Raw genomic sequence first — 55912 nt, forward strand, 5'->3', positions numbered from 1 at the left:
AGTGGTTTGCCCCCTATCCAACACTATAACCCGCTGATGGACGTTTTCGTGAATCCCGCTTTTGACAGAAACCTCCGTACAGGCACAATGAAGCCCTCTTCGACGGGGAATCGGAGGCCCGGCCGGGATATCCGATGGCCGGCGAGGGAACCAATCGCGGTGAAACGCGGTCAGGCGTTATCTGAGCACCTTTCATTGTTTTGGCTGGCGCGACGCTACGCGAAGCTGGCAGTATGGCCAGATTCCGCCGCCGGGTGTGGAGGTGCAGTCCGTTCATGCAGTAGCGCCGACCGTAATGACCGCGAAGGAAATGCGTGGGGAAGGACCGCCGGCGCAGAAAAAATAAACGTAAGCCAATGGAGGCATAATGAAAAAGTTCGCAATCGTGCTCGCCGGTACCGTGATGCTGGCGGCTTGTGGTGGAGAAAAGGACAAGAGCGCCGACGTGGAGCTCAAGAGTGAAGACCAGAAAGCGTCCTACGCGCTGGGCTTCCGCAGCGCTGAGCAAATGAGCGCCATGGAAAATCTGGACCTGGACGCGATGGTCGCCGGTCTGCGTGACGGTTTCGGTGACGAGCCGGAATCCCGCCTCGGCGAAGACGCGGACATGGACCAGCTGATCCGTGATTACCAGACCCGCATGATGGAAGCCCGCCAGAAGAAGATGGAAGAGCAGGCCCAGGCGAATATGGAAGAAGGCCAGGCCTTCCTCGATGAGAACGCCGACAAAGACGGCGTCGAGGTCACCGACAGCGGTCTGCAGTACCAGGTGCTGGAATCCGGCGACGAGGGTGCCCAGTCACCCACTCTGGAAGACACCGTGGAAGTGCACTACAAGGGCATGCTGCGCGACGGCACCGTGTTCGACAGCTCCATCGAGCGTGACAAGCCGGCGGTGTTCGGTCTGAAGCACATTATCCCCGGCTGGCAGGAAGCACTGCCGATGATGAAGGTCGGCGATAAGTGGAAGCTGTTCCTGCCGCCCGAGCTGGGCTACGGCGAACAAGGCGCCGGCGGCGACATCGGCCCCAACGAGGTGCTGATCTTCGAAGTCGAGCTGCTGGACGTGAAAGACCAGGGCGCGAAGAACAAGTCGTCCGAGGAAGGCGCCGACGCGGCTGAATAATCCGCGCTAGCCCGACCCGAAAAAAAGCCACGCTCCCGCAAAGGAGCGTGGCTTTTTTTATGGTGCTACCGCTAGCAACGTCTCTGGGATCCTGCCGGCCGGCTAAAGCCGGCCTTTCGCTTGCAGGGCAAGCTCCCACAAGGCCCGCCTAGAAGTTGAGGACGCGGGCGCGCTCGGCGGTGTCGCGGCTGTGCACGCTGAGGATCAGCTGATCTTCCAGGGCGAAGCGCTCCTCGAGCATTTCGGTGAGCCGGGTCAGCCGCTCGGGCAGCACCTCCAGCTGGCTCAGGCAGTGGTCGTCGGTGTCGAAGTCCTCATTGAAGGCCAGCGCCTCCTCCGTGGAGGGGTCCAGCTGATGCAGAATCCGCGAGGCCAGATTGATGGTCCCGCCGCGGTGGGCGGCGCCCAGGCGCGCCTCGCGGACCAGTTCCTGGTAGATCTCGAAGTGGCCGGCGCTGATGTAGTCCATCAGCAACTGGCAGAATTCGCGCACCTGATTCTGGATCGAGCCGGGGCGCTGGAAGCCCTCCAGGCCCTGGATCGAGCAGAGCAGAACCAGCAGGCGGCGGCGTTGCTCCAGCCAGGCGTGCAGCAGGGCTTCAATGCGCCGCCAGCGGTCCAGGGCGGCGGACGGGTGCAGAGCCGGGGAGTGGGGCGTGGCCATGGGGTCGCTCCTTGCGGTATCGCGCGCTTTTCATTGGACGGGTATTGAGGCTAGCGCCGCTGTTCGCGGCGAGGCAATGGCGATCTCCCGGCACCGGCGGCGCCGGCCGGCGCGGCGGGAGAAAACGGCTTTTCGATCAGAGGCTTACCGTGAAAGACCGTTTCTTCATTAGAGGCGGGGCTTTAGGAGAGCGGGCGAATAACGCCGCCGGCCGCGGCGTTCAGCCCGGGAACAGCCAGGGGCTGATCAGCGGCCACAGCCAGGGCAGCGCCAGCGCCGTGACCAGGCCGGTCAGGCCCAGGGCCAGGCCGGCGAAGGCGCCGGCTTTCTCGCTGAATTCGAACGCCCGGGCGGTGCCGATGGCGTGGGCCACCAGGCCCAGCGCGAAGCCGCGAATGCGGTCGTCCTTGACCCCCAGCACGCGAAACACCAGGCCGCCCACCAGCGCGCCGACGATCCCGGTGATGGCCACCGCGCCGGCGGCCAGGGACACATAGCCGCCGGTGCTTTTCACCACCTCCACCGCGATCGGCGTGGTGATCGATTTCGGCGCCAGCGAGCCCACCACCGCCTCCGGCGCCCCCAGCAGCCAGGCCAGATAGATGGAAATGCCGGCGGCCAGCGCCGCGCCGATAAAGGTGGTGATCAGGATCGGACGCCACACGCTGCGCACCGTGTGCAGCTGGCGATAGAGCGGCCAGGCCAGCGCCACGGTGGCCGGCCCGAGCAGGAAGGAGAGCACCTGGGTCTGGTCGCGGTACTCGTTGTAGGACACGCCCACCAGGGGCAGCACCACGATCACCGGGATCGAGGCGACGATAAAGGGGTGGAACAGCGGCAGGCTGTGCACCTTGCCGTACAGCCAGGTGGCCATGCGGTAACTGGCCAGGGTGAGCAGCAGCCCGAACAGCGGCGAGTGAACCAGATCAGCCATCGGCACGGCCTCCTCGCTGGCCGGCTTTGCCGCGCTCGCGCAGCAGCAACTTGAGCAGCAGGGTGACCAGCACCAGCGCCAGGATGGTACCGAAGATCACCGCCACGGTGAGCGCCAGCGCGTAGTCGCTGTAACGCTCCCACTGCAGCACGATGCCCACGCCGAGCGGAAAGATCAGCAGGCTGATATGACGGATCAGGGCGCCGGAGGCGTCCGCCACCCGGTCGCTGTAGGGAACGCTGAACATCAGCGCCAGCAGAAGCAGCACCATGCCCACCACCGGGGCGGGCAGCGGCAGGCCGGTGAAATGAATCACCAGCTCACCGAGAAATTGAAACAGAAGCAGAATCAGCAGGCCGTCGACCATCGGGCGGATCTCCCAAACGCAAAGACCCGCGCCGAAGGTGCGGAGAAGGCGGCTCGCTCAGCCCCGGCGCGGGCGCAGCAATTGTATCAGAGCCACCACCAGCACGCCCCCGAACACCACCAGCGACCAGCCGGGAATGGTCAGGCCGAGGAAACGCCAGCTGATTTCGGCGCATTCGCCGGAGCCGGACAGCACCTGGGTGAGCACGTCGGTGAGCGGGAAGGCGTCCAGCATGTAATCCAGATTGGGGCCGCAGGCGGGCACCTCGTCGGCGGGCAGGCTTTGCAGCCACAGGTGGCGCAGGGCGATGCCGGCGCCGGCCAGGGTGGCGATGGCGGTCAGCAGCGCGTAGATACGCACGCCGACGCCGCGCGGGCCGTGCAGGGTGGCGACCAGCAGTACCGCCGCCACCACCATCAGCGCAATGCGCTGAAAGATGCACAGCGGGCAGGGTTCCAGGCCTTCGACATGCTGCATGTAAAGCGCGCCGGCAAGCGCCGCCAGGCAGCCAAGCAGGGTGAGTCCGTTAAGCGCACGGGGGCTGGGAAGAAGGGACGACATGGTTGTTTTTCCTTGTTTGAATCCGGCAAGCGTCAACGCACCCTAAGCAAAACCCCGCCGCCGGACAAGCGGCCCGGCGGCGGGGTTCTGGGGGCTCCGTTACCTTCAGACGCTGCGCGAGGCGGCGGGTTCCCGGTGATGATGCCAGGCGGCGGCGCCGGCGTCCCAACCTTGCACCCACCATTCCTCCAGCGCCTCGTCCTGGTAAGGACACTGGTCCACGCGACCGCCGGCCATGCCCCACATGCAGCCGCGGTTGTAGGCTTTCTCGAACGGGTCGGATGTCGGATCAAACATAACTATCCCTCCTTCAACGGGGGCAGACTAGCACCGCCGGGGATAGCCGCTAGTACCATTGATGTACAAAAAACGACCATTCGTCAGAATATAGGCTTAGCCGCGGAAATAGGCCTCCAGGTACGCCTCGAACGGCATCTCCGCTTCCGCTTCCGCCGCCTGTTGCTCCGCCAGGCTGTCTTCGGCGAGGCGCCGCCACTCGGCTTCCAGGTTGGTGTCCAGCGGCCGCGAACGGAAGTGATCCCGGTGCGCCAGGGCCTGGTTCATGGCGAAGCCGAAAAAGCTCTGCTGCCGGCTTTCCAGCTTGTCGAGAATGCGCCCGGACGGGGTGGCGTCGGGCTCTAGCAGCTTCTCGCGCTGCTGCTCCAGGGCGTCCCGGTAGAGCCGGCCGTGCTGGCCGTCATGGCCGTGGCAGCGGTCGAACAGCTCGGCGATGGGCAGCATCTGGTCGAGCTTTTCCAGCCCCCAGTTACGCAGCGAGACCGACTTGCCCCAGTTGTTCAGCTGCACGCCGGTGTTGCGGCCGTCGTAGACCACCCGGCGCAGGTTCTCCTTGCTGGCGTCCAGGTCGCAGTGTTCCAGGCGCGGCGATTCGCGCAGCAGGCAGTAGGTGGCGAACAGGTCCAGGAACCGGATTTCCTGCTGATTGATGCCCACCGGCTCGAACGGGTTGAGGTCCAGGGCGCGGATCTCGATGTATTCCACGCCGCGCCGCTGCAGCGCCAGGGTGGGGCGCTCGCCGCTGTTGATGGTGCGTTTCGGGCGGATCGACGAGTAGTACTCGTTCTCGATCTGCAGGATGTTGGCGTTGAGCTGCTGGTAGCGGCCCTGCGCGTCGCGCACGCCCAGCTTCTGATACACCGGGTCCGGCGTCTTCATGGCGTGGGTCAGGGTGCGGACATAGTCGTCCAGATTGTTGTAGCTGATCGCCAGCGACGACTGGGCGTTGTTCTGGTAGCCCAGGTCGCTCATCCGCAGGCTGGTGGCGTTGGGCCGGTAGAGGCTGTGGTCGAAGCGCTCCAGCAGCTGGTGTTCGCGGCCGGCCAGGAACGACGAGCACAGCGCCGGCGAGGCGCCGAACAGATACACCAGCAGCCAGGAATAGCGCTGGAAGTTTCGGGTCAGGTCGAAATAGCGCTGCGAGATATAGTCCCGCAGCGGGGCCTCGCTGCCCTCCAGCTCGCGGTTGATGCGCCAGAACTCATCCGGGAACGAGAAGTTGTAGTGGATCCCGGCGATGGTCTGCATCTTGCGCCCGTACCGGTGGCCCAGGCCGATGCGGTAGATGTGCTTCATGCGGCCCACGTTGGAGCTGCCGTATTCCGCCACCGGCACGTCGTTGTCGTTGGCGATCATGCAGGGCATGGAGTTCACCCACAGCAGTTCGTCGTCGATGTGCCGGTAGGCGTAGCGGTGCAGATTCTCAAGAAACTCGATCGGCTGCTGCAGGTCGGTGCTGGGCGGGGTGATGAATTCCAGCAGCGATTCGGAATAGTCCGTGGTGATATACGGATGGGTCAGCGCCGAGCCCAGCTCCCGGGGGTGCGGAGTGTGCGCGAGCAGGCCCTGGTCGGTGATCCGCAGGCTTTCCTTCTCGATGCCACGGCGAATGTGAGCCAGGGTGGCGGCGGCTTCGGAATCCAGCAGTGCCTGGATTCGCTGGCTGAGCGTATCGGTCATGGGCCTATCCGACAGGGAGGTTGATCGCGCGGCCTGCCAGTATGGCAGGCCCGGGGCCGGTTAACATCAGGGTCAGCCGCGCTTGTTCTTGTCTTCGAACGCCTTCGCGAAGGCCGCGCCCAGGGCGCCCTGCGCCGCCGGTTTCTGGCCGCCGCCCGACTGGCCGCGACCGCCGCCCTTGGGCTTGCCGCCCCGGCCACGGGGGCGGCCGGCGGGGGCGTCGGCGCTTTTCGGCTGGTCCTGGTGGCGTTCGTCCAGGCGCATGGTCAGGCTGATGCGCTTGCGGGGCAGGTCCACCTCCATCACCTTGACCTTGACGATGTCGCCGGGCTTGACCACGTCGTGGGGGTCTTCCACGAACTTGTCGGCCAGGGCGGAGACATGAACCAGGCCGTCCTGGTGCACGCCCACGTCCACGAAGGCACCGAAGTTGGTGACGTTGGTCACCGAACCTTCTAGCAGCATGCCTGGCTTCAGGTCGTTCAGCGTCTCCACGCCTTCCTTGAACTCCGCCGCCTTGAATTCCGGGCGCGGGTCGCGGCCGGGCTTTTCCAGCTCGCTGAGAATGTCGGTGACGGTGGGCAGGCCGAACACGTCGTCGGTGAAGTCCCCGGCGTTCACTTTCTTCAGGAAGGGCGCGTCGCCGATCAGGTCTTTGAGCGGCCGGCCGTGTTTTTCCGCGATGCGCTCCACCAGCGGGTAGGCTTCCGGGTGCACTGAAGAAGCGTCCAGCGGGTTGGCGCCGCCCATGATGCGCAGGAAGCCGGCGGCCTGCTCGAAGGTTTTCTCGCCCAGGCGCGGCACCTGCTTGAGCGCGCCGCGATCACTGAAGGCGCCGTTCTTCTCGCGGAAGGTAACGATGTTGCCGGCGATGGTGGTGTTGAGGCCGGCGATGCGCGCCAGCAGCGGCGCGCTGGCGGTGTTCACGTCCACGCCCACGGCGTTCACGCAGTCCTCCACCACCGCGTCCAGGGAGCGCGACATCTTCACCTGGCTGACGTCGTGCTGGTACTGGCCCACGCCGATCGACTTCGGATCGATCTTCACCAGCTCCGCCAGCGGGTCCTGCAAACGCCGGGCGATGGACACCGCGCCCCGGAACGACACGTCCAGGTCGGGGAACTCCCGCGCCGCCATTTCCGACGCGGAGTACACCGAGGCGCCCGCTTCGGACACCATGATTTTCTGGATATTACGGTCGCTGAGTTGCTTGACCACCTCGCCGGCCAGCTTGTCGGTCTCGCGGCTGGCGGTGCCGTTGCCGATGGCGATCAACGACACATCGTGCTTGGCGCAGAGTTTGGCCAGCGTCGCCAGGGACTGATCCCACTGCTTCTTGGGCTGGTGCGGGAAAATGGTGGTGTGTTCCAGCAGCTTGCCGGTGGGGTCCACCACCACCACCTTGACGCCGGTGCGCAGGCCCGGGTCCAGGCCCATGGTGGCCTTGGGGCCGGCGGGCGACGCCATCAGCAGGCTTTTCAGGTTGCGCGCGAACACCTGGATCGCTTCTTCCTCGGCCATTTCGCGCACGCGGCCGAGCAGCTCGGTTTCCAGGTGGGTGTTGAGTTTGATCTTCCAGGTCCAGCGCATCACCTCGCCGAGCCAGTCGTCGGCGGCGCGGCCTTCGTGACGCCAGCCCGCCACCTCGGTGACCATCGCTTCGCAGGGGTGGGGCTGGGCGCTTTCCAGCTCCTCGGGCAGCACCATGGAGACGTGCAGCACGCCCTCGTTGCGGCCCCGGAACAGCGCCAGCGCGCGGTGGCTGGGAATGTTCTTGAGCGCTTCCTGGTGTTCGAAGTAGTCGCGGAACTTGGCGCCCTCTTCTTCCTTGCCGTCGGCCAGCTTCGCCTGCACTTGGGCCTTTTCCCACAGGAAGGTGCGCAGCCGGGTGAGCAGCTCGGCGTTTTCCGCGAAGCGCTCCATCAGAATCTGCTTGGCGCCGTCCAGGGCGTCCTTGGCGGTGGCGATCTTGTGCTCTTCGTTCAGGTAGCCGGCGGCGGTCTGCTCCGGATCCTGGCCGGGATCGTCCAGCAGCGCGTCGGCGAGCGGTTCCAGGCCGGCCTCGCGGGCGATCTGCGCGCGGGTGCGGCGCTTGGGCTTGTACGGCAGGTAGAGGTCTTCCAGGCGGGTTTTGGTGTCCGCTTCCTGGATCGCCTTTTCCAGTTCCGGGGTCAGTTTTTCCTGTTCGGCGATGCTTTTGAGGATGGTCTCGCGGCGCTCTTCAAGCTCGCGCAGATAGCGCAGCCGCTCTTCCAGTGTACGCAACTGGGTATCGTCCAGACCGCCGGTCACCTCCTTACGGTAGCGGGCGATGAACGGCACCGTGGCGCCTTCGTCCAGCAGGGCCACGGTGGCCGCCACCTGCCGGGGCTGGGCGTTGATTTCCTGGGCGATCAGTTGTTCGATGCTTTGCATGGAAGAGTCCTGGCTTGCACGGCGGCGCGCGCGGTATGGCGCCGCTTTATAACGAAACGACCGGAATCATAGGGAATGACTCCGGCCGTTCATAGATTGACGTGACGGGGCGGGCTATGGTTGCTGCGGGGAGCGCCGGGCTTCAGCCCAGCACGCGCTTGATCATCGCCGCCAGTTCCGGCTCCTGGGCCGGCTTGACGATGTAGCCGGCGGCGCCCTGGCGCTCACCCCAGACTTTGTCGGTTTCCTGGTCCTTGGTGGTGACCAGAATCACCGGAATCCCGCCCAGCTCGGCGTCCTTATTGATCTTGCGGGTGGCCTGGAAGCCGTTCAGCTCCGGCATCACCACGTCCATCAGGATCAGGTCCGGCTTCTGCGCACGGGCCTGTTCGATGCCCTCCAGGCCGTTGCTGGCGGTGATTGCCTCGTGCCCCTGATTTTCCACCATCTTGACCAGGTTGGTCAGTTGCGTGGGTGAGTCGTCCACCACGAGAATCTTGGCCATCTTTGTCTCCTTCGGAACCCATCGGCGGGCGCATGATAGCAGGCCCGGGGGCAAAGGTAAGCCGATCCGTTCCGCCACCAAGCGCCGCATGGCGTCACCGGTTCGCGGCGGCCGGTAATCTTTCTATACAATCCAGATTTGCCTGCCGGACGCGCGGCGGGTACACCGGGCCTCCGGGATCCATTCCCGTAGTCCTTTCGGCGAGGAGCACCATGAGCGAACAAGTGGAAAAGATTCTGGTGGTGGACGATGACGCCCGCCTGCGCGGTCTTCTGCAACGGTTCCTGGAAGAGCAGGGCTACGCCGTCAAGGCGGTGGCCGACGCCGACCAGATGGACCGGGCGCTGTCCCGCGAGATCTATTCGCTGATGGTGCTGGACCTGATGCTGCCCGGCGAGGACGGCCTGTCGATCTGCCGTCGCCTGCGCGACGACGACAACCGCCTGCCGATCATCATGCTCACCGCCAAGGGCGACGACGCGGAACGCATCGAGGGCCTGGACGCCGGCGCCGACGACTACCTACCCAAGCCGTTCAACCCCAAGGAGCTCAGCGCCCGCATTCGCGCCGTGCTGCGCCGCCATGTGCGGGAAGTGCCCGGCGCCCCCAGCAAGGACGAATCCGTGGTGCGTTTCGGCCCCTGGAGCCTGGACCTGGGCAACCGCACCCTGGCCCGCGAGGGCGAGCCGCAGCCGCTCACCACCGGCGAGTTCGCGGTGCTCAAGGCGCTGGTGCAGAACGAGCGGGAACCGCTCACCCGCGACAAGCTGATGAGCCTGGCCCGGGGCCGCGAATGGTCCGCCATGGAACGCTCCATCGACGTGCAGGTGTCGCGCCTGCGCCGCCTGCTCGAGGACGACCCGTCCAAACCGCGCTATATCCAGACCGTCTGGGGCGTGGGCTATGTGTTCGTGCCGGACTGAACGCCGGCGGGTAGAATCCCTCCATGCCCAACTTCCTGCCCAAAAGCTCGTTCGCCCGCTCGGCGCTGATCATCGGTCTGGTGATCGGCCTCAGCCAGGGCATCACCCTGTGGTTTTTTGCCCGCAACGCCTATCTGCCGGGCATCCGGGAATACGCCCGCCTGACCGCCCTGCAGGCGGAGCTGGTGTTCCAGAGCGAGGGCGACGCCAGCCTGTCTCGGCAGCTGGGCGAGACCACCGGCATTAACGCCGGCACGCCGCCGGAACTGCGCCGCCCGGAAAGCCTGATTCTGTCGCGCCCGGTGGTGGAGCGGTTCCGCGACGAAGTCTCCGAGCTGCTCGGCGAGGCCGCCACCGTGCGCCTGGAAGACGAGCGCCAGCCGGTGCTGTGGGTCACCGCGCCGTCGTTCGGCGACCGCTGGTTGCGGGTGCCGATGGCTTTCTTCCGCGACTACGACCGCTACCTGCTGCTGGGCTGGGGTGTGACGGTGCCGCTGCTGGCGGTGATCGGCGGTCTGCTGATCGCGCGCAGCCTCAACCGGCCGCTGCGGCGGCTGGCGCGGGTGGCGCTCAAGGTGGGGCGCGGTGAAGCGGTGCCGGTGCTCGACGACAGCCTCGGCCCCACCGAGATCCAGGCGGTGAACCGCGCCTTCAACCGCATGACCAGCCAGCTTCAGCAGTCCCAGCGCGACCGCGCCCTGCTGCTGGCGGGGGTGTCCCACGATCTGCGCACGCCGCTGACCCGGCTGCGGCTGTCGGCGGAATTCCTCAACGACGAGGAGATGTCCCAGGGCATCATCGCCGACATCGAGGACATGGACGCGATTCTCGATCAGTTCATTTCGTTTATCCGCGACGGCGCCGACGAGCAGCCCGACTACGAAAACCTCAATGACCTGATCGACGAGGTGGCCGCCAAGTACCCCGGGGAGCAGCTGCGCATCCGGCAAAAAGACCTGCCGCGGCTGATGCTCAAGCGGCTCACCGTCAAGCGCATGCTTTCCAACCTGATCACCAACGCGCTCAAGTACGGCGCCGCGCCGGTGGAGATCGACACCGCCCTGGACGACAACGCCCTGGTGCTGGTGGTGCGCGACCACGGCAAGGGCGTGCGCGAGGAGGACATTCCCTTGCTGCTGCAGCCGTTCTCCCGGGGCGAGAAGGCGCGCACCCTGAGCGGCAGTGGTCTGGGGCTGGCCATCGTCAAGCGCATCGTCGACATGCACCACGGTGAGATGGCATTGGACAACCACCCCCACGGCGGCCTGCGGGTGACCATCCGCTTCCCGCTCACCGGGCAGCTGGTGCAGCCGGAGACGCTCTCCGCCGGGGTGCGCTAGCTCAGTCCGGACATTCCGCCGGCGCCGGCTCCAGGGCACGGCCGGCGAAGAAGATCAGCAGACCGCCGGCGGCCAGCGCCGCCCCCACCAGACCGCTGCTGGACCAGGGCACGCCCTGGGCGATCACCACGCCGGCCAGCCAGGCGCCCAGCGCATTGGCCATGTTGAAGGCGGCGTGGTTGAGCGACGCGGCCATGGTCTGGGCGTTGCCGGCCACGTCCATCAGCCGGGTCTGAATGGTCGGGCCCAGGGCCATGCTGGTGCCCACCAGGGCGACGAACAGCAGCCCCGTCCACACCTGGTTGGCGGCCACGAAAAACAGCGTCTGCACCACCAGACACCAGATCAGAATCAGCGGAATCGCCTTGAGCAGGTTCCAGTCCGCCACCCGCGCGCCCACCAGGGTGCCGATGATGGTGCCCACGCCGAAGATCGCCAGCACCACCGGCCCCAGGGATTCCGCCATGCCGGCCTGCTGGGTAAGCGTCGGCATCACGTAGCTGAACACCGCGAACATGCCGCCGAAACCGATGCTGGCGATGCCCAGGGTGAACAGCACCTGCTGGTTGACCAGCGCGCCCAGCTCGCGCAGCGGGCTGGCGTCCGGGTCGCGGGGCACGAAGGGTACGAACAGACGCACCATCAGCGCGGTGGCGAGGGCGATGCCGCCCACGGCGGCGAACGCCACCGGCCAGCCGAACTGGTTGCCGGCCCAGGTGCCCAGCGGCGCGCCAAGCAGGATCGCCACGGTCAGCCCCATCATCACCCGGGCCACCGCCCGGGCACGCTGATCGGACGGCACCGCGGCGGCGGCCACCAGCGCCGCCACGCCGAAATAGGCGCCGTGGGGCAGCCCGGCGATAAAGCGCAGGCCGACGAACGACCAGAACCCGGGCGCCAGCGCACTGGCCAGATTGCCCAGCGCGAACACCAGCATCAGACCGATCAGCAGTTGCCGTTTCGGCACCTTCGCCGCCAGCGCGGAAATCAACGGGGCACCCACCACCACGCCCAGGGCGTAGCTGCTGATCGCGTAGCCGACCTGCTGCGGCGACACCGAAAGGTCGCCGGCGATGCGGTTCATCAACCCCATGATCACAAATTCGGTGGTGCCGATGGCGAAGCCGCCCAGCGCCAGGGCGAGCTCGGCAAGACGGGGGTGTGAGGCGACCGGCCGGGTGGCGGAAACGGACATGCGCGGGCTCCGGATGGGTGGAAAGCCGCGCATTGTCGCAAAGCGGGGTGAACAAACGAAGTCGGTTTTGTCTATCGGTGAAACAGCCCGCCGCGACCCGTGGTCACGGCGGGGCAGGGCTATTGCAGGGCGTCCGCCGGCACCAGCGGGATGTTCACCCGCGACGGCATCGCCGGGGTGCTATACACGGTGAGCAGGCCGAGCAGCCCCTGCAGCAGGTCCGGCAGCGGGCTCAGGCCGTGGGGCAGGTCGCTGGCGCCGACGCTGATGCGCAGCCGGTGGCCGGCGGGGATCACGGCGCTGGTGGGGAACACCTCCACGTCGGCGCGGAACGGCTGCAGCGGCCCCACCGGTTGTTGCGATTCGGCGGTGAACGGGTGCCAGGGTTGTACCAGCTTGCCGTTCATAAAGCGCGAGCGGGTGGCGTCGAAATCACTCATCGAGGCCATCTGGATGCCGTTGCTCAGCTCCCGGGACAGGCCGTTGGGGTCCACCACGCTGACCCGCACCACCACGTTGCTGTCCAGCGCCGTGGTGGAGGCCCAGATCTGCCCGCCGATGGGGCCGTTGATGGCCATGTCCTCTTCCATGGGCTCGCTGGTGTAGACCGCTTCCAGCAGCTCGGTGACGTTGTTCTGCGCCTGGCACGGCGGCGTGATCAGGCCCAGCACGCCGGCGGTCCACTGGCTGGCGCTGGCCGAGCACAGGCCGTTCACCGGGGTTTGCAGCAGCGAGGTGCGGCTGTCACCGGTGGGCGCCTCGCGGCGGATCTCGCCGAACAGCGGCAGGCCCGGTTTGCCGTGCAGATAGAACACCTCGGCGCGCGCTTGCGGGTGGGGCCAGTCCTCGGCGGTGACGTAGCGCTCCGCGCCGGTGTAGTACTGGGTCACCGGCGGGTAGTCGCCGGCGCCGGTGTCCATGCCTTTCAGGTACTGGTCGAACCAGGCCAGGCGGATGTTGGCCAGGGCGGGCACGCCGTCGGCGGGCAGGCCGGCGCCGGAGGAGCCGTCCAGATGTTCCCAGGGGCCGATCAGCAGCTTGCTGGTGGTGCCGTTGTTCTTGAGGCCTTCGTAGATCAGCGGTTCGCCGCGCTGGAAGATGTCGCGCAGGCCGCCGACCACGAAGGTGGGCGCGGTGATCTTGTCGATCTGCTCCAGCGGCGAGCGCTGGCGCCAGAAGTCGTTGTCGTACTTGTTGTCGTCGCCGATCAGGGCGCCGCCCACCACCGGCACCGGGAACTCGGTGAGGGTGCCGGTGAGATGATCCAGCAGGGTGTTCAGGTAGTAACCGGGCTCGTCGTTCTCCAGCCCCACCGGCGTGGGAATGATGCCCAGGCCGGTGACCAGCGCCACCCACAGCGGGATAAAGCCGGCGTTGATCTGGCCGCCGCTGAACACGATGTCCCGGTAGGCGTCGCCCATCGGCACGATGGCGAACACGGCGTCCACGCCGTCCGGGCGCTGGGCGCCGGCCAGCAGCCCGGTGATGCCCATGTAGGAGGCGCCGTTCATGCCGATGGTGCCGTTGCTCCAGGGCTGGTCGTCGATGTAGTCGAGCAGCTCGCCGATGTCCTGATGGTCCACCTCGCTGAACGCCTGCCAAGTGCCCTCGGAGGCGCCGGTGCCGCGCATATCGACAATGATGTAGGCGTAGCCGCGCTTGACCAGATAGGGGTCGGCGGCGCCGATGGCGCCCAGGAACTGGTTGTAGCCGGTGAAGGTGGCCACCACCGGGAAGGGACCGTCGGCGGGCTCGCCGTTTTCGCCGGCGGGCAGCGTCACCGTGACCGACAGCCGGATGCCGTCGCGCAGGGTGATCAACTGCTGGGGCAGGTCCACCGTGCCGGGGTATTCCTCGGGGCGCTCATAGGGCGCGTCCCAGGTCAGGTTCACCGGCTCGGGCTGCGGGTCCGGTTCGGGCTCCGGCGCCGGCGGTGTGGTCGGCGCCGGTGCCTCCGGGTCGCCGGCGTTCGCTGTTTGCGGGCCCGGTCCGGCGCTGTCGCTGCCGCCACCGCCGCAACCGGCGAGCGCGAAGAGGGTCAGGAAAAACAGAACGGGCAGCGGAAGGTGCTGCCCCGCGTGGCGAAGAAGAAGCATGCTGGTGTCCCCTGGCATTATTGGATTAATGGGGAAGCCGACCGGCCTGGGCTAGTCAGTTGTTTGTCTATGCAAGGTTACCCAGTGGCGGCGCCGGTCACTGTTGGCACGATGGTGCGAATCGGTGACGAAGCTTGGGTTTATGTGGCGCTGTGTAACAGCGGGATCACTGGTATGCTGCTTCGCCACCCGTTTCCGCTTTGCCGACAGGAGAAATCCGATGACCGACGACCACGCTTCCGATCCCCGCCGCCGTTATTCCGCCCCGGTCGTGGACGGCGTGGGCAAGGCACCCAGCCGCTCCATGCTGCGCGCCACCGGTTTCACCGACGAGGATTTCACCAAGCCGCAGGTGGGCATCGCGTCCACCTGGAGCCGGGTGACGCCGTGCAACATGCACATCAACACCCTGGCGGACGAAGCCGGCCGGGGCGCCGACGCCGCCGGCGGCAAGAGCGTGATCTTCAACACCATCACCGTGTCCGACGGCATCGCCAACGGCACCGAGGGCATGAAGTACTCGCTGGTGTCCCGGGAAGTGATTGCCGATTCCATCGAGACCGTGGCCGGCTGCGAGGGCTTCGACGGCCTGGTGGCCATCGGCGGCTGCGACAAGAACATGCCCGGCTGCCTGATGGGGCTGGCGCGGCTCAACCGGCCGTCGGTGTTCGTCTACGGCGGCACCATCAAACCGGGCAAGAACCACACCGACCTGATCTCCGTGTTCGAGGCGGTGGGCGCCCACGCCAAGGGCGACAAGTCACTGATCGAAGTGAAACAGGTGGAGGAAGAGGCGATCCCCGGCGCCGGCTCCTGCGGCGGCATGTACACCGCCAACACCATGGCCAGCGCCATCGAGGCCCTGGGCATGAGCCTGCCGGGCAGCTCCGCCCAGAACGCCGAGGACAACGACAAGCTGGAAGACTGCCGCGCCGCCGGCGAGGCGGTGCTCAAGCTGCTCGATCGGGACATCAAACCCCGCGACATCCTCACCCGCGAGGCGTTCGAGAACGCCATCACCGTGGTGATCGCCCTGGGCGGCTCCACCAACGCGGTGCTGCACCTGATCGCCATGGCGCACACCGTGGACGTGGCGCTGTCCCTGGAGGACTTCACCCGCATCGGCAAGAGGGTGCCGGTGCTGGCGGACCTGCGCCCCAGCGGCCACTACATGATGAGCGAGCTGGTCGCCATCGGCGGCATCCAGCCGCTGATGAAAACCTTGCTCGACGCCGGCCTGCTGCACGGTGATTGCCTCACCGTCACCGGCAAGACCCTGGCGGAAAACCTGGAAAACGTGGCGCCCTACCCGGAAGAGCAGGACATCATCCACGCCCTGGACCAGCCGATCAAAAAGGACAGCCACCTGCGCATCCTCTACGGCAACCTGGCGCCCACCGGCGCGGTGGCCAAGATCACCGGCAAGGAAGGCACCTACTTCAAGGGCAACGCGCGGGTGTTTCACTCCGAGGAAGAAGCCACCGACCGCATCATGGACGGCACCGTCACCGCCGGCGACGTGCTGGTGATCCGCTATGAAGGGCCCAAGGGCGGACCGGGCATGCGCGAAATGCTCACCCCCACCTCGGCGATCATGGGCCGTGGCCTGGGCCAGGACGTGGCGCTGATCACCGACGGCCGTTTTTCCGGCGGCAGCCACGGTTTCGTGGTCGGCCACCTGACCCCGGAAGCCCAGGAGGGCGGCCCCATCGCCCTGGTGGAGACCGGCGACGAAATCATCATCGACGCCGAGGCCAACACCATCACCCTGAACGTGGAGGAGGCGGAACTGGAACGCCGCCGCGCCGCCTGGACCGCGCCGCCGCCGCGCTACACCCGGGGCGTGCTGGCCAAGTACGCGAAAACCGTCAGCTCCGCCTCCCTGGGGGCGATCACCGACGGCGACTGATCACGTCGCCGCCGGCGAGCCCGCGGGCGGGCTATTCCGGCTCGCGCCGGAAGCCCACGCTGAAACGGTTCCAGACGTTGATCATCGCGATCACGTAGGTCAGGTCGGTGCGCTCTTTCTCGGTGAAGTGGGTGGCGAGCCGGTCGTACTCGCGGCTGTCGTCCATGGGCTCGCTGAGGCGCGTGAGCCGTTCCGTCCAGGCCAGGGCGGCGCGCTCACGCTCGCTGAACCACGGCGCCTCGCGCCAACCGGCCAGGGTGTCCAGAACCTCGTCCGGCACCCCGACCTTGCGGGCGTCGCCGGCGTGCATGTGCATGCAGAACGCGCAGCCGTTGATCTGCGAGGCGCGCTGCTGCACCAGGTGCAGGAGACGGGGTTCCAGGCCGCTGGCGTCGTACACCTTCTGGCAGCCGAACAGATGCTTCATGGTATCCGGTGACGCCTTGTAGAAGTCGAATCGCGCTTTCATCACGAACTCCTTTATGTCTTGCGGGTTATCGAGGGTCGTCGAGAAACGGAACACGCTCAGGTTAGAATCCGATTGGTTCGCGAATAAGATCCAATTTCGCGTATTTCACGGGACCAATCAGCGAGGGCCCGGTCCGTGCAAATTCACCTTTCCCTGGACGGGGCCGGCGGCCTCGGCCAGCGGCTTTACGAGAGCCTGCGCCGGGCGCTGATCGACGGTCAGGTGCCGCCCGGCGAACGGCTGCCGTCCAGCCGTGTGCTGGCGGCGGAGCTGGGGGTGTCCCGGCGGCTGGTGGTGGAGGCCTACGAGCGGCTGGTGGCGGAAGGGTTTCTCGGTGGTGCTCCCGGCCGCGGCACCTTCGTGTTGCGGGTGCCGCCGCCACTGCCCCGGGAAGCCGAGAGGCCCGGTCCGGGCCCCGGTGCCCACTGGCGCCCGTTGCCGGACTGGGGCGGCCGGCGGGCGCCGGGCCGGCACAACTTTCCCGGCGGCGTCACCGACCGGGCGCTGCTGCCCTGGGCGGCCTGGCGCCGGGCCATGATGGCGGCCCTGCGCGAAGCGTCCCGGGACATCGGCCTGTACGGCGACCCGCGCGGCGAAGCGTCGTTGCGCCTGGCCATCGCCCGTTACCTGGGCTACAGCCGGGGGCTGGCCTGCGACGGGGAGTCCCTGTTGATCACCCAGGGCGCCCAGCAGGGCCTGGATTTGCTGGCCCGGGTGCGGGTGGCCCCCGGGGACACGGTGGCCGTGGAGGAGCCGGGCTACCCGCCGGCGCGGGCGGTGTTCGAGGCCCGTGGCGCCCGGGTGGTGCCGGTGCCGGTGGACGACCAGGGGCTGCGCGTTGAGCGCTTGCCGGAGGCCGCCAGTCTGGTCTACGTGACCCCGTCCCATCAGTTCCCGCTGGGCATGCCCATGAGCCTGGAGCGGCGCCTGGCGTTGCTGGCGTTCGCCCGCCGCCACGGCGCCCTGTTGGTGGAGGACGATTACGACGGTGAATTCCGCTTCGAGGCGCGCCCTCTGGACGCACTGAAAAGCCTGGACCGGGAGGGGCACGTGGCCTACCTGGGGTCGTTTTCCAAGGTGCTGCACGCGGACCTGCGGCTGGGCTACCTGGTGATGCCGCCGGGGCTGGCCACGGCGTTGTTGCAGGCCCGGACCTTCAGTGACGGCTACCCGCCCCTGGTCACCCAGCGGGCGCTGGCCAGGCTGATGATCGACGGTGATTTTGCCCGCCACCTGCGACGCATGCAGCGGCTCTACACGGCCCGGCGCACCCGGCTGGGCGACGCCCTGGCGGCGCATCCGGCGCTGTGGACACCACTGCCCCAGGTGGCGGGCATCCATGTGGCGTTGCGTCTGAGGTCGCCGGTGGCGGACCTGCCGGCGCGGCTGGCGGACGCCGACATCCGCGCCAACCCGCTGGCGTCGTTCTACGCTGGCGAGGCCTCCCAGGACGGGGTGCTGCTGGGGTTCGGTGTGATCGACGGCGAGGCCATCGACCGGGGCGTCGCCGCCCTGGCCGAGGCGATCACCCGCTGAGTGCGTTTGCCTATTGCTTGGAGGCCCAGATCGCCAGCTTGTGCTGCATGGACTGCTGCGACACCTGATCCTCCGGCAGCGGCTGGATCAGGTTGTCGTGCACCAGCAGCCGGTAGATGTATTCCACTTTTTCGGCGGCGGAATCGGTGGGTTCGAATTCCACCACGCCGCGCTTCTCGCCGTACTCCATGCCCAGCGCGATGGCTTTCTTGACCAGTTCCTTCTCGTTCTTGAGTTTCTTCATGACGGTGGCTCCACACGCAGCAACTTGCCGTCCGGGGCATCGGTGAGCAGGTAGAGATGCCCATCGGGGCCCTGCCGCACATCGCGGATGCGCGCCCCCCGCTCCTGCAGATAACGGGTTTCACTGGTCGTTTCGGTACCGTCGAACGCCACCCGGTTGAGGTGGGTGAGCTTCAAGGCGCCGGACAGCACGTCGCCCTGCCAGTCAGGGTAGCGGTCGCTGGTTACGATGACCATGCCCGAGGGCGCGATGGAGGGCACCCAGTAGTGCAAGGGCTGGGCGTAGCCCTCTTTCTTTTCCTGGCCGATGTCCGGGCCGTAGTACTCGTTGCCGTAGGTGATCACCGGCCAGCCGTAGTTGACGCCGGCCTCCACCACGTTGATTTCATCGCCGCCGCGCGGGCCGTGCTCGTTGAGCCAGGGCTCGCCGGTTTCCGGGTGCAGGGCCATCCCCTGGGGGTTGCGGTGGCCCCAGCTCCAGATCGCGGTTTTGGCACCGTCCTGCCCCACCAGCGGGTTGTCGGCGGGCACGCTGCCGTCGTCATTGACGCGGATCACGCTGCCGCCGTGGCCACCGGTGTCCTGGGCGCGCTCGCGCTGGCCCCGATCGCCCACGGTGATGAACAGATAGCCGTCGTTGTCGAACAGGATGCGGCCGCCGAAGTGCTTGGCGGTGTCGGTGCAGGCGTCGGCGATGAACACGTCCTGGAACTGCTTCAGCTCACCGTCGGCGTAGAGGCCATGGCCCACGGCGGTGGTGGCGCCGCCGTCGCAGGCCTTGGCGTAGCTGATATAGAGACGCCGGTTATCGGCGAAGTGGGGGTGCGGCACGACATCGAACAGGCCGCCCTGGCCCTTGGCCACCACCTCGGGCACCCCGGTTACCGGGGCGTCGCGCAGCTCACCGTCAACCACGCGGCGCAGGTCGCCGCTGCGCTCGCTGATCAGCCATTCGTCGGTGCCGGGCACGAAGGCCAGCGACCAGGGGTGGTTCAGACCTTCCACCAGGGTGGTGGCGTTGACGGAGGGGTCGTCGTCCGGCTCGATCGGGCCTTTGGCGTCCGCGCAGGCGGACACCAGCAGCGCGCCGACCAGCGGCAAATAACGGGACAATACGGAGGCGGGCGTGGGTCCAATCATGATCTCGGGTCTCACCGGCGAATGAATGACACCAGTGAGCATGCCATGACGACATCGGACCGTGAAGGAAGGCGCCCGCCGTCCGCGTGCTTATTTGCCGCCGCGGGCGTACTTGAGGAACTTCTCCATGGCCAGATCCCGCTCGGCGGCCACGCTTTTGGCGCTGTCGCGCTCGTTGAGGCGCGCCAGGAGCTCGGCGCTGCCCGGCGCCTCCGCCAGCAGATCAATGCCGAACAGCTTGCCGGCCACCGCTTTGGCCAGGTCCGCGCTGTACAGGAAGAACACATCCGCGGCGGTCAGCCGGTCGCCGGCCAGGAACGGCTGCCAGCCTGCCTTGCGGGCCAGGGCACGGATGCCTTTGAGCAGGGCCTCGCGGGTCTGTTCCTTGGTTTCGTCACTCACCTGGCCGCCGAAAAAGACCTCCGGATAGCAGCGCCGGGCGGGCAGTTCCAGGTACAACTCGATGTGTTTGACGAGCTGCTTCACCTGGGCCTTCTCCAGCGGGTCGGCCGGGTACAGCGCCGGGCCTTCGGTGGTCTCGTCCAGATATTCCAGAATCACGTTGGTTTCCGACAGGAAGACGCCGCCGGTTTCCAGCACCGGCACCTTGCCCATGGGGCTGACGCTGAGTACCGCGTCCTCCTGGCTGGGGTACAGCGTGGCCTGCTCAAACTCGAGGCCTTTTTCGCGCAGCGCGAATTTGACCATGTTCACGTAGTTGCTGGCGTCGAAGCCGTGCAATGTCAGCATTATTGTTCTCCCGAAGAACGATTCATTGGTAAGCCGGTGTTCAGAGCGCGGTGAGGCCGCCGTCCACCGCCAGCTGGTGGCCGGTGACGAACGACGAGGCGCCGGACAGCAGCCAGATCACCGCCTCCGCCACTTCATCCGCTTCGCCGACCCGGCCGAGCGGGTGCATGGCGCGGTGGAACTGGCGCTGTTTTTCTTCACTGGCGTAGCCGGCCTTCGCCGCCTGCTCAATGGCCCGCTCCATCATCGCGGTACGGATGATCCCCGGGCAGACGGTGTTCACGCGGATGCCCTGCAGGGCGTACTCGGCGGCGACACTCTTGGTCATGCCGATCACCGCGTGCTTGCTGCCGGCGTAGGCGGCGCGGCGGGGCGCGCCCACCAGGCCCGCCACCGAGGCGGTGTTGACGATGCTGCCGGTCTTGCGCGGCGCCATTACGGCGGTCTGGTGCTTCATGCACAGCCACACGCCTTTGACGTTGATGGCCATGACCCGGTCGAACAGCGCTTCGTCGACGTCGGCGACCTTGTCGTTCTCTTCTTCGATGCCGGCGTTGTTGAAGGCGCCGTCGAGCTGCCCGAAGGCGTCCACGGTGGCGGCCACCAGCGCCGCCACCTGGTCGTCGCGGCTCACGTCGGCGGCCTGGGCGCGGGCCTCGCCGCCGGCCCGGCGGATCGCGTCGGCGGTCGCCTCGGCGGCGTCCGCGTCGATGTCGGACACCATCAGACGGGCGCCGTCGCGGCCCAGTTTTTCCGCCGTGGCGCGGCCGATACCGCCACCCGCGCCGGTGATCAGCACCACTTTATCTTTTAAGGAATGATCGCCCATGTCCCCTCCCGAGATTAAAAAAATAATAGGGGAGCATACCCCACCCGGCGGTGGGCGCCGAGCCTGCCGTGCCCGGCCGGTTAACGGCCGGCGGGGTCCTCGAGCATCTGACGGTGCACCCGGACCGCCGTGCGGCTGGGGCGGATGGTGATGCCCCGCGCCTCGGTGTGGGCCCGGGTGATGGCGGCGCCGAACAGCAGAATCAGCGAGGAGTAGTAGACCCACAGCAGCAGCAACACCAGTGAGCCGGCGGCGCCGTAGGTGGACGCGGTGGCGGTGTGGGACAGATAAAAAGCGATCAGGAAGCGCCCGAGAATAAACAAAAGGGCGGTGACCAGGGCGCCGGAGAGCACGTCTTTCCAGCGCAGTACCGCGTCCGGTAGCACCTTGAAAATGGTGGCGAACAGCAGCGTCACCACCACCACCGAGACCAGGGTTTCCAGGCTTACCACCAGGCCCGCCGGGATCGGCAGCCAGTCCCGGGCGAACACCATGATCGCCTGCAGCACCACGCTCAGGAACAGCGACACCATCAGTACGAAACCGATGGACAGCACCACGGTGAGCGACATCAGGCGGCTTTTCAGCAGCGCCAGGATGGTGTTGCGCGAGGGGCGCGGCGCGATGTCCCAGACGTTATTGAGGGAGCGCTGCATCTGCGCGAACACGGTGGTGGCGCCGACCACCATGGCGCCCAGGCCGATCAGCGTGGGCAGGATGCCGCCCTGGTCGATCTGGTTGGCGGCCACGGCGGTGCGTACCGTCTCGGCGGCGTCGGGGCCGATGGTTTCCTGCAGCTGGGTCATGATCCGCGCCATGGCGGCGTCGGTGCTCATCACCAGGCCGATCACCTGCACCGCCAGGATCACCACCGGGGCGATCGAGAACAGGGTGAAAAACGCCAGCGCGCCGGCGTAGCTGACCGCGTTGGCTTCCAGCCAGAAGCCCACCGCGTTCCTGGCCACGCGGTACACATATTCGGCCGCCTGAATGAGGGGGTTAGGCAGGTTCATGGGCTCCAGTGTAGCGGTTGGGGGCGCCCCGGCCTATCGCCGCGAGGAGCTCGGTTGTTGACGTATTCCGCGCCGAGGCGGAATCTGCAAGGGCAGGTCACCGGCATCAAGGAGGAAGGCCATGACACGGAAACGCTTTCGCGCGCGGGCGCTGGTCGCGGCGCTGGCGATCTTGCCCCTGTGCGCGCCCTGGGCGGCGGTGCGCGCGGCGCCGCTGGACCCCGGCGGGGATTACGCGCTGGGGGACTGGGCCGGCACGCGCACGGACCTTGCCCGTCAGGGGGTGCGGTTTGATCTCGGCTACGTCGGCGAGATGGCCCACAACCTGAGCGGCGGGTTCCGCGAGGATGGCCGCCTCGCCTACGCGGACCAGTTCCATGCCTCGCTATCCTTGGACCTGGAACGTCTTGCCGGCGTGAACGACGCCGACTTCAAGATCACCCTGACCAACCGCAACGGTGAGAACCTGACTGGCGAACGGCTGGTGGACCCCGCCACTGGCGGCGTGTCGTCGGTGCAGGAGGTGTTCGGTCGCGGCAACGTGACGCGGCTCACCCAGCTCTGGTTTCAGCAGGGGCTGTTCGGCGGGGCGCTGGAGTACAAGCTCGGCCGCATTCCGCTCAGCGACGACTTCGCCACCCTGGAGAGCCGCTTCCAGAATTTGTATCTGGGCAGCGGCCAGCCGGGCAACCAGGCCGGCGCGGTCTGGTACAACTGGCCGGTGTCGCAGTGGGGCGGCCGGGTGAAAGTGCAGGACGGCGCCCGGCGCTATCTGCAGCTTGGCGTGTTCGATCAGAACCCGGAAAACCTGGATCCGGATCAGGCTCTGGATCTGTATCGTCACGGCAGCGAAGGGGTGATCACGCCGGTGGAGGTGGGCTGGGTCCCGGACAAGGGCCCCGGCGGCCTGCCCGGCAAGTACAAGCTCGGCGCCTACTACAGCAGCGCCGAAGCCACCGACTATGAGGACGGCGGCACCCGCGAACGTCGCTACGGCGGCTACTTCGTGGTGCAACAACAGGTGAGCGCGCCGCACGGCGACAGGCGCGGCCTGACCCTGTTCAGCCAGGGCAGCTGGCACGACCCGGACACCGCCTATGTGGCGCGCTACCTGTCCGCCGGCGCGAGCTGGCGCGGACCGTGGCAAGGGCGCCCCCGGGATGAGCTGGGTGTGGGTCTGGCCTACGCGGAAATCGGCGACGCCTACGTGGACTCGGCTACGGCGGGCAATCCGCTGGTGGCCGGCCCCGGTGCCGCCGGCTATGTGCCGCCGCAAAGCGATGAATGGAACGCCGAGCTCTATTACGGCATCCACATGACGCCCTGGCTGACCCTGCGGCCCAACCTGCAGTACCTGGTCCACCCGGGCGCCAACGACGCGGTCGATGACGCCTGGGTGGTCGGCACCACGGTGGCGCTGACGCTTTAGTCGTCCTTCAGACCGTAGGCGATGATGGCGTCGCCGGCCTTGGTGCCCAGGGAACCGTGGCCGCCGGCCACCACCAGCAGGCGCTGGCGGCCCTGGGAGTCCAGGTAGGTCATCGGCGTGGCCTGGCCCCCGGCGGGCAGGCGGTCTTCCCACAACTGCTCGCCGGTGGTGACGTCGTAGGCGCGCACGTAGTAGTCGATGGTGCCGCTCATGAACGCCACGCCGCCGGCGGTGACGATCGGGCCGCCCAGATCCGGCACGCCCATCTTGAACGGCAGCGGCAGTGGCGACTGGTCGCGCACGGTGCCGTTGCGGTGCTTCCACACCACCTCGCCGCTGCGCAGATCCAGGCCGGCCACATAGCCCCACGGCGGCTGCTGGCAGGGCAGCCCCAGCGGCGACAGGAACGGCTTCAGGGAGACCGCGTAGGGGGCGCCGTAGTTTTCGTTCAGCCCCGGTTTGCCGTCGGACACATAGTTGCTGGTGTCGTCCTGGCGCGGGATCAGCGTGGAAACGAACGCCAGATAGGCCGGCGTGGTGAACGCCACCTGGCGCTCCGGGTCCACCGCCAGCGCGCCCCAGTTGAACACGCCGAAATTGCCCGGGTAGATCAGGCTGCCCTGTTCCGACGGCGGCGTGTAGCGGCCCTGGTAGTTCAGCCGCTGGAACTGGATACGGCAGATCAGCTGATCGAACAGGGTGGCGCCCCACATGTCGCGGCCTTCCAGCGGCGGCGGGTTGAGGCTCAGCGAGGAGCTCGGCTGGGTGTCGGCCACCGGCTGGTAGCCGAGGCTCTCCGGTGCCTTGTCTTCGCTCACCGGCAGCACCGGCTCGCCGTTACGACGGTCGAGCACATAGATGTCGCCCTGCTTGGTGGGCGCCACCAGCACCGGCACGGAGCCGTCGTCGGTATCCAGGTTCATCAGACTCGGCTGAGCCGGCACGTCCATGTCCCAGAGGTCGTTGTGCACGGTCTGGAACACCCAGCGCAGCTCGCCGGTGTCGATGTCGAGGGCGACGATCGACGACGAGAACGGCGCCGACTCGGTGGTGCGGTCCTTACCCCACTGGTCGGGCACCTGGTTGCCCATGGGCAGGTAGATCAGGCCGAGCGCTTCGTCGACGCTGGACACCGACCAGGAGTTGGGCGTGCTGGCGCTGTACGTTTCGCCGGCGGCGATCGGGTCGGTCTGCTCCGGATTGCCCGGGTCCCAGTTCCACACCAGTTCGCCGGTGTCGACGTCGTAGGCGCGGATCACCCCGGACGGCTCGCGGGTGGAGACGTTGTCGTTCACCGCGCCGCCGATGATGACGTAGTCCTCGGTGACCACCGGCGGTGAGGTGGAGTAGTAGAAGCCCGCCTGCTGGTGCGGCATGTTGGCCCACAGATTCACCGAGCCGTTGTCGCCGAAGCCGGCGCAACGCTCCCCGGTTTCCGGGTCGAGGGCAATCAGGCGGGCGTCGCCGGTGGGCAGAAACAGGCGGCGCTGGCAGGTCGAGGCGGCGCTGCTGTCCCGTTCGCCGGAGGCGGCCACCGCGCTGTCCTCGCCGGGGGCGGGGGTTTCCGCCTGCTGGTGGCCGTCGAAATAGGAGAGGCCGCGGCAGGTCTGGTGCTGGCGGCTGATGTCTTTGTCGATTTCGGGATCGAATTTCCAGATCTCTTCGCCGCTGTCCGCGTCCAGGGCGATCACCCAGTGGTGCGGCGTGCACAGATAGAGGGTGTCGTCGATTTTGAGCGGGGTCACCTCGTAGGTGGTTTCCACCGGGTCGCCCTCACCGCGCAGATCCCCGGTGTGGTAGGTCCAGATCGGCTCGAGCCGGTCGGCGTTGTCCGGGGTGATCTGATTCAGGGGCGAGTAACGCTGGCCGAACCCGGTGCGACCGTAGGCGTGCCAGTCGCCGTCGGGGATGTTGCTTTGCGAGCTCTGCGCCGGCTGCGGGGCGCGGGCGGTGGGCAGTTCACCGCGCACGCCGTTGGGGTCCGGGCCGAGCACCGCCGTGAGCGCCAGGGCCCCGGCGGCGACCACCATCACCGCCACCGGCCCGGCGGCCAGCCCCCAGGGCTGACGGCCGCTGGCGTTCAGGCCGCGCGTTACCCAGGGTGTCATCAGCCACAGGCCGATGGCCACGATCACCACGCCACGGGGCATCAGGGCCCACCAGTCCAGGCCCACTTCCCACACCGACCACAGGCCGGTGCCGAGAATCAGCAACGCGTAAATCCAGAGGGCGCCGGGCCGGCGCAGCACCATCAGCGCCCCGGTGAGCAAAAAGCCCAGCCCGGCCAGCAGGTAGTACCAACTGCCGCCGAGCACCGCCAGCCAGCCGCCGCCGCCGGTCAGCGCCAGGCCGATCAAAACCAGAATCCATCCTGTGAACACCGCCATGGTCTTCTCCCTGTTGTGGCTTAGGTGCGAATCAATGCAATTTCATGCGTGGCCGGACCAGCTTGCTGAAGCGGCCCGCCGTCAGCAGCATGAGGGTGCGCGGCCAGCCGTACAACGCCGCCTGATGCATGCGGTACAGGCCCACGTACATCAGCCGGGCCAGCCAGCCTTCGACGAAGAAGTTGCCGCCTTTCAGGTTGCCCATCAGCATGCCCACGGAGCTGTAGTTGGAGAGCGACACCAGCGAGCCGTGGTCGCGGTAGCGGAACGGCTTGGGGTCGCGGTTCATGATCAGGCGCTGCAGGTTCTTGGCGGTGTGGCTGGCCATCTGCTGGGCGGCCTGGGCGCGCGGCGGGATCGGCTTGTCGTCGCCGTCCGGCTTGAGAAAGGCGCAGTCGCCGACCACGAACACCCGGTCGTTGCCCTTCGCCTGCAGGGTCGGCGACACCTCGATCTGGTTGATCTTGTTGAGCGCGAAGCCTTCCAGTTTGCCGACGAAATCCGGGGCCTTGACGCCGGCGGCCCACACCATGAGGTCGGCGCTGATGGTTTCGTCGTCCTTGGTGATCAGCGCGTCCTCGGTGGCGCGCGCCACCATGACGCCGGTGCGCACCGACACGCCGAGGCCTTCCAGGCGCTCCTGGGCGGCGGCGGACACCCGCTCGGACAAGCCCGGCAGAATGCGCGGCAGCGCTTCCACCACCGTCACCTTGAGCTGCTTGCGGTCCAGGTGTTCGTGGCCGTACAGCTTGAGCATCGCCACCGCGTGGTGGATTTCCGCCGCCAGCTCGACGCCGGTGGCGCCGCCGCCGACGATCGCCACGGACACCGGCTCGTCGCGGTAGTTGGCGTGCAGGCAGGTGTTCATGAAGCGCTCGCGGAAGCGTTCCGCCTGGGCGCGGGTGTCCATGAACAGACAGTGGTCGCGCACCCCGGGGGTGCCGAAGTCGTTGCTCTGGCTGCCCACGGCGACCACCAGGTAGTCGTAGTAGAGGTTGCGCTCGGGCAGCACTTCCTCGCCCTGGGCATCGGTGATCGGCGCTAGGGTGATGGCGCGCTTGTCCTTGTCCACCCAGGTCATGCTGCCGGGTTCAAAGCGGTAGTGGTTCAGGCGGGCGTGGGCGCGGTAGTCCACCGCGTCCAGGTCCGCGTCAATGGCGCCGGTGGCGACTTCGTGGAAGCGCGGCTTCCAGACGTGCACGCTGCTGGCGTCCACCAGGGTGATATCGGCGTGCCCGAACTTGCCCAGTTTGCGTCCCAGCTGGGTGACCAGGGGCAGGCCGCCGGCGCCACCGCCGACCACCACGATCTTTGGTTTGCTCATTCAGGGGCTCCTTGCGTTAAGGCGGCCAGTCTAACGCCGCGCGGGCATGGCGTGAAATCGGGTTGTGGAGCGGGCCGCAACAAAAAAGCCCGCCGTCCGGCGGGCTTTTTTTGAGCGGCACAGGCGCCGCTCAGGCCTTCGGGCCGGCGGCGCGGATCTCTTCCGCCACGTCGGCGTACTTGTCGGCGAAGTTGTTCTGGAACTGCTCGGCCAGGTCGCGGGCGCGGGCCTCGTAGTTCTCCGGCTCGGCCCAGGTGTTCTTGGGCTTGAGCAGCTTGTCGTCAACGCCGGGCACGGACTTGGGCACGTCCAGGTTGATGATGTCCAGGTGCTCGGTTTCGGCGTCGTCCAGCGCGCCACTGAGGATGGCGTTGACCACGCCCCGGGTGGTGGGAATGCTGAAGCGCTCGCCTTCGCCGTAGGGGCCGCCGGTCCAGCCGGTGTTCACCAGGTAGACCTTGGAGCCGAACTCGTCCACGCGCTTCATCAGCAGCTCGGCGTATTCGCCGGCGCGGCGCGGGAAGAAGGGCGCGCCGAAGCAGGTGGAGAAGGTGCTCTTGATGCCGTCGCCGGAACCCATTTCGGTGGAGCCGACCAGCGCGGTGTAGCCGCTCAGGAAGTGGTAGGCGGCGGCTTCACGGCTGAGCTTGGACACCGGCGGCAGCACCCCGGTCAGGTCGCAGGTCAGGAAGATGATGTGCTTGGGCTCGCCGCTGCGGTTTTCCAGCACCCGCTTGTCGATGTTTTCCAGCGGGTAGGCGGCGCGGGTGTTCTGGGTCAGAGACACGTCGGTGTAATCCGGTTCGCGGGTCTCCTCGTTGAGGATCACGTTTTCCAGCACCGCGCCGAAGCGGATCGCGTCCCAGATCACCGGCTCGTTCTTCTGGCTCAGGTCGATGCACTTGGCGTAGCAGCCGCCTTCGATGTTGAACACCACGTCCTTGCCCCAGCCGTGCTCGTCGTCACCGATCAGGTAACGGTCCGGGTCGGCGGACAGGGTGGTCTTGCCGGTGCCGGACAGGCCGAAGAACAGCGCCACGTCGCCGTTCTCGCCGACGTTGGCGGAGCAGTGCATGGGCAGCACGTCTTTCTCGGGCAGCAGGAAATTCTGAACCGAGAACATCGCCTTCTTCATTTCACCGGCGTAGCGCATGCCGGCGATCAGCACCTTGCGCTGGGCGAAGTTGAGGATCACGCAGCCGTCGGAGTTGGTGCCGTCGCGCTGCGGGTCGCACTGGAAGTTCACCGCGTGAAGGATCTGCCACTCCTGCTTGTCGCGCGGGTTGAAGCGCTCCGGGCGGATGAACAGGGTGTTGGCGAACAGATTGTGCCAGGCGGTCTGCGCGGTCACTTTCACCGGCAGGTAGTGGTCGGTGTCGGCGCCCACATGCAGGTGAGAGACGAAGGTGTCGTCCTCGGTCACGAACGCGGCCACGCGATCCCAGAGCGCATCGAACTTGTCCGACGGGAAGGGACGGTTAATGGCGCCCCAGTGAATGTGCTCGGTGGTGCTGGGCTCGTCCACCACATAGCGGTCCATCGGGGACCGGCCGGTACGGTGGCCGGTTTCCACCACCAGCGCGCCATTGGCGGCGAGGTGGCCTTCGTTACGCTGAACGGCCAGCTCCACAAGCTGGGCCGGGCTGAGGTCGTTGTAGGTCATGGGATTGCTCATCGGTTCTTCCTGGGCTTATGTGGCCGGGCTCCTGACAGGCGCGCGATTATGACAGAAAAGGCGCGCAGTGGCGATGCCAGGGCGACCCGCCGGTCATCTTCTGTTACCTGTTGGCGGCGCCGGGGCCGGTCTCAAAGGCGGCGGATCAGCTCGGCCAGGTCCACCGCGTCGAAGTGCTGTTGGGACAGGCAGAAGTCGCAGGTGAGGGTGGCTTCGCCGTCTTCATCCAGCAGGGTTTTCAGCTCGTCGGCGCCGAGCGACAGCAGGGCGTTCTCGGTGCGCTCCCGCGAGCAGGTGCAGCCGAAGCGCAACGGCTGCGCCTCCGGCAGGCGCGGCGGGGTTTCGTGGAACAGCCGGCGCAGCACGGTTTCCGCCGGCAGGTCGAGCAGCTCTTCCATTTTCAGGGTGCCGGCCAGCGCTTCCAGGTGCTCCCACTGGTTCCGGTTGGCGTCGCGGCTCGCCACCTGGTCGGGCAGACGCTGCAGCATCAGGCCGGCGGCGCGGCCGTTGCCGGCGGCCAGCCACAGGCGGGTGGGCAGTTGCTCGGACTGCTGGAAGTAGCCCTCCAGGCACTGCGCCAGGGTGTCGCCTTCCAGGGGCACGATGCCCTGGTACTGGCGGCCCTGGTCCGGGGTGATGGTGATCACCATGGTGCCGTCGCCGATCAGCGCGCCGATATTGGCGGCGGTGTCCAGCTCGCCGTCGTGGCGGGCCAGGGCGCGCAGCTGGCCGTCGTGGGTGCACTCCGCCAGCAGCAGTGACACCGGGCCGCGGCCCTGCGCCTGCAGGCTCAGCCGGCCGCTGAACTTGAGGGTGCCGGCAAGCAGCGCCACCGCGGCCACGGCTTCACCGACCAGGCCCTGCACCGCCAGCGGGTAGTCGTGGGTGCCGAGAATCGCTTCCAGGCTCTCGTCCAGGCGTACCAGTTCGCCGCGAATATCGGTCTCGGGAAACAGGAAACGTTGTTTGAAATCAGCGTTGTTCAAAGCTCACCTTCGTGGTTGCGGCGGAAACGCTGCAGATCGCGGCGTTCCTTTTTACTGGGTTTGTGGTCGGGCACCGGCGCCGCCATGCGGGCCAGGCGTTTCTGCTCGGCGGACTGCTGCCGGGCGGCCACGCTCTCTTCGGTTTCCCGGTACAGGCTTTCGGCCACCCGGGCCGGCCCCCGCTTGCTGGCCACCGCTTCCACCACCACGGTCCAGCGCTGGTCGCCCTTGCGGATGTCGAGCACGTCGCCGGGCTGCACCGCCTTGCTGGGCTTGGCCTTAGCGCCGTCGACCTGGACCTTGCCGCCCTCGATGGCCTGCTTGGCCAGGCTGCGGGTTTTAAAGAAGCGGGCCGCCCACAGCCAGGAGTCGATGCGCGCGCCCTCGCTCACGGCAGCACCCGCAGGAAGTCGTCGATGGCCGGGAACGGGTCGGTGTGTTCCCGGGCCGGCAGGCTGGAATCCGGCTGGCGGATGCTGGCCAGATGGCCGAGGCCGAACAGGCGGCCGGAATGCAGCACCGGCAGGGAGTCGTCCACCAGCAGGGCCCGGGCCGGGTCGAACGGGTGGCTGTGGTTCAACTGCCGCCAGAATGCCTGGGCCTCCTTGGCGTGGCCGTAGTCGTGGCTGGACACCAGTACATCGAAATAGCGGTCTATGCCGGTGCGCTCCAGCTTCAGATCCAGGGCGTCGCGGTGCGCGTTGGTCACCATGATCACCCGCTTGGGACCGCCGGCGAGGGCGGCCAGGAACGCCTCGGCGCCCGGCCGCACGGCGATGCGGTCGGCCGCTGCGCGCTTCAGCGCGCTGATGTTCAGCCCCAGCTCCCGGGTCCAGAAATCCAGGCAGTACCAGTTCAGGGTGCCCAGGTGGCTCTCGATCCAGTCGTGCAGAATCCGCTCCGCCTCGGCGTAATCCAGGCCGCGGCTGAGGGCGTACTGCTCGGGCACGTGGCGCTGCCAGAACCAGTTGTCGAAGGCCAGATCCAGCAGGGTGCCGTCCATGTCCAGCAGCACCGTGTCGATATTGTCCCAGTCGATCATTTACCCGCCTGTTTCAGCCCTGTTCAGCGATCGCACAGTATGCAATATCGGGGCGCGCGCCGAAATACAAAGCCTTGTGGGAGCGAGCCTGCTCGCGAAAGGCCGGCAAAGCCGGCCGGCGGGATTTCAGAAGAGTCTGAAAGCGGAGAACAAAGGAAGTCTCTGGAATCCTGCCGGGTGGCTATAAGCCACCCTTTCGCGGGCGGGGCCCGCTCCCACAAGCCGGATCGCCGCAGGCGAGGCGCGCCTTGCGGACGTTTTCTTCCAGATGGTGGGGGTTGACGGTGCCGGCGATCACGGCGCTGACGCCGGCGGTGCCCAGCACCTTGTTGAGGCTGGCCTGCACCGGGTCGGGCTGGTCGTCGGCCAGGTGGCCGCTGGCGAAGGCTTTCTTGATCAGGATGCCCTTGTGGTGGGCGGCGGCGTGGTCGATCACCGGCCGCTCGTCGTCCTGCTTCAGATTGTAGGTGACCATGGCCACGTCGCTGCGTTTCAGCGTTTCCAGGCCGCCGGCCACGGTTTTGGTGGACATGCCGATGGCGCGGATCAGGCCGGCCTGTTTCATCTCCTCCAGCGTTTCCAGGGCGCCGCTGCGCAGCACGTCCAGGTCGTTGCCGTCGGAGTGAATCAGCACGCAGTCCAGGTAGTCGGTGTTCAGCCGCCGCAGGCTGCGCTCCACCGAGGCCCGGGTGTGCGCCGGCGAGAAGTCAAAGTGGCTGTCGCCGTCGCTGAATTCCTCGCCCACCTTGGAGACGATCACCCAGTCCTGGCGGTCGCGCAGCAACTGGCCGAGGCGCTCTTCGCTGCGGCCGTAGGCGGGCGCGGTGTCGATCAGATTGATGCCCAGCTCGCGGGCGCGGGCCAGCAGGTCGCGCACCGCGTCGTCGTCGGGAATCGAAAACGGGGTGGGATACTTCACCCCCTGGTCGCGGCCGATTTTGACCGTGCCCAGGCCCAGCGCGCTGACCGTCAGGCCGGTGTCGCCCAGTTCGCGGAGAAACGCCATCAGCCTTGCTCCCCGAACAGGCGGTGCCACTGGGGCCGGCCGATGTCGGCCCGCCGCAGGGCCTCGGGAACGGGCCCCAGAGGGTCGCCGGCGTCCAGGCCCCGTTCCTGGATCAGGGCTTCCACCCGGTCGCCCAGGTCCGGCGCCAGCGTCAGTTTGGTGGGCCAGGTGATGATCAGGTCCCGGTCGCGCCGGGCGTAGGCGTTGTCCGGTTTGGCCAGACCTTGCTGGCGCGGTTCGGCGCGGGCCACGTCCATCAGCGCCAGCTCGGCGTCGGCGAAGTCCAGCCAGGGGAACAGCTCGTCCAGCTCCCGGCGCGCCGCGTCCAGCTGCTGGGCGTCACTGCGCTCCACGCCTTTTTCCGCCAGATCGCCGCCCAGGTACCACACCAGGCTGTCGTCCTTCATATCGTGGGTGGTGACGGTGAGCCGGGGTTTGTTGCTGGTGCCCACGCAGTGGGCGTAGAGGCGGTGGCCCAGGCGGTGCTTCAGCAGCACCATTTTCAGGGGCCGGCTCTGCGCCGCTTCACTGGGGAACAGCTCGGCTTTCTGGGCGTCCTGGAGCAGGCCGGCGTTGCCTTCGCCGGCGGCCAGCACGGTCAGCTTCGGTTCAATGCGCACGCCGTCCAGGGTCACCGCTTCCAGGCCGCGTTGGTTCCAGCTCAACGGGTGCCGTGCCGGGTCGAAGTGCAGCAGACGGTCGCGCACCGGCGCGGTGAGCACCTCGAGCAGGCTTTCGGTGTCCACCACCAGATCGTCCAGGCGGTAGACCTGACCCTTGAAGCGGCGGTCCGCCAGGGCGGAAGGGAAATCCGGGCGCTTCAGCTTTTCGATGCGCCCGCGCAGCATGCGGCTGGCGAAGAAGGTGGTCATGCGGCTGGCCACGGAACCGGCGGACCAGAGGTTCTGGGTCTCGCTGAGCACCCGCAAGCCACTGAGATTCACCGGGCCCTGGCCCTCGATGGCCTGGCGCCAGCGGTCGGGCATGCCGGCGATGGCCTCGGATTCGCTGGAGAGGGTGCCGCCCAGGGCGTATTTCAGGCCGCCGTGGATAATGCCCTGGCTGGCCAGGGTCTGGGCGCCGCCCAGGGTGCCGGTTTCCAGCAGCAGGCACTGATAGCCGCGCTGCTGCAGGTGGTTGATCAGCCACAGGCCGGCGATGCCGCCGCCGAAGATCAGGATGTCCGGTTTCAACACCGGGGAAGTCACGCTCACGGTCATGGATCACCATCGATGGAATGCGCGGCTATGCTAGCATAGCCGGCCGGGTCGGACGTCAGGTGTCCGGCCTTCGAGGTCCGACGGAATCGCCCATGCGCTTGCTCTATTCGTTACTTTGGTACGCTTTGTTGCCGCTCCTGTTCGCGCGCCTTTGGTGGCGCGGCCGCCGCGCGCCGGCGTACCGGCGCCGCTGGCGGGAGCGTCTGGCCCTGGGGCTGGGGCGCGGCCGGCTGCGCGGCAGCGTCTGGATTCACGCCGTGTCCGTGGGCGAAACCCTGGCGGCGGCGCCGCTGATCGAGGCGTTGCTGGCGCGCCACCCGGACACGCCGCTGGTGGTGACCACCACCACGCCCACCGGTTCGGAACGGGTCCAGGCGCTGTTCGGGGACCGGGTCACCCACGTCTATTGCCCCTGGGAGCTGCCCGCCGCCTACCGGCGTTTCTGGCGCGCCTTTGATCCGCGCTTGGTGGTGATTCTGGAAACCGAGCTGTGGCCCAACCTGTGCGCCGCCGCCAAGGCCCACGGGGCGCGACTGTTGCTGATGAACGGGCGCCTGTCGGAGAACAGCTACCGCGGCTACCGGCGCCTGCCGAAGCTGGTGCGGCCGATGCTGGCGCGTTTCGATCTGCTGGCGGTGCAGACCCGGGCGGAAGCGGACCGCTTCCAGGCGCTGGGCGCCGACCCGGAGCGGATCCGCGTTAACGGCAGCGTTAAATTCGATCTCACCCTCGATGATTCGCTGCGCGACCAGGCGGCGGCGCTACGCCAGCGCTTCGCGGCGCGGCCGGTGTGGATCGCGGCCAGCACCCACCCCGGCGAGGACGAGCCGGTGCTGGCGGCCCACCGCCGGTTGCTTGAGCGGCATCCCGACGCGCTGCTGATGCTGGTGCCCCGCCACCCGGAGCGTTTCGACGAGGTGGCCGGGCTGGCCGCCCGGCACGGCATGACCGTGGCCCGGCGCAGCCGGGGCGACCAAGTGGACGCGTCGGTGAATCTCTATCTGGCGGACACCATGGGCGAGTTGCTGATGCTGTTCGGTGCCGCCGACGTGGCCTTCGTGGGCGGTTCGCTGGTGCCGGTGGGCGGCCACAATCTGCTTGAGCCGGCGGCCTGGGGGGTGCCGGTGCTGACCGGACCACGGCTGCATAATTTCACCGCCATCGCGGATCTGCTGGACCGGGCCGGGGCCTTGTCACGGGTGACCGATGAGGACGTTCTGGCGTCGCGGGTCGGCGCCCTGCTGGACGACGCCGGCGAGCGCCGGCGCCTGGGTGAGGCGGCGGCGGCCGTGGTGGCCGCCAACCGGGGCGCGCTTCAGCGCGGCGTGACCATCTGCTCTTCGCTCTGGCCTTCCAGGTCCGGATTGTAGAGATTCAGGCTCTCCTGGTCGGACAGCCATTCGTTCACCGCCACCAGGTCTTCCACATCCAGCTCGCCGGCCGCTGATTTCAGGGTCAGGGTGTCGAGAATGTAGTCGTAGCGGGCGTTGGCGTAGTCCCGCTGGGCGGCGTACAGCGCCTGCTGGGCGTTGAGCACGTCGACCACGTTACGGGTGCCCACTTCGTAGCCGGACTGGGTGGCTTCCAGAGCGGAACGGGTGGAGCGGATCGCCTGGCGGCGGGCTTCCACGCGCAGGGCGTCGGCTTCCACGGTGCGGTAGAAGGTGCGCGCCTGCTGGCTGATGTCGCGAATCGTCTGCTGGTACCGCTGGCCGGCGGCGTCGGCGAGCAGGGCCGCCTGCTTGCGCTGGCTGTTGAGGCCGCCACCGCGGAACAGCGGCACGGTTACTTCAATGCCGATAGTCTTTGAATTAGTGTCCGGTTGCGTCGAGTAGAATTGCGTGAGTTGATTGCCGGGGTCGCCCCCCGAGACGCTTGGATCGGTATTGTGGTTGTGTTGATACTCAGCGAACAACTGAACCTTTGGAAGCATGGCCCCCAGTTGTCGGTCGGCCGTAAAACCCGCTGCTTTGGCGCTGTAGCGGGCGGCGAGAATCTGCGGATTCTGGTACGCGGCCTTATCGATCCAGGCGTTCATTTTTGACGGTTGCGGCCCCTCCATCGGCAGATCGTCGCGCAACTCCGCCAGCGTCTCCCATTTACGACCAGTGAGTGTTTCTAACTGGTCGCGGGCGATATCGAATTCCTGCTCGGCGACGATCAGGTTCACCCGGGCCAGGTCGTAGGCGGCGCGCGCTTCTTCCACATCGGTGCTGGCCACCAGGCCCACATCGAAACGTTCCTGGGATTGTTCCAGCTGCCGGCTGATCGCCTTCTCCTCGGCCTGGGCGGACACCAGGGTGTCCCAGGCGCGCAGCACGCCGAAGTAGCCCTGCGCCACGCGCAGCACGAAATCCTGGCGGGACTGGTAGAACTCGGCCTGGGCTACGGAGGTCAGCGACTTGGCTTCCTTGTAGCCGTAGAAGGCATCCAGGCGGAACAGCGGTTGCGTTAGCGTCACCGAGGTGGAACGGGATCTACCGTCTATCTCCAGGTCACCCGTCGATTCGTAGGTTTGGTTGATTTCCGAATGGCGGTGGCTGGCATCGATGGTCGGCAGCAGCGCGGCCCGCCCCTGTACCAGCGTTTCCTGATCCGCTTCCCAGGTCTGGCGGTCGGCGCGCCAGGTACCGTCGTAATCCCAGGCGGCGTTGGCGACATTGGTGAGGTCCGCGGCCTGGGCGCCGCCCGCGGCCAGGGTGGCCAGCAGCAGACTCAGGGGCGTTATCGGGCTCCGCTTCATTGCATTGTCCATGGTTGGTAACGGTTTTTTTTAAAGGTGAACTGGCCAGTATGGTAATGGCAAGTAAAAGGGATTGACACTCCTGTTGCCTACCGGTTCCGGTCACACGGGTGCGGTTGTTCGACTTTGAGGCGCTGGCGTATAGTGTTGGCGTTCGCCCAGCCCGTGTTGGGCCAGTGTCATGCTGGCCTTAACGACCGGCGGCGCCTTCCTCCCCACTTACACCACTGCCTGGAGGCCGACCGTGCCAGACGAGCAACGTCACGCCGTATCCAACGCCATTGATGAAGCCTGCCAACCCATCGCCGGTTCAAGAAAAATTTATGTGACCGGCAGCCGGCAGGACATCCGCGTCCCGATGCGTGAAATCCGTCAACATCCGACGCCCCTGGCCGGCGGCAAGTTCGAGGATAACCCGCCCCTGGCGGTTTACGATACCTCCGGTCCCTATACCGACCCGGATGCGAAGATTGATATCCGCAAGGGCCTGGAGCCGGTGCGCGCCGCCTGGATCGAGGAGCGCGACGACAGCGAGCAGCTGGACGGCCTGACCAGCGAATACGGCCGCCGGCGGGCCCGGGACCTGGCCACCGAGGGGCTGCGCTTCCCGCATATTCGCGCGCCGCGCCGCGCCAAGGCCGGCCGCAACCTGTCGCAGATGCACTATGCCCGCCAGGGCATCGTCACCCCGGAGATGGAATACATCGCCATCCGGGAAAATCAGAAGCTGCGTGAGCACCGCGACGCGGGCCTGCCCACCGATCAGCATCCCGGGCAGAGTTTCGGCGCCTCGATTCCCGCCGAGATCACCCCGGAATTCGTGCGTGACGAGGTGGCCCGTGGCCGCGCGGTGATTCCCGCCAACGTGAATCACCCGGAAATCGAGCCGATGATCATCGGCCGTAACTTCCTCACCAAGATCAACGCCAACATCGGCAACTCGGCGGTCACCTCCTCGATCGAGGAAGAAGTGTCCAAGATGACCTGGGCCACCCGCTGGGGCGGCGACACGGTGATGGACCTGTCCACCGGCCAGAACATCCACGAGACCCGCGAGTGGATTCTGCGCAACTCGCCGGTGCCGATCGGCACCGTGCCGATCTACCAGGCGCTGGAAAAGGTCAATGGCGTCGCCGAGGACCTGACCTGGGAGATCTACCGCGACACGCTTATCGAGCAGGCCGAGCAGGGCGTGGACTACTTCACCATCCACGCCGGCGTGCTGCTGCGCTATGTGCCGATGACCGCCAAGCGCGTCACCGGCATTGTCTCGCGCGGCGGTTCGATCATGGCCAAATGGTGCCTGGCGCACCACAAGGAGAGTTTCCTCTACACCCATTTCGAGGAAATCTGCGAGATCATGAAGGCGTACGACGTGACCTTCAGCCTCGGTGACGGCCTGCGCCCCGGCTCGGTGGCCGACGCCAACGACGAGGCCCAGTTCTCCGAGCTGCGCACCCTGGGCGAGCTCACCAAGATCGCCTGGAAGCACGATGTGCAGGTGATGATCGAAGGCCCCGGCCATGTGCCCATGCACATGATCAAGGAGAACATGGACGAGCAGATCAAGCATTGCGACGAGGCGCCGTTCTATACCCTGGGCCCGCTGACCCTGGATATCTCCCCGGGCTACGATCACATCAGCAGCGCCATCGGCGCCGCCATGATCGGTTGGTACGGCACCGCCATGCTCTGCTACGTGACGCCCAAGGAGCATCTGGGTCTGCCCAACCGGGATGACGTCAAGGAAGGCATCATCACCTACAAGATCGCCGCCCACGCCGCGGATCTGGGCAAGGGCGTGCCCGGCGCCCAGCTGCGCGACAACGCCATTTCCAAGGCGCGCTTCGAATTCCGCTGGGAGGACCAGTTCAACCTGGGGCTGGACCCGGACCGGGCGCGCGCCTTCCACGATGAAACGCTGCCCAAGGAAGCCCACAAGGTGGCGCACTTCTGTTCCATGTGCGGACCCAAGTTCTGCTCCATGAAGATCAGCCAGGAAGTGCGCGACTACGCCGCGGCCCAGGAGGCCGAGGAGGGCATGCAGGAAAAATCCCGGGAATTCATGGAAAAGGGGGCGGAGCTTTATCACAAAGCCGATGAATGACCCCACGCCGCAATTCACCGCCGGGGACGTGGAAGTCCTGAAACGGGAGACCCCGTTCCAGGGCTTCTTCCGCCTGGACCGGCTGCATCTGCGCCACCGCCTGTTCGAAGGCGGCTGGAGCGGCACCATGCAGCGCGAACTGTTCGTGCGCCCGCCGGCGGCGGCGGTGCTGCCCTACGACCCGCAACGGGGTGAGATTCTGATGGTCGAGCAGTTCCGGGTCGGCGCCCTGGACTGGCGCGACACGCCCTGGTGCCTGGAACTGATCGCCGGCCTGGCGGACAAGGAAGGCGAACCGGTGGCGGACCTGGTGCGCCGCGAGGCGCGCGAAGAGGCGGGTGTGGAAATCGGTGAGATGAAGCGCGTGGCCCACTACATGCCCAGCCCCGGCGGCTCCAACGAGCGCCTGCAGGTGTTCGTGGGGCGCGCCGACCTGAGCAACGCCGGCGGCGTGCACGGCGTGGTCGAGGAAAACGAGGACATTCGCGTGGTGGTGCGCCCGGTATCCGAGGTGGAGGCCCTGCTGCGCAGCGGCCGGGTGGACAACGCCGCCTCGCTGATCACCCTGCAGTGGCTGCTGCTGCACCGGGACACGCTGGACCGGGAATGGGGCGCCGCGTCATGAGCCGCCCGCGCCGCTACCGCCTCGACTTCCGCGACCTGATGGCCCAGTGCGAGTGGAACTACGCCCGCCTGCTGCCGCTGATGCGCGCGCTCGGCGACGACGACAGCCTGGACGTGTCGCTTGGCGAGGAGCGTCCGCGCACGGTCAGTATCCGGGTTCTGGAGCGGGCGCCGTACACCACCACCCTGCGTTTCGAGGATCAGGCCCTGCACGACGCCATGCCGGCGCCCCGGCTGACGGTACGTTTGTACCACGATGCCCGGGTGGCGGAAGTCACCGAGGCGACGCCGTTCCGGCGGGTGCAGGCGCGCTATCCGTACCCCAACAGCCACATGCACCAGCGCGACGAAAAAGCCCAATGGAACCGCTTTCTGGGCGAATGGCTGGCCCATGTGCATGATTTCGGCCGTGCCTCCGGCGAGCCCTGGCGGCGTTCCGGCACCGAATAAAACGAGCAATGGTTCCGAATTCGGAACCGCCTTCCTGGCCAACTGCCATCATCTTCGATATAACCGACTAACGTCTTATTTTCCTGGGGGAAAAAGGCGGGCCGAGAGTTTGGCCGAGGCGGGGCCGGCGTGCTTGGGACGCGCGGGTATCGGGATCATGATTACAACGGGAGCGGGGATTTTGACGCATCCGGTTCAGCCGCTGCGGGTAGTGCAGCTGTCCGATTTTCACCTTTTCGCGGATACCGACGGCAAGCTTTTGGGCCTGAACACGCAGTTCAGTCTCGAGGCGGTGCTGGACCGGGTACGCCGCGAACAGCCTGATATGGACCTGATACTCGCCACCGGCGATCTGTCACAGGACGGCTCCTACGAGTCCTACCAGCGGTTGGCGAAAACCCTGTCCGGGTTCCGCGCGCCGATCTACTGGCTGGAGGGCAACCACGACAAGCCGGCGCCCATGCTGCGCGCCCTGCGCGGCCAGGATAACCGGGTCAGCCCGTGCGTGGCGGACATCGGCAACTGGACCCTGGTGCTGCTGGATTCCACCATTCCCGGCGAGGTGCCCGGCGACCTGTTCGACGAGGACCTCAAGTTCCTGGACGACGCCCTGCGCGACGCCGCCGGCGAGCATCTGCTGGTGTGCCTGCACCACCACCCGGTGCCGATGGGCAGCGAATGGCTGGACACCCAGCTGGTGGGCAGCGCGGAACGCTTCTTCGAGGTGATCGACGCCCACCCCCGGGTGCGCGGCATCCTCTGGGGCCATGTGCACCAGGAATACGACGACACCCGCAACGGCGTGCGGCTGCTGGCGGTGCCCAGCACCTGCGTGCAGTTCAAACCCGGCAGCGCGGATTTCGCCGTGGACGACACCAGCCCCGGTTACCGCTGGCTGGATCTGCACGCCGACGGCGGCATCGATACCGCCGTCAGCCGGGTGGAAGGCATCCACTTCGAAGTGGATATGTCGGTGAAGGGCTACTGAATCAGTTAACAGTTGATAGTTGACAGTTGATAGTGAAGAGTGAGGCCGTTTACGCGACCGGGTGCGCCTCATGTCCGACATATCCCTGATTTATATCCACGGTTTCAACAGTTCGCCGCAATCCTGGAAGGCCGGGGTGCTGCGCGACTACTTCGAGCGCCACGGCGCCGGGCACCGGTTGCACGTGCCGGCGCTCGACCCGCAGCCCAGGAAAGCCATGGCGACCCTGGAAGCCACCATCGCCGGGGCCGGCCCGGTGGCGTTGCTGGGCTCGTCCCTGGGCGGTTTCTACGCCACCTGGCTGGCCGAGCACCACGATCTGGTCACCGCGGTGGTCAATCCGGCGGTCCGCCCCTGGCGACTACTGGACAAATACACAGGTATCAATCATAACTACCACAGCGGCGAGGCGTACCAGTTCGATCCCGCCTGGCTCGATGAGCTCCGCCACTACCAGGTCGAGGCGATCAGCAAGCCCGAGCAGATGCTGCTGCTGACCCAGACCGGCGACGAATCCCTGGACTGGCGCGAGGGCTGGGAATATTACGCCGACTGCCACCTGTTCCGGGGCCTGGGCGGCAGCCACGGTTTTGATGACTTCGACGCCTTTATTCCGCTAGTGTTGCGCTTTTGCGGCATTCGCCTGACGCCGGATACCTGAATTCATACCGATTAGAGATTTATGGCCAACACCTATACCTCCGAGAATATCGAGGTCCTTTCGGGCCTGGAGCCGGTGCGTAAACGCCCGGGTATGTACACCGACACCAGCCGTCCCAACCACCTGATCCAGGAAGTGGTGGACAACTCCGTGGACGAGGCCCTGGCCGGACACGCCAAAAGCATTCGCGTCACCCTGCTCAAGGACGGTGGCGTGGAAGTGGAAGACGACGGCCGGGGCATGCCCGTGGACCCGCACCCGGTGCAGAAGAAGCCGGGCGTGGAAGTGATCCTGGCGACGCTGCACGCCGGCGGCAAATTCTCCAACAAGAACTACCAGTTCTCCGGCGGTCTGCACGGCGTCGGCGTGTCGGTGGTCAACGCCCTGTCGAAAAAGCTGGAAGTGTTCGTCAAACGCGACGGCGAGGTGCACCGCATCGAATTCGCCGGCGGTGAGAAAACCGCCGACCTGGAAGTGGTCGACACGGTGGGCAAGCGCAACACCGGCACCATGATGCGCTTCTGGCCGGACGAAAAATATTTCGATTCGCCGAACATTTCGGTGCCGCGCCTGCGCCATCTGCTGCGCGCCAAGGCGGTGCTGTGTCCCGGGCTGCTGGTGACCCTGGAGAACAAGCAGACCGACGAGACCGAAACCTGGCAGTTCGCCGACGGTCTGGTGGAATACCTGGTCGACAGCACCCGGGGCTGGGAGCGCGTGCCCGCCGAGCCGTTCGAGGGCGCCATGAACGGCGACACCGAGGCGGTGGACTGGGCGGTGCTGTGGCTGCCCGAAGGCGGCGAACTGGTCACCGAGTCCTACGTGAACCTGATTCCCACCACCCAGGGTGGCACCCATGTGAACGGGCTGCGCTCCGGGCTGCTGGAAGCGATGCGCGAGTTCTGTGAATTCCGCAACCTGCTGCCGCGCGGCGTCAAACTGACCCCCGAAGACATCTGGGACCGGGCCTGCTACGTGCTCAGCGTCAAAATGCAGGACCCCATGTTCGCCGGCCAGACCAAGGAGCGGCTCAGCTCCCGGCAGACCGCGCCGTTCGTGTCCGGGGTGGTGAAGGACGCGTTCTCCCTGTGGCTCAACCAGCACACCGACGAAGCCGAACGGCTCGCCGACCTGTGCATCAACAACGCCCAGAAGCGGCTGCGCGCCGCCAAGAAAGTCACCCGCAAGAAAGTCACCAGCGGCCCGGCGCTGCCCGGCAAGCTGGCGGACTGCACCAGTGACGACCCGGCGCAAAGTGAAATCTTCCTGGTGGAAGGGGACTCCGCCGGCGGCTCCGCCAAGCAGGCCCGCGACCGGGTCTACCAGGCGATCATGCCGCTGCGCGGCAAGATCATGAACACCTGGGAAGTGGACCCGGCGGAAGTGCTGGGCAGCCAGGAGATCCACGACATCGCCGTGGCGCTGGGCATCGAGCCGGGCAGCGACGATCTGGGCGGGCTGCGCTACGGCAAGGTGTGCATCCTCGCCGACGCGGACTCCGACGGCCTGCACATCGCCACCCTGTTGTGCGCGTTGTTCCTGCGTCACTTTCCGGCGCTGGTGCGCGGCGGCCATGTGTTCGTGGCGATGCCGCCGCTGTACCGCATCGACGTGGGCAAGGACGTCTATTACGCCCTGGATCAGGAGGAGCGCGCCGGCGTGCTGGACCGCATCAAGGCGGAAAAGAAACGCGGCAAGGTCAGCGTCACCCGCTTCAAGGGCCTGGGCGAGATGAGCCCCATGCAACTGCGCGAAACCACCATGGCCCGCGACACCCGCCGGCTGGTGCGCCTGAGCGTGGACGGCGCCGACGACACCCATCAGTTGATGGACATGCTGCTCAGCAAGAAGCGCGCCTCCGACCGCAAGAACTGGCTGGAAGAGAAAGGCAACCTGGCGGAAGTATAAAAGATGGCAGACGATTTCGAAGACCTGTCCCTCAGGGACTACACCGAAAAAGCGTACCTGGACTACTCCATGTACGTGATCATGGACCGGGCGTTGCCGAAGATCGGCGACGGCCTGAAGCCGGTCCAGCGGCGCATTGTCTACGCGATGAGCGAGCTGGGCCTGAAGAGCACCGCCAAGTATAAAAAGTCCGCCCGTACCGTGGGCGACGTGCTGGGTAAGTTCCACCCGCACGGCGACTCCGCCTGTTACGAGGCCATGGTGTTGATGGCGCAGCCGTTCAGCTACCGCTACCCGCTGGTGGACGGCCAGGGCAACTGGGGCAGCCCGGACGACCCGAAATCCTTCGCCGCCATGCGTTACACGGAATCCAAGCTGGCGCCGTACGCGGAAGTGCTGCTCGCCGAACTGGGCCAGGGCACGGTGGAATGGGTGCCCAACTTCGACGGCACCATGGACGAGCCCAAGCTGCTGCCGGCGCGGCTGCCCAACGTGCTGCTCAACGGCACCACCGGCATCGCCGTAGGCATGAGCACCGACATCCCGCCGCACAACCTGCGCGAGGTGGCGCAGGCCTGTATCCACCTGCTCAAGGACCCGGGCGCCTCCCTGGACGACCTGCTCGAATACATCAAAGGCCCGGATTTCCCCACCGAGGCGGAAATCATCACGCCGCGCAACGACATCATCCGCATGTACGCGGAAGGCAAGGGCAGCCTCAAGCAGCGCGCCGTCTACGAGCGCGAGGAAAACGACATCGTGATCACCGCGCTGCCCTATCAGGTGTCCGGCGCCAAGGTGCTGGAACAGATCGCCGACCAGATGCAGAAGAAAAAGCTGCCCATGGTCAGCGACCTGCGCGACGAATCCGACCACGAAAACCCCACTCGTCTGATCATCACGCCGCGCTCCAACCGGGTGGATATCGCGCAACTGATGGGCCACCTGTTCGCCACCACCGACCTGGAAAAGAATTACCGGGTCAATCTGAACATGATCGGCATCGATGAGCGTCCCCAGGTGAAGAGCCTGGACATGATTCTCAACGAGTGGCTGCAGTTCCGCATGGTCACCGTGCGCCGGCGTCTGCAGCACCGTCTGGACAAGGTGCTGGACCGCCTGCACCTGCTGGAAGGTTTGTTGATCGCCTATCTGAACATCGATGAGGTGATCGAGATTATCCGCCGCGAAGACGCGCCCAAGCCGGTGCTGATGGAGCGCTTCGGGCTCAGCGACCGCCAGGCGGAAGCGATCCTGGAGCTGAAGCTGCGCCATCTGGCCAAGCTCGAGGAAATGAAGATCAAGGGCGAGCAGGATGAGCTCGCCGAGGAACGGGACAAGCTGGAAGAGACCCTGGGTTCGGCGGCGAAAATGAAGAAGCTGATCGCCAAGGAACTCAAGGAAGACGCCGAAAACTTCGGCGACGACCGCCGCTCACCGCTGGTCGAGCGCAACGACGCCAAGGCCCTGGACGAAGCGGACCTGGTGGGCGCCGACCCGGTCACCGTGGTGCTTTCGGAAAAAGGCTGGGTGCGTTCCGCCAAGGGCCACGACGTGGATGTGGTGGGCCTGAGCTATAAAGCCGGCGACAAATATCTGGCGTCCGCGCGCGGCAAGTCCAACCAGCCGGTGTGCTTCCTGGACACCACCGGGCGCAGCTACTCGCTGCTGGCGCATACCCTGCCCAGCGCGCGCGGCCAGGGTGAGCCCCTGTCCGGCCGGGTCAGCCCGCCTTCCGGCGCCGGTTTCGTGGCCGCCATCATGGGTCAAGAAAAAGACGCCTACCTGATGAGCACGGACGCGGGTTACGGTTTCGTGGTGCGTTACGCGGACCTGCTGGCCAACAAGAAAGCCGGCAAGAGCGTGCTGAACGTGCCCAAGGGCGCCAAGGTGCAGCCGCCACGCCCGGTCAAGGACCCGCAGACCGACCTGATCGCGCTGGTCTCCAATGAGGGCCGCCTGCTGGTGTTCCCGGTGCGCGACCTGCCGGAAATGTCGCGCGGCAAGGGCAACAAGATGATGGCGATTCCCGGCGGCCGCGTCGCCGAACGCGTCGAGTTCGTGCAGGACGTGCAGGTGCTCGGCCCCGACGACACCCTGGTGATCTACGCCGGCAAACGTCATCTCAACCTCAAGGCCAGCGACCTGGAGCACTACTTCGGCGAGCGCGGCCGGCGCGGTGCCAAACTGCCGCGCGGCTTCCAGAACGTGGACGTGATGACGGTGGAAGCCCGCTGACGGGCCCCTCGGGGCCTATAAACAATTCAATACAAGTACGGTCTTGGGCCTGTGGATCGGGTTGGCTATGATCCAGATTCATCTTGGGGAGAGGGAGTTCGCCTGATGCGGGCCTTGCTGACCGGTGCCACCACGTTCTTGCTGTTGTTGCTGAACACACTGACGTTGATCGGCCCGATGATGCTGATCGCCCTGTTTAAAGTGGTGCTGCCCGGCAAGCAGGCCAAGGCCGCCTGCTCCCGGGGCGTGATGTGGATCGCCGAGACCTGGGCGGAAATCTGCAAGGCGATCTTCGCGCTGATGACGCCCACCCGTTGGGATATCCGCGGTGACCAGAACCTGCGCAGCGACACCTCCTACCTGGTGGTCTGCAACCATCAGTCCTGGGTGGACATCGCCGCCCTGGTGCAGACCTTCAACCGCAAAACCCCGTATTTCAAATTCTTCCTCAAGAAAGAACTGATCTGGGTGCCGTTTCTGGGGCTGGCGTTCTGGGCCCTGGACTACCCGTTCATGAAGCGCTACTCCAAAGAGTTGCTGGAAAAGCGCCCGGAGCTGAAAGGCAAGGATCTGGAGATCACCAAGGCGGCCTGCGAGAAATTCGCGGATATGCCGGTGACCGTGGTTAATTTTCTCGAGGGCACCCGCTGCACCCCGGAAAAGCAGGCCCGGCAGCAATCCCCCTACAAGCACCTGCTGCGCCCCAAGGCCGGCGGCGTGGCGTTCGTGATGGCGGCGCTGGGCGACGATCTGGACGCGCTGCTGGACGTGACCATTGCCTATCCGGAGGGTAAGCCGCCCGGCTTCTGGGCGCTGCTCAGCGGTCAGCTGGAGCGGGTGATCATCGACGTGCGCACCCACAACCTGGACCCGGCCCTGTGGGCCGGCGATTACCAGGAGGACGCGGCGTTCCGCGCCGGCGTGCAGCGCTGGGTGAGCGATCTGTGGGAACAAAAAGACGCCCGTATCGAGCGTCTTCAGAAGGAGTGGTGACCGCCGGGCGCCCGCCCGGCGGTGCGGCTCAGAAGCGGAAGGTGGCCGCCAGGTAAGGGCCGCCGATCTCCAGATCGGAGTCCAGGCCGCTGACGTCGTCCAATTCCACTTCCAGGCGGGAGTAGCCCGCTTTCACGCCCAGCAGGAAGTCGGACTGCCAGCCGATGTGCGCGTCGAAATCACGCATGCCGCTGCCGTCGTACTCAATGGCGTTGATTTCCCCGCCCACGTACACGCCGGTCAACGGCAGGTTGGCGCGTACCGCGCCGTGGGCCAGCGGGAAGGTTTCACTGGCGCTTTCCGACGCCACGTTGCCGACCGTCTGCGAGCGGATGGTGAAATCCGCGTCCATCTGCCGCACGGTCAGGCCCAGGTCCAGCTTCACCACGTTGTCCAGCGGGCTCCAGTAGAAGGTGCCGTCCAGCATTTCCATGTCGTACTCGGAGACCACGGTGGTGGCGACCGGGAACGCCTCGCCGTTAAACGTAATGGTTTCGTTGAGGCGGTTGCTGGCGTCGTCGGAGAGGTCCATGTAGCGCAGGCGCACATTGGGCAGCACCGGAACGGCGTGTTCCAGGCCCACGTAGAGCACGGTCTGGTCGGAGTCGTCGAAGCCCAGATCGTCCTCCATGTCGATGTCGTTGCTGCCGGAGGCGATGCTGCCGGAGGTGTCCGGGCTCCAGGCGTAGCCGCCGGCGTAAACGTCGACAAGCGGCGCCGCCTGTGCAAAGGGCGCGGCGGAGAGCGCGGCCAGGCCGGCCATCAGGGTGATTTTTTTCATAATACAGGGTCCTCTGTCTCTAATAAGAAAGCATCAAAGCGCACCGGCTCAGTATTGCATCCACCCCGCCGCATACCAAGTAGAGTGATTCTGGTAAGCTGCGCCGCTGCCAACGTCGAGCGCCGCGCATTCCGTATCGCGCGGCGGCCCCAAGAAAGAGTGAAGCCATGTTTCTCGATGAAATGCCCGAGGGCTTCCGCTATCCGCAGCCGGAAGACGAACAGGACAAACAACTGCTGGCCCGCATCGAACGCAAGGGCTGGCATCACCTCAGCGTGGACGGCGCCGCCGGCGAGCCGGGCTATGCCTTCACGCTGGGGCACTTCCTCAAGCGGGACCACCCGGAACTGATCGTGGTGGGCCTCAAGGACACCCTGGCCAGCCGCCTGCTGGATAGCGCCGCCGTGGGCATCACCGGCCTGGGGCGCCGTTTGCGGCCGTTCCAGGTCTATGGCGACATCGCCGACGGCCTGGAGGTGGTGTTCCTGCCGGTGGCGCTGCCCGCCTACAACGAGTATCTGGGCTACGCCAACTGGTTCTACGCCGACCTGCCGGCGCCGTACCCGGCGCTGCAGATGGTGTGGCCGGACCCGAACGGGGTGTTTCCCTGGCAACCCGGTTATGATGCCCGCTTCCGCCGCGCCCAGCCGCTGCTCGGCGAAGCGCCCGAGGCGCCGTCGCTGCAGTAGCGCGCCGTGGAATAGGCAGGCGGGCCCCGGCTCCGTTATCCTCGTACCTGAATTTTCGTTATTGGAACCCCCATGGCTAATTCGTTGCAGGATCAGCTCCTTAAATCGGGGCTGGCGGACAAAAAGAAGGCGCGCCGCGCCAAGCAGCAGAAGAAGGAAGACGCCAACCGCGCCAAGCGTGGCGAGATCGAGCTGGAGGACCCGGCCGAGCGGGCCCGCCGCCAGCGCGCCGAGCAGGCGGAAAAAGACCGCCAGCTGGAAGCGGAGCGCCACCGGCAGCAGCGCGAGCGGGAGATCGTCGCGCAGATTCGCCAGCTGATCGAGACCCACCGTCTGGATCGTGCCCGGGGCGAGGTGGCCTACCAGTTCGTGCAGGACAAGAAGATCAAGAAGCTGCACGTCACCGAGCCGCAGCGCGACCAGCTGGCGCGCGGCCAGATCGCCATCGTCGCCCTGGGCGAAGGCCACGAGCTGGTGCCCACCACGGTGGCGGAGAAGATCCGCCAGCGCGACGAGGCCGCCGTGGTCCTGCTCAACGACCGCAACGTCCAGGACGAAGACGACCCCTACGCGGATTATCCGATCCCCGACGACCTGATGTGGTAACGCGATGACCGCCCCCGGCACGCTCCTTGGTACCCTGCGCACCCTGACGGTGCTTAAACGCATACCCGCGGGTTTGTTGCTGGACGGTGAAGACCTCGGCGAAGTGCTGCTGCCGGCACGCGAGCTGGCCGACGACGCCGCCGACGTCGAAGCACTGGAAGTGTTTCTCTACGAGGACGGCGACGGCCGCCCCCGCGCCACCCTGGGCCGCCCCAAGGCGATGCCCGGGGAAGTGGCGCGCCTGCGTGTGGTGGACACCAGCCGCGTGGGCGCGTTCCTGGACTGGGGCCTGCCCAAGGATCTGCTGCTGCCGTTCGCCGAGCAGGGCAACCGCCCGGAGGTGGGCCGCTGGCAACTGGTCAAGGTGGTGCGCGACCGGGACGGCCGGCCGTTCGCCAGCGCCCTGCTGGACCGCCATCTGGAAGACACCTGCGACGCCTACCGCCAGGGCGACGCGGTGCCGCTGATGGTGGTGCAAAGCACCGACCTGGGCTACAAGGTGGCGGTGGACAACCGCTACTGGGGCCTGCTGCAGGCACCGCCCGGCGTGGCGCCCCCGCGCCCCGGCCAGCGCTTCACCGGCTATGTGCAGCGTCTGCGCGCCGACGGCCGTCTCAGCCTGACGCTGGACCCGCCCGGCGCCGCCAAAAGCGATCAGCTCGGCGAGCGCATCCTGGCGCGGCTGGAAGCGTCCGACGGTTTCCTGGCCCTGGGCGACAAAAGCAGCCCGGAGGCGATCCGCGCCGCCTTCGGGTGCAGCAAGAACGCCTTTAAGCAGACCATCGGTAAGCTCTACAAAGCGGGGCGTATCGCCATCGAGCGCGACGGCATTCGCCGCCTTTGAGTCGCCCGGGCCGGACGCTTACAGCGCGCCGGCCAGACGCTCCACCGCCCAGACGGTGGCGATGGCGATAATCGCCACCGAGCCGATCGGCACGAACCAGCGCCGGTAGGCGGCGGTGCGCCGTACCAGGAACGCCGCCGGCACGAAGATCAACACGATCAGCGCCTGGCCGGCTTCCACCCCCAGATTGAAGCCCAGCAGGGTCAGCACCAGGCTGCCGCCGTCCAGGCCCAGATCGGCGAGCACGGCGGCGAAGCCGAGCCCGTGGATCAGACCGAACACCAGAGCCATGACCCAGCGGCGCGGGAAGTACTGCGGCGCCAGATTGCTGGCCGCGCCCAGGCCCACGGTGATGGCGATCGCCGACTCCACCAGCCAGGACGGCAGATTCACCAGCCCCAGGGAGGCCAGCGCCAGCGTCAGCGAATGGGTCACGGTGAAGGCGGTGACGATGCCCAGGGTGGTGAGCAGGGCCTCGCGCATGGACTCCTTGGGCCGCCAGGCGCCCTGGCGCCACACCAGCACCGCCGGGAACAGCAGCGTCAGCAGAAACAGAATGTGGTCGTAGCCGATCAGAATATGATGCACGCCCTGCCGGAAGAAGGTGGCCAGCGCGGCCAGGCCCCCGTCGCCGTCGCGGCTCAGGGTTTGCTCGCGGTGCTGGTTGCTGAGCGCCACCGGCTGACCGGGCTGATCCCCGTAGCGTACTTCCACCAGGCCCTGGTGGCTGGCGTCGCGGTCGAACAGCAGCCGGTAGTTCAGTGTCAGCGACAGTGGCGACAGGCCGCAGTCGCCCGTCAGCAGGAACACCGCGTAGGTGCCGTCCACATGGTCGTCCACTTTGAGGCCGTCACTGTCGAGTGTGCAGACCTGCTCGCGGTCGCCATCCCGGGCGGTTACCGTCAGCCGGCTGAGGATATGGTCTTCCAGTTCCGCGCGCCGCGCTTTCAGTTCGCCCCAGGTGACCCGGGCATCGCGGTTCTGATCCACGCCCACGGCCCGCTCCAGGTCGCGCAGCGCGATATCCCACTGTCCGGACAGGGTGCCGCCGTCCTCCACGCTGAGGGTCAGGTAACTGTCACTGGGTTTGTGCCCCAGCGCCAGGGTGGGAAGGATCAGTAGCAGTACGGTAATAAGCTTGATCATGACCCGGCCTCCGTACCGTTATCCAGGAACGGCGCCAGACGACTGTCCTGCACGCCGTGCTCGGCGATAAAGGTGCGCACCTCATCCGCCGCGCCGGGCTCGCCGGCGGCCCGCGCCGCCGCCAGGTAGATGTGCATGTCGGCGGGTTCTTTCTGGGTGCGCCAGTTCGCCCGCGCCAATGCCAGGGCTTCTGCCGGGTCGTCTTCCACCACCAGGGTGAAGCGCGCCAGTTCGCGCAAATGCGCGTACTCCGCGCTGCGTTGCGCCGCCGCCATCCGGTCGCGGAACTGTTGCGCCCAACGGTCGGCGCGCCGGTCCCCGGCGTCGATGGCGGCGATCGCCAGGCGCAGCAAGGCGCCGTCCTGGTCGACATAGTCTTCCAGCACATCGATGGCCGCGTCGGGGCGCGACTCGGCGAGCAGGAAATCCGCGTAAAGGTGCCGCAGGTAGCGGTCCTCGGGGTCCAGCGCTCGTCCCCGCTGGATGTGCGCGCGGGCGGCGTCCAGGTCGCCCTTTTGCCAGGCCATTTCAGCCAGGCGGGTCTGCATCCACACCGCCACATTGTCGGCCACGTCGCCGGCGCCGTCCGCGTACCGGCTCAACCGGGCGTAGGCGGGCTCAAGCCCGCCGTTGAGCGCCAGCACACTGGCCTGGCAGGTGAGGGCGGCCGCCGTCGGCACCAGGGTGGCGGCACGGCGGCAGGCTTGCAGGCTTTCTTCATACTGCCCCTGGACCTGGGTGATCACCGCCAGCGTCAGCCAGCCTTGGCCGAGGCGTGGATTTTGCGCCAGGGCCTCCCGCAGCTGGTGGCGGGCCTGGGTGAAGCGGTGTTCCCCCTGCGCGATGGTGGCGGCCAGCACCAGCACCGAAGGCGGCGCGTCGGACCCCTGCAGCCACGGCGACAGGGTGGCGCTGGCGTAGCCCAGATAACGGGGGTCGCCCTCGCGCCGCGCCGCCTGGATATACAGGCGTGCCAGCTGTTCCGCGCTGTCGCGGTCGCGTGGGTCGTCCGCCAGCTTTTCCTGAAGGGCATCGGCCCCGTCGAGAATGCTGGGGGTCGGCAGGCGCTGGAGGACCTGATCGTCGGTCTCGGGGGTATAGGGCGCCGCCACGGCAGGGTTGCCGAAAGCGCCGCCCACAAAAAGGAACAGCCCCGGCAGCGCGAGCCGCCGGAGCTGTTGCAGGATACCCCGTCCCTTAGTTGTTGCTCGACAGGACGTCGTCATAGGCATCCGGGTCTTCCTGGTTGGTGAAACGGAAGTTTCGATTGTTGATGTTGGCCGGCTCGCCGTTGGGGTCGTCGTCCAGCAGCCCCTTCACGAAGGCCGTGAAGTTGGTGTTGTTGTTGACCACCGGGTCGTTGTCGCTGTCGCCGCCGCAGGCGGCGAGACCGACAATCAGACCCGCCAGTAACGCACCCTGTTTAATCAATCTCATCGGATCGCTCCTGTTTATCGAGCTTCGTTCGGAGAGCCCGGGATCGGATTCGCCAGGTACGGGAACTCGGCCAGATAGGTGTCATCGTTGTCGATTTCACCGCTGATCACCGAGGTGGCGGCGGTGGCGCCGGCGGCGCGTGTGCCGTCGGTGTAGAAGTTGTCACCGTTCTGAGGCGTGGACTGGGTGCCGCAGTTGCCGGCGCCCAACTGGCCACAGAGCTTGCCCATCGCCGCGTTCAACGCGATATCCACCACGTCGTCATAGGGACGGCGACCATTGGGGAAGCCGGCGTTGTCACCGCCAACGACGCCCAGATCGTTTTGCTCCGCCGGGGCGGTGGGCTCGATATCGGTGTTCAGCCGCAGCATTTCGCTGGGGGTCACGGTGGGCAGCTGGTTCACACCCGGGAAGCCGGTCAGGAAGGCGGTGACCAGATCGTTACGCGGCGTTTCCGGTGGCAGCGCAGCGTCGCCGAACAGAGCATTCAGCAGCACAGGCAGGCTCGGATTCGTAACGTATTGCGCGAATTGGCCATCGTCCTTGGGTTCACTGGCGTTGAAGCGGTCCTTGTCCGGCAGGCCGATCACCACTTCGTTGACCAGCGGTGAGCCGAGACGGGAGACCTGGGTGAAGGCGCCGCCTTCCACGCTGGCCGGTTTGGCGCCGGCGGAACCGGTCACCGCGGAGCCCTGCGGGGCCGGGTTGATGACCCGCGCCTGCGGCACGCTGGCGGTGGTCCAGCCACCGATCACGGCGCTATCACCGGCGGTCAGGCAGCTTTTAGGAACTTCCAGCGCAAGACTGGTGATGTTCTTGTCGCCGATGATGTTGCGTTCGCCGTCACGGGGGCCGACCGGATTGGTATTAACCAGGTCGAAGACTTCGCCTAGATTGACCACGAAGCCTTCCTTGCGCTGACCGACGAACACTCTGCCGTCGTTATCGCAACCGGGAATGGCGATCGGGTAAATCGCGTCGCTGGCGTAGGCGGGGTAATCGGGAATGGACTTGTTGCCGATGTTGTCCATCGGCTTGATGAAGGTTTCAGAGCTGCTGCTCGCGTTGGTGATGGCTTGCGACTGGCCGCTGCGGCGGTCGCCGGTAATCAGCTTCACCGTATAGGTTTGCGTGACGTTGAGCGCATTGGTGTCGCCCGCGGAGATCGGGCCGATATTGCTCAGCGGCACCGGGGTGTCGCCATCCGCGCCGGCGGGCACGGCAAGGTTCTTGTATTCGTTGTTGAACTGGAACTGGAATGTCAGATCCTCGATAGCGTCGCCGTCGTTATCGATATGAATTTCATAAACGGCGTTTTCGTCGAGAAGAAAATAGTTCGGACCGCCGTAGGCATCTTGCAGCGGCTGGTAGTTGGCGATGAGGGTTACAAAGTCCGAGCGGGTGGGTTCATAGCTGCGGAACATATAGAAGTCCGTGCCGTCGACCTTCGGACTGCCGGTGATGAACGGGGCTTCACGGTGGCTTGACGCGAGCGCCGAGGGCGCGGCCAGAACCAGTGAGGCCACCGCGATGGCGAGTGGTGATTTGGCAAGCAGATGTTGCATTTTTTTCTCCAGTTTTCGGTAGCGATCACGTTGTAATACGAGTTGGGTGATCGTTTGGATGCGGTAAAAAATTAACTTTTTATTGCATCCATTCGGCGGCGGAGCGCGTATCAGAGGGGAGCGGGTAACACTGGAAATTCCACCCTTCCCCGTGAGCGCGGCGTGTAGACAAAGGAGCGGGACGCGCCATGAGTGAAAAGTTTTCGGATATGGTGCAACTAATGGCGCAGACTTCCAGAGGAGACCTGGCTTCGTTCGAAAGGTTGTATAGCGCGACTTCGCCGCGTTTATACGGCCTTTGTCTGCGAATGCTGGGGAACCGGCACGAGGCCGAGGACGTGTTACAGGAAATCTACATAAAAGTCTGGCACCACGCCGGTGAGTACCATCCTGAACGCGGTTCACCGCTCACCTGGATAATTTCCATCGGCCGTTACGCCTGCATGGATGTGCTGCGCCAGCGGCGCGGTCATCAGGATGTGGACGACCTGAAAAATCAGTTACGCAGCGGAGCCATGGAGCCCCAGCAGGCGGCGCTGGCAAGCGCGGACGAAAAAATTCTCGACCGTTGTCTCCGTGAGCTCAGTGATGAGCATCGCGCCAGCATTCAGCTGGCTTACTTTCACGGTCTTACCCATGGGCAGATGGCGCGCACCCTGGGGCGGCCGCTGGGCACGGTGAAAAGCTGGGTCCGTCGCGGTCTGGATTTCATGCGCCGGTGTCTGGAACGATGAAAGCGGATCGGCACGAACGTAATCACGCCCTTGCCGCGGAGTATGTGCTGGGCACCCTGACCGGCGCCGCCCGCCGCCGTTTCGAAACCTGGATGCTGGAGTCGCCACGGGTGCGGCGTCAGGTGTGGTATTGGGAGCGCCGCTTCCAGGCGCTCAACGGCGCCATTCCCGAGCGCCGCCCACCGGCGGTGGTATGGCGCAAAGTGCGTGGCCGCATTGATCGTCCGGGTAGCGGCGCCCGGAACCTGTGGTGGCCGGTGGGGGGCCTGTTGGCCGCCTCCCTGGTGATCGCGGTGATGCTGTTCTGGCCGGCGGCGCCGGCACCGCAACGTTTCGTCGGGGTGATCCAGAACAGCCAGGCGGAACCCCTGTGGGTGCTGGAGGCCCGTAGCGAGGACGGCCGGCGTTACCTGTCCGCGCAGGGCGTGCAGGTGGACGCCCCCGCCGACGGCAAGGCGTTCGAGCTGTGGTTGTTGCCCCGTTCCGGGGCCGCCATCTCCATGGGGCTGTTACCGACCGCCGACGAGGAGCAGGCCGCGGCCTTGACCGAGGAACAACTCCAGGTGCTGCGCCGTTCGCGCACCCTGGCCGTGAGCCTGGAACCGGCGGGCGGTTCACCCACCGGTCAACCCACCGGCCCGGTGTTGTATCAGGTCAGGATGGTCACCCTGTAAGCGCCGCCGCCGGCCGTGGCGGCCGTTGCCGGGTTCGTTCGGGTCAGGACCGGGGTTCATTATGGTCATTGAGCGCGGCGGCGGGCCGGGCGTAGTCTTGGGGTTCTTTCGAATTCAGGCGAGGAACTCATCGTGACCACGGCATACATCGTAGAAGCGGTACGCACCGCCGGCGGCCGCCGCAACGGCCGGCTCAGCCGGGTTCACCCGGCGGATCTGGGCGGTAAAGTGATTGATGCGGTATTGGAGCGCACCGGCGTCGCCCCGGACCGGGTGGACGACGTGATCTACGGCTGCGTCAGCCAGATCGGGCCGCAGACCTTCAATATCGCGCGCACCTCCGTGCTCAGTTCACGGTTGCCGGAATCGGTGCCCGGCGTGTCCATCGACCGGCAGTGCGGTTCCTCCCAGCAGGCCATTCATTTCGCCGCCCAGGCGGTGATGAGCGGCACCCAGGACCTGGTGATCGCCGGTGGCGTGGAATCCATGAGCCAGGTGCCGATCGGCTCCCCGGTCACCGTGGCCAAGGAGCTGGGCAATCCGTTCACCGGCGAAATCAGCCGCCGCTACCCGGGCGAGAACTTCAGCCAGTTCGTGGGCGCCGAGCGCATGGCCAAGAAGTACGGCGTCAGCAAGGACGACCTGGACCGGTTCGCCTACGACTCCCACCGCCGCGCCGCCGCCGCCACCGAGGCCGGCCGCTTCAAGCAGGAAATCCTGCCGGTGAACGTGAACCTGGATGACGGCGGAGAGACCCTGCACGATGTGGACGAAGGCATCCGCTGGGACGCCGACCTGGAGTCCATCCGCGGGCTGCAGCCGCTGGCGGAGAACGGCATCATCAGCGCCGCCAACGCCAGCCAGATCACCGACGGCGCCTCGGCGGTGCTGGTGGCCAGCGAGCAGGCGGTGAAGGAATTCGGTCTCAAGCCGCTGGCGCGCATCCACGCCATGGCGGTGGTCGGCTCCGACCCCACCATGGTGCTGGAAGGCCCGATCCCGGCCACCGAAAAGGTGCTCAAGCGGGCCGGCATGACCCTGGCGGACATTGATCTGTATGAGGTCAACGAAGCGTTCGGCTCCGTGCCGCTGGCGTGGATGAACGCCCTCGGCGCCGACTACGACAAGCTGAACGTCAACGGCGGCGCCCAGGCGCTGGGCCACCCGCTGGGCGCCACCGGCGCCAAGCTGATGGGCACGCTGGTGTACGAACTGAAACGGCGCGGTGGCCGCTACGGTCTGCTGGCGATCTGCGAAGGTCTCGGCACCGCCAACGCCACCATCATCGAAGTGCTCTAACGCCGTTCCAACGGCCCTTCGCCGGGCCGTGCGGGCCAAAAGAAGCCCGGCGCTTGTGGTTGGCGCCGGGCTTTTCTATGTTGAGCGGATAACCCGAAAATCCCCCGACACAGGTGACAGGCATGGCCACAGGCACGGTGCGCAGCAACGGCGTCGATCTCTTCTACGAAACCCGTGGGCCCGAGGACGGCGAACCGCTGGTCTTTATCATGGGTCTCTCCGCGCAGCTGGTGTTCTGGCCGGAAGGTCTGCTCGACGCCATGGCCAACCGGGGTTACCGGGTGATCGCCTTTGATAACCGTGACGCCGGTAAATCCACCGCCATCCGCCAGCCGTTCAAGTACGGCCCGATGACGGCGATGCT

52 protein-coding genes (1 of these 52 running past the window's edge) are annotated in these 55912 nt (G+C 66.5%); 22 read left to right on the plus strand and 30 right to left on the minus strand.

Annotation, left to right across the window (positions count from 1 at the left end):
* Positions 1 to 367: 367 nt before the first annotated feature.
* On the plus strand, positions 368 to 1126 hold the full coding sequence (locus ACMG4O_RS04565; RefSeq protein ID WP_414434510.1) for an FKBP-type peptidyl-prolyl cis-trans isomerase: 759 nt from the start codon (positions 368 to 370) through the stop codon (positions 1124 to 1126).
* A 148-nt stretch (positions 1127 to 1274) separates the two neighbouring features.
* Here ACMG4O_RS04565 and ACMG4O_RS04570 read toward each other — a convergent pair whose 3' ends face one another.
* From ACMG4O_RS04570 to ACMG4O_RS04605, 8 genes are all read right to left on the minus strand, one after another.
* Positions 1275 to 1790 carry an Rsd/AlgQ family anti-sigma factor gene (locus tag ACMG4O_RS04570; protein WP_142947498.1) on the minus strand — a complete coding sequence of 172 codons (516 nt, stop codon included), beginning with the start codon at positions 1788 to 1790 and terminating at the stop codon, positions 1275 to 1277.
* Positions 1791 to 2010: 220 nt separating this feature from the next.
* Positions 2011 to 2724: an LrgB family protein gene (locus tag ACMG4O_RS04575; RefSeq protein WP_370185407.1), complete on the minus strand. Its 714-nt coding sequence runs from the start codon at positions 2722 to 2724 to the stop codon at positions 2011 to 2013.
* Positions 2717 to 3091: a CidA/LrgA family protein gene (locus ACMG4O_RS04580; RefSeq protein ID WP_370185409.1), complete on the minus strand. Its 375-nt coding sequence runs from the start codon at positions 3089 to 3091 to the stop codon at positions 2717 to 2719. Before ACMG4O_RS04580 ends, ACMG4O_RS04575 begins: the two co-directional genes overlap by 8 nt.
* A gap of 57 nt (positions 3092 to 3148) precedes the next feature.
* Positions 3149 to 3652: a disulfide bond formation protein B gene (locus ACMG4O_RS04585; protein ID WP_194854766.1), complete on the minus strand. Its 504-nt coding sequence runs from the start codon at positions 3650 to 3652 to the stop codon at positions 3149 to 3151.
* 105 nt (positions 3653 to 3757) lie between these two features.
* Complete coding sequence (gene rmf, locus ACMG4O_RS04590; protein WP_142947494.1) at positions 3758 to 3949, minus strand: ribosome modulation factor; 192 nt, start codon at positions 3947 to 3949, stop codon at positions 3758 to 3760.
* A gap of 96 nt (positions 3950 to 4045) precedes the next feature.
* Positions 4046 to 5629, minus strand: a complete 1584-nt coding sequence (gene gshA / locus ACMG4O_RS04595; protein WP_348321515.1) for a glutamate--cysteine ligase — start codon at positions 5627 to 5629, stop codon at positions 4046 to 4048.
* Between the two features lie 72 nt (positions 5630 to 5701).
* Positions 5702 to 8044 carry a Tex family protein gene (locus ACMG4O_RS04600; RefSeq protein WP_414434511.1) on the minus strand — a complete coding sequence of 781 codons (2343 nt, stop codon included), beginning with the start codon at positions 8042 to 8044 and terminating at the stop codon, positions 5702 to 5704.
* Positions 8045 to 8186: 142 nt separating this feature from the next.
* Positions 8187 to 8549 (minus strand): response regulator, encoded by a 363-nt coding sequence (locus ACMG4O_RS04605; RefSeq protein WP_142947491.1) that lies wholly within the window; start codon positions 8547 to 8549, stop codon positions 8187 to 8189.
* Between the two features lie 212 nt (positions 8550 to 8761).
* Here ACMG4O_RS04605 and ompR point away from each other — a divergent pair, with 212 nt between their 5' ends.
* Both ompR and ACMG4O_RS04615 read left to right on the plus strand, forming a co-directional pair.
* Positions 8762 to 9472: a two-component system response regulator OmpR gene (gene ompR / locus ACMG4O_RS04610; RefSeq protein WP_142947490.1), complete on the plus strand. Its 711-nt coding sequence runs from the start codon at positions 8762 to 8764 to the stop codon at positions 9470 to 9472.
* A gap of 23 nt (positions 9473 to 9495) precedes the next feature.
* Positions 9496 to 10812 carry an ATP-binding protein gene (locus ACMG4O_RS04615; protein ID WP_414434512.1) on the plus strand — a complete coding sequence of 439 codons (1317 nt, stop codon included), beginning with the start codon at positions 9496 to 9498 and terminating at the stop codon, positions 10810 to 10812.
* A 1-nt stretch (position 10813) separates the two neighbouring features.
* Here the strand turns inward: ACMG4O_RS04615 and ACMG4O_RS04620 are convergent, their stop codons facing one another.
* Together ACMG4O_RS04620 and ACMG4O_RS04625 are read right to left on the minus strand one after the other, a co-directional pair.
* Positions 10814 to 12007 (minus strand): MFS transporter, encoded by a 1194-nt coding sequence (locus tag ACMG4O_RS04620; protein ID WP_142947488.1) that lies wholly within the window; start codon positions 12005 to 12007, stop codon positions 10814 to 10816.
* Positions 12008 to 12126: 119 nt separating this feature from the next.
* A complete protein-coding gene (locus ACMG4O_RS04625) occupies positions 12127 to 14103 on the minus strand; it encodes a CocE/NonD family hydrolase (protein WP_255442153.1) in 1977 nt (658 codons plus the stop codon).
* A gap of 220 nt (positions 14104 to 14323) precedes the next feature.
* Here ACMG4O_RS04625 and ilvD point away from each other — a divergent pair, with 220 nt between their 5' ends.
* Complete coding sequence (gene ilvD, locus ACMG4O_RS04630; RefSeq protein WP_142947487.1) at positions 14324 to 16012, plus strand: dihydroxy-acid dehydratase; 1689 nt, start codon at positions 14324 to 14326, stop codon at positions 16010 to 16012.
* Between the two features lie 31 nt (positions 16013 to 16043).
* On the opposite strand, the gene ACMG4O_RS04635 is transcribed toward ilvD, so the two are convergent.
* Positions 16044 to 16481: a carboxymuconolactone decarboxylase family protein gene (locus ACMG4O_RS04635; RefSeq protein ID WP_142947486.1), complete on the minus strand. Its 438-nt coding sequence runs from the start codon at positions 16479 to 16481 to the stop codon at positions 16044 to 16046.
* A 135-nt stretch (positions 16482 to 16616) separates the two neighbouring features.
* On the opposite strand from ACMG4O_RS04635, the gene ACMG4O_RS04640 reads away from it, so the two are divergent.
* The gene (locus ACMG4O_RS04640; protein ID WP_142947485.1) at positions 16617 to 18017 is read left to right on the plus strand and encodes a PLP-dependent aminotransferase family protein; all 1401 of its coding nucleotides are present in this window, start codon (positions 16617 to 16619) and stop codon (positions 18015 to 18017) included.
* A gap of 10 nt (positions 18018 to 18027) precedes the next feature.
* On the opposite strand, the gene ACMG4O_RS04645 is transcribed toward ACMG4O_RS04640, so the two are convergent.
* From ACMG4O_RS04645 to ACMG4O_RS04665, 5 genes are all read right to left on the minus strand, one after another.
* The gene (locus ACMG4O_RS04645; RefSeq protein WP_142947484.1) at positions 18028 to 18261 is read right to left on the minus strand and encodes a DUF5062 family protein; all 234 of its coding nucleotides are present in this window, start codon (positions 18259 to 18261) and stop codon (positions 18028 to 18030) included.
* Positions 18258 to 19400: a PQQ-dependent sugar dehydrogenase gene (locus tag ACMG4O_RS04650; protein WP_142947483.1), complete on the minus strand. Its 1143-nt coding sequence runs from the start codon at positions 19398 to 19400 to the stop codon at positions 18258 to 18260. Before ACMG4O_RS04650 ends, ACMG4O_RS04645 begins: the two co-directional genes overlap by 4 nt.
* Positions 19401 to 19490: 90 nt before the next feature.
* Positions 19491 to 20150, minus strand: a complete 660-nt coding sequence (locus ACMG4O_RS04655; RefSeq protein ID WP_142947482.1) for a glutathione S-transferase family protein — start codon at positions 20148 to 20150, stop codon at positions 19491 to 19493.
* 40 nt (positions 20151 to 20190) lie between these two features.
* Positions 20191 to 20979, minus strand: coding sequence for a glucose 1-dehydrogenase (locus ACMG4O_RS04660; RefSeq protein ID WP_142947481.1), 789 nt, complete (start codon positions 20977 to 20979; stop codon positions 20191 to 20193).
* Between the two features lie 80 nt (positions 20980 to 21059).
* Positions 21060 to 21992, minus strand: a complete 933-nt coding sequence (locus tag ACMG4O_RS04665) for a YihY/virulence factor BrkB family protein (protein ID WP_142947480.1) — start codon at positions 21990 to 21992, stop codon at positions 21060 to 21062.
* Positions 21993 to 22113: 121 nt separating this feature from the next.
* Between ACMG4O_RS04665 and ACMG4O_RS04670 the strand changes: the two genes are divergently transcribed.
* The gene (locus ACMG4O_RS04670; protein WP_142947479.1) at positions 22114 to 23421 is read left to right on the plus strand and encodes a carbohydrate porin; all 1308 of its coding nucleotides are present in this window, start codon (positions 22114 to 22116) and stop codon (positions 23419 to 23421) included.
* On the opposite strand, the gene ACMG4O_RS04675 is transcribed toward ACMG4O_RS04670, so the two are convergent.
* The 8 genes from ACMG4O_RS04675 to ACMG4O_RS04710 all read right to left on the minus strand — a co-directional run bounded on the left by ACMG4O_RS04675 (position 23418) and on the right by ACMG4O_RS04710 (position 33055).
* Positions 23418 to 25808 (minus strand): glucose/quinate/shikimate family membrane-bound PQQ-dependent dehydrogenase, encoded by a 2391-nt coding sequence (locus ACMG4O_RS04675; RefSeq protein ID WP_370202883.1) that lies wholly within the window; start codon positions 25806 to 25808, stop codon positions 23418 to 23420. The two genes, ACMG4O_RS04670 and ACMG4O_RS04675, sit on opposite strands and share 4 nt — an antisense overlap.
* A 31-nt stretch (positions 25809 to 25839) precedes the next feature.
* Positions 25840 to 27132, minus strand: a complete 1293-nt coding sequence (locus tag ACMG4O_RS04680) for an NAD(P)/FAD-dependent oxidoreductase (protein ID WP_142947477.1) — start codon at positions 27130 to 27132, stop codon at positions 25840 to 25842.
* Between the two features lie 130 nt (positions 27133 to 27262).
* Positions 27263 to 28807 carry a phosphoenolpyruvate carboxykinase gene (locus tag ACMG4O_RS04685; protein ID WP_142947476.1) on the minus strand — a complete coding sequence of 515 codons (1545 nt, stop codon included), beginning with the start codon at positions 28805 to 28807 and terminating at the stop codon, positions 27263 to 27265.
* Positions 28808 to 28938: 131 nt separating this feature from the next.
* Positions 28939 to 29793: an Hsp33 family molecular chaperone HslO gene (gene hslO / locus ACMG4O_RS04690; protein ID WP_335628093.1), complete on the minus strand. Its 855-nt coding sequence runs from the start codon at positions 29791 to 29793 to the stop codon at positions 28939 to 28941.
* A complete protein-coding gene (locus ACMG4O_RS04695) occupies positions 29790 to 30185 on the minus strand; it encodes an RNA-binding S4 domain-containing protein (RefSeq protein WP_142947474.1) in 396 nt (131 codons plus the stop codon). Before ACMG4O_RS04695 ends, hslO begins: the two co-directional genes overlap by 4 nt.
* Positions 30182 to 30835, minus strand: a complete 654-nt coding sequence (gene yrfG / locus ACMG4O_RS04700; RefSeq protein WP_370202878.1) for a GMP/IMP nucleotidase — start codon at positions 30833 to 30835, stop codon at positions 30182 to 30184. The genes ACMG4O_RS04695 and yrfG overlap by 4 nt, the downstream gene beginning before the upstream one ends.
* A gap of 181 nt (positions 30836 to 31016) precedes the next feature.
* Complete coding sequence (locus ACMG4O_RS04705) at positions 31017 to 31841, minus strand: aldo/keto reductase (protein ID WP_370202877.1); 825 nt, start codon at positions 31839 to 31841, stop codon at positions 31017 to 31019.
* The gene (locus ACMG4O_RS04710) at positions 31841 to 33055 is read right to left on the minus strand and encodes an FAD-dependent oxidoreductase (protein WP_370202875.1); all 1215 of its coding nucleotides are present in this window, start codon (positions 33053 to 33055) and stop codon (positions 31841 to 31843) included. The genes ACMG4O_RS04705 and ACMG4O_RS04710 overlap by 1 nt, the downstream gene beginning before the upstream one ends.
* 98 nt (positions 33056 to 33153) lie before the next feature.
* On the opposite strand from ACMG4O_RS04710, the gene waaA reads away from it, so the two are divergent.
* Complete coding sequence (gene waaA, locus ACMG4O_RS04715) at positions 33154 to 34431, plus strand: lipid IV(A) 3-deoxy-D-manno-octulosonic acid transferase (RefSeq protein WP_348321542.1); 1278 nt, start codon at positions 33154 to 33156, stop codon at positions 34429 to 34431.
* On the opposite strand, the gene ACMG4O_RS04720 is transcribed toward waaA, so the two are convergent.
* Complete coding sequence (locus ACMG4O_RS04720; RefSeq protein ID WP_370202874.1) at positions 34377 to 35804, minus strand: TolC family outer membrane protein; 1428 nt, start codon at positions 35802 to 35804, stop codon at positions 34377 to 34379. The genes waaA and ACMG4O_RS04720 overlap by 55 nt on opposite strands.
* 244 nt (positions 35805 to 36048) lie before the next feature.
* Here ACMG4O_RS04720 and thiC point away from each other — a divergent pair, with 244 nt between their 5' ends.
* From thiC to ACMG4O_RS04760, 8 genes are all read left to right on the plus strand, one after another.
* Complete coding sequence (gene thiC / locus ACMG4O_RS04725) at positions 36049 to 37911, plus strand: phosphomethylpyrimidine synthase ThiC (RefSeq protein WP_370184823.1); 1863 nt, start codon at positions 36049 to 36051, stop codon at positions 37909 to 37911.
* Positions 37904 to 38536, plus strand: a complete 633-nt coding sequence (locus ACMG4O_RS04730; protein WP_142947468.1) for an NUDIX domain-containing protein — start codon at positions 37904 to 37906, stop codon at positions 38534 to 38536. The genes thiC and ACMG4O_RS04730 overlap by 8 nt, the downstream gene beginning before the upstream one ends.
* The gene (locus tag ACMG4O_RS04735; RefSeq protein ID WP_142947467.1) at positions 38533 to 38985 is read left to right on the plus strand and encodes a DUF1249 domain-containing protein; all 453 of its coding nucleotides are present in this window, start codon (positions 38533 to 38535) and stop codon (positions 38983 to 38985) included. The genes ACMG4O_RS04730 and ACMG4O_RS04735 overlap by 4 nt, the downstream gene beginning before the upstream one ends.
* 181 nt (positions 38986 to 39166) lie before the next feature.
* Positions 39167 to 39973, plus strand: a complete 807-nt coding sequence (cpdA, locus tag ACMG4O_RS04740; RefSeq protein WP_228547805.1) for a 3',5'-cyclic-AMP phosphodiesterase — start codon at positions 39167 to 39169, stop codon at positions 39971 to 39973.
* Between the two features lie 70 nt (positions 39974 to 40043).
* Positions 40044 to 40634, plus strand: a complete 591-nt coding sequence (locus tag ACMG4O_RS04745; protein WP_370184826.1) for a YqiA/YcfP family alpha/beta fold hydrolase — start codon at positions 40044 to 40046, stop codon at positions 40632 to 40634.
* A 21-nt stretch (positions 40635 to 40655) separates the two neighbouring features.
* On the plus strand, positions 40656 to 42542 hold the full coding sequence (gene parE, locus ACMG4O_RS04750) for a DNA topoisomerase IV subunit B (RefSeq protein WP_194854737.1): 1887 nt from the start codon (positions 40656 to 40658) through the stop codon (positions 42540 to 42542).
* 3 nt (positions 42543 to 42545) lie between these two features.
* Positions 42546 to 44780: a DNA topoisomerase IV subunit A gene (parC, locus tag ACMG4O_RS04755; RefSeq protein WP_414434513.1), complete on the plus strand. Its 2235-nt coding sequence runs from the start codon at positions 42546 to 42548 to the stop codon at positions 44778 to 44780.
* 105 nt (positions 44781 to 44885) lie between these two features.
* On the plus strand, positions 44886 to 45773 hold the full coding sequence (locus tag ACMG4O_RS04760) for an acyltransferase (protein WP_142947462.1): 888 nt from the start codon (positions 44886 to 44888) through the stop codon (positions 45771 to 45773).
* A 28-nt stretch (positions 45774 to 45801) separates the two neighbouring features.
* Here the strand turns inward: ACMG4O_RS04760 and ACMG4O_RS04765 are convergent, their stop codons facing one another.
* Positions 45802 to 46554 carry a TIGR04219 family outer membrane beta-barrel protein gene (locus ACMG4O_RS04765; RefSeq protein ID WP_414434514.1) on the minus strand — a complete coding sequence of 251 codons (753 nt, stop codon included), beginning with the start codon at positions 46552 to 46554 and terminating at the stop codon, positions 45802 to 45804.
* Between the two features lie 167 nt (positions 46555 to 46721).
* Here ACMG4O_RS04765 and ACMG4O_RS04770 point away from each other — a divergent pair, with 167 nt between their 5' ends.
* The 3 genes from ACMG4O_RS04770 to ACMG4O_RS04780 all read left to right on the plus strand — a co-directional run bounded on the left by ACMG4O_RS04770 (position 46722) and on the right by ACMG4O_RS04780 (position 48693).
* The gene (locus tag ACMG4O_RS04770; protein WP_142947460.1) at positions 46722 to 47243 is read left to right on the plus strand and encodes a DUF4262 domain-containing protein; all 522 of its coding nucleotides are present in this window, start codon (positions 46722 to 46724) and stop codon (positions 47241 to 47243) included.
* Between the two features lie 72 nt (positions 47244 to 47315).
* Positions 47316 to 47849 (plus strand): DUF2058 domain-containing protein, encoded by a 534-nt coding sequence (locus tag ACMG4O_RS04775; RefSeq protein ID WP_142947459.1) that lies wholly within the window; start codon positions 47316 to 47318, stop codon positions 47847 to 47849.
* A gap of 4 nt (positions 47850 to 47853) precedes the next feature.
* Positions 47854 to 48693 carry a S1 RNA-binding domain-containing protein gene (locus ACMG4O_RS04780; RefSeq protein WP_414434515.1) on the plus strand — a complete coding sequence of 280 codons (840 nt, stop codon included), beginning with the start codon at positions 47854 to 47856 and terminating at the stop codon, positions 48691 to 48693.
* Between the two features lie 18 nt (positions 48694 to 48711).
* Here the strand turns inward: ACMG4O_RS04780 and ACMG4O_RS04785 are convergent, their stop codons facing one another.
* From ACMG4O_RS04785 to ACMG4O_RS04800, 4 genes are all read right to left on the minus strand, one after another.
* Entirely contained in the window at positions 48712 to 49839 is a 1128-nt protein-coding gene (locus ACMG4O_RS04785) for a HupE/UreJ family protein (protein ID WP_414434516.1), read from the minus strand.
* A complete protein-coding gene (locus ACMG4O_RS04790) occupies positions 49836 to 50951 on the minus strand; it encodes a tetratricopeptide repeat protein (protein ID WP_370202863.1) in 1116 nt (371 codons plus the stop codon). The genes ACMG4O_RS04785 and ACMG4O_RS04790 overlap by 4 nt, the downstream gene beginning before the upstream one ends.
* Positions 50952 to 51036: 85 nt before the next feature.
* Positions 51037 to 51276, minus strand: a complete 240-nt coding sequence (locus ACMG4O_RS04795; RefSeq protein WP_142947455.1) for a hypothetical protein — start codon at positions 51274 to 51276, stop codon at positions 51037 to 51039.
* 14 nt (positions 51277 to 51290) lie between these two features.
* Positions 51291 to 52841 carry a DUF4331 domain-containing protein gene (locus ACMG4O_RS04800; protein WP_414434517.1) on the minus strand — a complete coding sequence of 517 codons (1551 nt, stop codon included), beginning with the start codon at positions 52839 to 52841 and terminating at the stop codon, positions 51291 to 51293.
* A gap of 188 nt (positions 52842 to 53029) precedes the next feature.
* On the opposite strand from ACMG4O_RS04800, the gene ACMG4O_RS04805 reads away from it, so the two are divergent.
* The 4 genes from ACMG4O_RS04805 to ACMG4O_RS04820 form a co-directional block, all read left to right on the plus strand.
* Complete coding sequence (locus ACMG4O_RS04805) at positions 53030 to 53575, plus strand: sigma-70 family RNA polymerase sigma factor (protein WP_228547803.1); 546 nt, start codon at positions 53030 to 53032, stop codon at positions 53573 to 53575.
* On the plus strand, positions 53572 to 54249 hold the full coding sequence (locus tag ACMG4O_RS04810; RefSeq protein WP_142947453.1) for an anti-sigma factor: 678 nt from the start codon (positions 53572 to 53574) through the stop codon (positions 54247 to 54249). Before ACMG4O_RS04805 ends, ACMG4O_RS04810 begins: the two co-directional genes overlap by 4 nt.
* A 132-nt stretch (positions 54250 to 54381) precedes the next feature.
* A complete protein-coding gene (locus ACMG4O_RS04815; protein WP_414434518.1) occupies positions 54382 to 55548 on the plus strand; it encodes an acetyl-CoA C-acetyltransferase in 1167 nt (388 codons plus the stop codon).
* 122 nt (positions 55549 to 55670) lie between these two features.
* Positions 55671 to 55912: the 5' portion of an alpha/beta fold hydrolase gene (locus ACMG4O_RS04820; RefSeq protein ID WP_370202861.1), read on the plus strand. The gene runs 673 nt beyond the window's last position; only the first 242 of its 915 coding nucleotides appear in the window; it begins with the start codon at positions 55671 to 55673; its stop codon lies off the right edge, out of view.

Source organism: Alloalcanivorax venustensis (genome assembly GCF_047495515.1).
In the GTDB taxonomy this organism is placed as follows: domain Bacteria; phylum Pseudomonadota; class Gammaproteobacteria; order Pseudomonadales; family Alcanivoracaceae; genus Alloalcanivorax; species Alloalcanivorax venustensis.

Bases quoted from the DNA above. Each gene is read 5' to 3' on its own strand.
- ACMG4O_RS04580 (WP_370185409.1), bottom strand. From the start codon at position 3,091: ATGGTCGACGGCCTGCTGATTCTGCTTCTGTTTCAATTTCTCGGTGAG.
- ACMG4O_RS04600 (WP_414434511.1), bottom strand. From the start codon at position 8,044: ATGCAAAGCATCGAACAACTGATCGCCCAGGAAATCAACGCCCAGCCC.
- ACMG4O_RS04745 (WP_370184826.1), top strand. From the start codon at position 40,044: ATGTCCGACATATCCCTGATTTATATCCACGGTTTCAACAGTTCGCCG.
- ACMG4O_RS04585 (WP_194854766.1), bottom strand. From the start codon at position 3,652: ATGTCGTCCCTTCTTCCCAGCCCCCGTGCGCTTAACGGACTCACCCTG.
- ACMG4O_RS04800 (WP_414434517.1), bottom strand. From the start codon at position 52,841: ATGCAACATCTGCTTGCCAAATCACCACTCGCCATCGCGGTGGCCTCA.
- ACMG4O_RS04780 (WP_414434515.1), top strand. From the start codon at position 47,854: ATGACCGCCCCCGGCACGCTCCTTGGTACCCTGCGCACCCTGACGGTG.
- ACMG4O_RS04615 (WP_414434512.1), top strand. From the start codon at position 9,496: ATGCCCAACTTCCTGCCCAAAAGCTCGTTCGCCCGCTCGGCGCTGATC.
- waaA (WP_348321542.1), top strand. From the start codon at position 33,154: ATGCGCTTGCTCTATTCGTTACTTTGGTACGCTTTGTTGCCGCTCCTG.
- ACMG4O_RS04605 (WP_142947491.1), bottom strand. From the start codon at position 8,549: ATGGCCAAGATTCTCGTGGTGGACGACTCACCCACGCAACTGACCAAC.
- ACMG4O_RS04655 (WP_142947482.1), bottom strand. From the start codon at position 20,150: ATGCTGACATTGCACGGCTTCGACGCCAGCAACTACGTGAACATGGTC.
- ACMG4O_RS04670 (WP_142947479.1), top strand. From the start codon at position 22,114: ATGACACGGAAACGCTTTCGCGCGCGGGCGCTGGTCGCGGCGCTGGCG.
- ACMG4O_RS04720 (WP_370202874.1), bottom strand. From the start codon at position 35,804: ATGAAGCGGAGCCCGATAACGCCCCTGAGTCTGCTGCTGGCCACCCTG.
- ACMG4O_RS04735 (WP_142947467.1), top strand. From the start codon at position 38,533: ATGAGCCGCCCGCGCCGCTACCGCCTCGACTTCCGCGACCTGATGGCC.
- ACMG4O_RS04570 (WP_142947498.1), bottom strand. From the start codon at position 1,790: ATGGCCACGCCCCACTCCCCGGCTCTGCACCCGTCCGCCGCCCTGGAC.
- ilvD (WP_142947487.1), top strand. From the start codon at position 14,324: ATGACCGACGACCACGCTTCCGATCCCCGCCGCCGTTATTCCGCCCCG.
- ACMG4O_RS04805 (WP_228547803.1), top strand. From the start codon at position 53,030: ATGAGTGAAAAGTTTTCGGATATGGTGCAACTAATGGCGCAGACTTCC.
- parC (WP_414434513.1), top strand. From the start codon at position 42,546: ATGGCAGACGATTTCGAAGACCTGTCCCTCAGGGACTACACCGAAAAA.
- ACMG4O_RS04680 (WP_142947477.1), bottom strand. From the start codon at position 27,132: ATGAGCAAACCAAAGATCGTGGTGGTCGGCGGTGGCGCCGGCGGCCTG.
- ACMG4O_RS04795 (WP_142947455.1), bottom strand. From the start codon at position 51,276: ATGAGATTGATTAAACAGGGTGCGTTACTGGCGGGTCTGATTGTCGGT.
- ACMG4O_RS04775 (WP_142947459.1), top strand. From the start codon at position 47,316: ATGGCTAATTCGTTGCAGGATCAGCTCCTTAAATCGGGGCTGGCGGAC.
- ACMG4O_RS04810 (WP_142947453.1), top strand. From the start codon at position 53,572: ATGAAAGCGGATCGGCACGAACGTAATCACGCCCTTGCCGCGGAGTAT.
- ACMG4O_RS04760 (WP_142947462.1), top strand. From the start codon at position 44,886: ATGCGGGCCTTGCTGACCGGTGCCACCACGTTCTTGCTGTTGTTGCTG.
- rmf (WP_142947494.1), bottom strand. From the start codon at position 3,949: ATGTTTGATCCGACATCCGACCCGTTCGAGAAAGCCTACAACCGCGGC.
- ACMG4O_RS04575 (WP_370185407.1), bottom strand. From the start codon at position 2,724: ATGGCTGATCTGGTTCACTCGCCGCTGTTCGGGCTGCTGCTCACCCTG.
- ACMG4O_RS04635 (WP_142947486.1), bottom strand. From the start codon at position 16,481: ATGAAAGCGCGATTCGACTTCTACAAGGCGTCACCGGATACCATGAAG.
- ACMG4O_RS04565 (WP_414434510.1), top strand. From the start codon at position 368: ATGAAAAAGTTCGCAATCGTGCTCGCCGGTACCGTGATGCTGGCGGCT.
- yrfG (WP_370202878.1), bottom strand. From the start codon at position 30,835: ATGATCGACTGGGACAATATCGACACGGTGCTGCTGGACATGGACGGC.
- ACMG4O_RS04645 (WP_142947484.1), bottom strand. From the start codon at position 18,261: ATGAAGAAACTCAAGAACGAGAAGGAACTGGTCAAGAAAGCCATCGCG.
- ACMG4O_RS04685 (WP_142947476.1), bottom strand. From the start codon at position 28,807: ATGAGCAATCCCATGACCTACAACGACCTCAGCCCGGCCCAGCTTGTG.
- parE (WP_194854737.1), top strand. From the start codon at position 40,656: ATGGCCAACACCTATACCTCCGAGAATATCGAGGTCCTTTCGGGCCTG.
- ACMG4O_RS04765 (WP_414434514.1), bottom strand. From the start codon at position 46,554: ATGAAAAAAATCACCCTGATGGCCGGCCTGGCCGCGCTCTCCGCCGCG.
- ompR (WP_142947490.1), top strand. From the start codon at position 8,762: ATGAGCGAACAAGTGGAAAAGATTCTGGTGGTGGACGATGACGCCCGC.
- ACMG4O_RS04665 (WP_142947480.1), bottom strand. From the start codon at position 21,992: ATGAACCTGCCTAACCCCCTCATTCAGGCGGCCGAATATGTGTACCGC.
- ACMG4O_RS04730 (WP_142947468.1), top strand. From the start codon at position 37,904: ATGAATGACCCCACGCCGCAATTCACCGCCGGGGACGTGGAAGTCCTG.
- ACMG4O_RS04770 (WP_142947460.1), top strand. From the start codon at position 46,722: ATGTTTCTCGATGAAATGCCCGAGGGCTTCCGCTATCCGCAGCCGGAA.
- ACMG4O_RS04625 (WP_255442153.1), bottom strand. From the start codon at position 14,103: ATGCTTCTTCTTCGCCACGCGGGGCAGCACCTTCCGCTGCCCGTTCTG.
- gshA (WP_348321515.1), bottom strand. From the start codon at position 5,629: ATGACCGATACGCTCAGCCAGCGAATCCAGGCACTGCTGGATTCCGAA.
- ACMG4O_RS04675 (WP_370202883.1), bottom strand. From the start codon at position 25,808: ATGGCGGTGTTCACAGGATGGATTCTGGTTTTGATCGGCCTGGCGCTG.
- ACMG4O_RS04620 (WP_142947488.1), bottom strand. From the start codon at position 12,007: ATGTCCGTTTCCGCCACCCGGCCGGTCGCCTCACACCCCCGTCTTGCC.
- ACMG4O_RS04660 (WP_142947481.1), bottom strand. From the start codon at position 20,979: ATGGGCGATCATTCCTTAAAAGATAAAGTGGTGCTGATCACCGGCGCG.
- ACMG4O_RS04705 (WP_370202877.1), bottom strand. From the start codon at position 31,841: ATGGCGTTTCTCCGCGAACTGGGCGACACCGGCCTGACGGTCAGCGCG.
- ACMG4O_RS04785 (WP_414434516.1), bottom strand. From the start codon at position 49,839: ATGATCAAGCTTATTACCGTACTGCTACTGATCCTTCCCACCCTGGCG.
- ACMG4O_RS04650 (WP_142947483.1), bottom strand. From the start codon at position 19,400: ATGATTGGACCCACGCCCGCCTCCGTATTGTCCCGTTATTTGCCGCTG.